This window comes from Pseudomonas sp. Choline-02u-1 (assembly GCF_002836515.1).
Lineage (GTDB): Bacteria > Pseudomonadota > Gammaproteobacteria > Pseudomonadales > Pseudomonadaceae > Aquipseudomonas.
Genome location: NZ_PJBC01000006.1, coordinates 57672 through 103014, shown reverse-complemented (window position 1 = coordinate 103014; position 45343 = coordinate 57672). Strand labels below are relative to the sequence as shown.

Genomic DNA, 45343 nt, shown 5'->3' with positions numbered 1-45343 from the left:
TGCGCTGTGTCAGTCACCTATTCTGTATCGGTGACACCCTATTCGCGAGCAAGCCCGCTTCCACATTGGGTTCTGTATATGACTATCGAGCGTTGCGTTGTCCCGGTTTTTTCGCCACACCTTCACTTGTCCCACCTCCCTCGCCCATGTAGAAAGCCCCTTCCAGAAATCTCGCACAAGGACTTTGGATGAAGGCGCTGCCCTGGCTTTATCTCGCGCTGCTCAGCCTCGGCTACGGACTGGCCCTGAGCTACGGCCAACTTGGTTGGCTGGCATTGATCTCCGTGGGGCTGTTGCTGTTCGCCGCGTTCGCCGTGCGCCAGCAACAGGTGCCGGTCGCGCGCTGGCTCGGCCATGGCCTGTTCATTGTTTTGGCCGTGGCGCTGGCGCTGCATTGGCTGCCGGGTTTTGCCAATGGCCGCGTGATCAACCCGCAACGTCTTACTGACGACGCCGTGCCGTTCGCGATGCACCTCAACCTCGACAAGCCGCTGGTGGGCTTCTGGCTGCTGCTGGTCTGCCCGTGGATTGTTGCGCGGCGTTCGTTGCGCCTGACTGTTTATGCCACCGCCCTCGCGCTGACGTTATGCGCGGCACTCGCCCTCGGCGGCGCGCTGTTGCTCGGTGTGATCACCTGGGCGCCGAAGTGGCCGGATCAGGCCTGGCTGTGGGTGCTGAACAATCTGCTGCTGGTGACGCTGGTCGAGGAAGCGCTCTTTCGCGGCTATATACAGGGCGGACTCAGCCATCGCTTCAAGCACCTGCCATATGGCGACAACCTCGCGCTGCTGTTGGCTTCGCTGCTGTTTGGCATGGCGCATGCCGGCGCCGGCTGGACCTGGGTGTTACTGGCGGGACTGGCCGGGGTCGGCTATGGTCTGGCCTACCGTTTCGGCGGCCTGGGCGCAGCGATCGCCACGCATTTGGGCTTGAACCTGCTGCACTTCGGCCTGTTCACCTATCCGATGCTGGCCAATTGACGCAAGCGCCGTTTTGCGACGGCGTACTTAAATCTGAAAAAAAACTTCAATAAAAACCTGTCAGCGCCGACAACCTTTCAAAGCCTTGCGGATTGAAAAACCATGCGTAACAACCAGCCCATTACACAACGCGAGCGGACCTTTCCAGCTCAGCAACGGTTGATTTCCACCACCGATGCCAAGGGCGTGATCACCTACTGCAACGACGATTTCGTCGAAATCAGCGGGTTTTCGCGGGATGAACTGATCCGTGCGCCGCACAATCTGGTTCGCCATCCAGACGTGCCGTCGGCGGTGTTCGCGCACATGTGGGGCACGCTGAAACAAGGCTTGCCATGGATGGGCATTGTCAAGAATCGCTGCAAGTCCGGTGACCATTATTGGGTGAACGCCTATGTCACACCGGTGTTTGATGGCAGCCAGGTGATCGGTTACGAGTCGGTGCGCGTCAAGCCCACCGCCGAACAGATCCGCCGCGCCGAAGCGCTCTACCAACGCATCAATCAGGGCAAGTCGGCGATTCCATCCACCGATAAATGGCTGCCGATCCTGCAGGACTGGCTGCCGTTCATTCTGGTCAGCCAATTGAGCTTCATGATTGGCGCGACGCTGACCTCGCAATGGGGCTTTGCCCTCGCCGCCGCGCTGTCGGTGCCGCTGGGCCTGATGGGCCTGCAATGGCAGCAACGCGGGCTCAAGCGCCTGCTGCGCCTGGCCGAACAAACCACCTCCGACCCGCTGATCGCGCAGATGTACACCGACAGCCGTGGCGCGCAGGCGCGTCTGGAAATGTCGATCCTCAGCCAGGAAGCTCGCTTGAAAACCTGCCTGACCCGCCTGCAGGATACCGCCGAACACTTGACCGATCAGGCCAAGCAGTCCGATGCCCTCGCGCACAACAGCTCGACCGGTCTGGAACGCCAGCGCGTGGAAACCGAACAGGTCGCCACCGCCGTCAACCAGATGGCCGCCACCACCCAGGAAGTCGCCAGCCACGTTCAACGCACCGCTGACGCCACCCAGGAGGCCAACCGCCTCACCGGTCGCGGCCGCGACATCGCCGGTGAAACCCGCGAAGCCATTCAGCGCCTGTCGGTCGTCGTCGGCGAAACCGGCCTGACCGTGACGCAACTGGCCAAGGACAGCGACGAAATCGGCGGCGTGGTCGACGTGATCAAAGGCATCGCCGACCAGACCAACCTGCTCGCCCTCAACGCCGCCATCGAAGCGGCCCGTGCCGGCGAAATGGGCCGTGGTTTTGCCGTAGTGGCCGACGAAGTCCGTCAATTGGCACAACGCACCAGCGAATCGACCGGGCAGATTCACGCCCTGATCGCCAAGCTGCAACAGACCGCCTCCAGCGCCGTGCAAACCATGGAAGCCGGGCATCGCCAGGCTGAAGAAGGCGTGGCTCGGGTACTAGAGGCGGATCAGGCTCTGGTCGGCATCAGCGAAGCAGTGGCCAACATCACCGACATGACCACCCAGATCGCCGCCGCGACCGAAGAGCAAAGTGCGGTGGCTGAAGAGATCAGCCGCAACATCAGCAACATTTCGGAGTTGGCTGATCAGACGTCCGAGCAGGCGCAAAACTCGGCGTTGTTGAGTGAAGAGCTGACGAAGACGGCCAATACCCAGTATTCGTTGGTGGCGCGGTTTAACCGCTAACAGCAAAAGATCGCAGCCTGCGGCAGCTCCTACAGATAATCGTAGGAGCTGCCCCAGGCTGCGATCTTTTGACCTTGGAAGCCCGGACCGCGAAAGCTGTCCGGGCTTTTGTTCTTGATAGGGAATTTTTAGTGTCTGGCAAGCCGCCATCGCGAGCCTGCTCGCGAAGGGGCCATAACAACCAACGCGATTATTGAGGCAACTTCAGCTTATCCAGCAGTCGATTGACCAACAGTTCGTTGAGCATGATCACCTGTTGCAGCGCCAGCAGTGGTTTGCGTTCCGGGCCGCCTATTGAGTTGGCGATATTACCGGCCATGGCATGCGCGTATGAAAGCGACTCGCAAGCCTCAACCAACAGGGTTTCGTCATCCAGCGTGGGGTCGACAACATAGACCGGGCGATATTTTGGCGAACTTGGCGGGGCTGCCAGGTCTTCAGGTTTGAGGTAGTAATCGAGGGCGCGGTCGGTGGCTTCCTGGACTTTTTGCGGATCGAACGCGGGGTCGTGGGGGATTGGCGGGTTGGGGGTTACTTTGAACATGGGCGTGCTCCAGTTTCGAATATTGGGAGCCAGCACCCTCGCTACCAAACGAAAGGTGGTGGTCATACGCAGGTTGGTAGACCGGTCGAAACGGGAAACCCGGCGCTCACAAAGGAGCCCCACGCATGCCCACCATAAAAGTCGAGTCCCGAAACGGGACTGCATACGGTGACGCTATACAACGGTTTCGACGCGGGCTACCAAACCCGATCACTGCTTTCTGTCAGTGACCGAGCAACGATATAGCCAACCTCATGGCCGCGTAAGCCGGCGGATTCTGGCGTACGCGTAGGCAACGGCGCAAGGAGTTGTAGCCGGGATGGCGTAACGGATCGTGTAGTTTAAACGGGGTTATTTGATGCTGTTTAAGTGCAGGGATTGCCTCTGACGGGCTGGTGGTTTGATGTCATCTGGAAGAGAGCCTTCGCGAGCAGGCTCGCTTCCACAGAAAAGCAAAATCAAAAGATCGCAGCCTTCGGCAGCTCCTACAACGATGAGCGTTAGCTCGAGTGCTTTTGATCTTGCTTTTGATCCACCGGCGACGTCGAAGGCTGAGTGGAGGGATTGATCCGGGCGTGGGAGCGCAGCGACCGTCTGGCGCAGCCAGACTCAGCGCAAGGAGGTGCAGCGAAGCAAACCGTAGCCGCTGCGCCCGGATCAGTCCCGGAGCGAAGGGACCCGAGCCTGCGAGGGCCGAACGCAGGCGCTAGCGTTTTTTGTTTACTTTTTTTCTGGGCCGGCATTCCGGGCGCTTGTAAAAAACTAAGTCGCCGTCAGGCGAAACCGCCAGCCGCAGCGCCCGCAGCAACGGATATGCCCCCACCCCTCACCGCAAAAACAAAGCCACCTCCCGCGCAGCACTATCCAAATGATCCGCATGCGTAAAACCGGAAACCTTCAACGGCTTCAAATCATGATCGCCAGCCGCCAGCCACATCACCTCAATACTCGGTGACAAGCTGTAAGCCGCAACCGCCTCGCGATTCCCCAGAGCATCCCGCTCCCCCTGCACAATCAACGCCCGCGTGCGCAGCGAAGCCAAATGTTCAACCCGCGGTTTCTCCGGCTTGCCCACCGCATAAAACGGGTACCCCAGACACACCAACGCATCCACCCCCAGCTCATCCGCCACCAGACTCGCCATCCGCCCGCCCATCGACTTGCCGCCAACCGCCAAAACCCCAGCGACATGACGCCGCACAAGCGCAAACACTTCCCGCCAGCAATCCTGCAGTTTCGCCGCAGGATTCGGCGGACGTTTAACACCGTCCACCCGCCGCTGCGCCATATACGGAAACTCAAAGCGCAACACGTTGACCCCAAGCCCGGCAAGGCGCCCAGCCATGTCATTCATCCAGTCACTGTCCATTGGTGCCCCAGCACCGTGGGCGAGGATCAACGTCGCCGAAGCCTCGCCCGACGCGTCGTTCCAAAGCCATCCATGATCGAGCACACACTGCGCCCATTGATCCCCGTCAATACTGGCCTTGTGCTGTTTGTCCATGCTTGCCTCGCTTTTAGTCTGCCTATAACTCCAGGCGAAGGATTCGCGCGGTTTGCGCGCGCTCACTTCGGCTGAACCGTGGATGGGGAACCATGAACACTTCTATCAGTACCGCCTACAACTACAAGGTGGTCCGCCAATTCGCCATTATGACGGTGGTGTGGGGCATCGTCGGCATGGGCCTCGGGGTTTTTCTCGCGGCGCAATTGGTCTGGCCGCAACTCAACTTCGATTTGCCCTGGACCAGTTTCGGCCGCCTGCGCCCATTGCACACCAACGCGGTGATCTTCGCCTTCGGTGGCTGCGCGCTGTTCGCCAGTTCGTTCTACTCGGTGCAACGCACCTGCCAGACGCAGTTGTTTGCACCAAAAATCGCCGCGTTCTGCTTCTGGGGCTGGCAACTGGTGATCCTGCTGGCGGCGATCAGCCTGCCGCTGGGTTACACCAGTTCCAAGGAATACGCCGAGCTGGAATGGCCGATCGACATTCTGATCACCATCGTCTGGGTCGCCTACGCGATCGTGTTCTTCGGCACGATCATGCAGCGCAAGACCAAGCACATCTATGTCGGCAACTGGTTCTTCGGCGCGTTCATCATCACCGTGGCGATTCTGCACATCGTCAACAACCTTGAGTTGCCGGTGAGTTTCACCAAGTCCTACTCGCTGTACGCCGGCGCAACCGACGCGATGGTGCAGTGGTGGTACGGCCACAACGCGGTGGGCTTTTTTCTCACCGCCGGCTTCCTCGGCATGATGTATTACTTCGTGCCGAAACAGGCCGAGCGTCCGGTGTATTCGTATCGCCTGTCGATCGTGCACTTCTGGGCCTTGATCACCCTGTACATCTGGGCCGGCCCGCACCACTTGCACTACACCGCCCTGCCGGACTGGGCGCAGTCGCTGGGCATGGTGATGTCGCTGATCCTGCTGGCACCGAGCTGGGGCGGCATGATCAACGGCATGATGACCCTCTCGGGCGCTTGGCATAAGTTGCGCAGCGACCCGATCCTGCGCTTCCTCGTGGTGTCGCTGGCGTTCTACGGCATGTCGACCTTCGAAGGGCCGATGATGGCGATCAAGACTGTCAACGCCCTCTCCCACTACACCGACTGGACCATCGGCCACGTTCACGCCGGCGCGCTCGGCTGGGTGGCGATGATTTCCATCGGCGCGCTGTACCACATGATCCCGAAAATCTTCGGCAAAGCGCAGATGCACAGCATCGGGTTGATCAACGCGCATTTCTGGCTCGCGACCATCGGCACCGTGCTGTACATCGCTTCGATGTGGGTCAACGGCATCGCCCAGGGCCTGATGTGGCGCGCGGTCAACGAGGACGGCACGCTGACTTACTCCTTCGTCGAAACCCTGGTGGCCAGCCACCCGGGCTTTGTCGTGCGACTGATCGGCGGGGCGATTTTCCTGAGCGGCATGTTGCTGATGGCTTACAACACCTGGCGCACCGTGCGGGCCTCGCAGCCTGCCGACGTCGTCGCTGCCGCGCAGATGGCCTGAGGAGTTCGCCATGAAACACGAAACGATTGAAAAGAACGTCGGCCTGTTGATGCTGTTGATGGTGTTCGCCGTGAGCATCGGCGGCCTGACCCAGATCGTCCCGCTGTTCTTCCAGGACGTCACCAACAAACCGGTGGAAGGCATGAAGCCCTACACCGCGCTGCAACTGGAAGGACGCGACATCTATATCCGCGAAGGCTGCGTCGGTTGCCACTCGCAGATGATCCGCCCCTTCCGCGCCGAAACCGAACGCTATGGGCACTACTCGGTAGCCGGCGAAAGCGTCTGGGATCATCCATTCCTGTGGGGCTCGAAACGTACTGGGCCAGACCTCGCCCGGGTCGGCGCGCGCTACTCGGATGACTGGCATCGCGCGCACTTGTACAACCCGCGCAACGTCGTGCCGGAATCGAAAATGCCGGCCTATCCGTGGCTGGTCACGCAAGCGGTCGACAGCAGCCATACCGAAACCAAGCTGAAAACCATGCGCACCCTCGGCGTGCCGTACACCGACGACGACATCAGCGGCGCGGTCGCCAGCCTCAAGGGCAAGACCGAAATGGACGCCCTCGTCGCCTACCTGCAAGTGCTTGGCACTGCGATCAAGAGCAAGAGGTGAGCCATGGTCATTGAAATGAGTGCAGGCCTGATCCGCGGCCTCGGCACGGTCGTGGTGTTCGTCGCGTTCGTCGGCCTGACCTTGTGGGTGTTCAACCGCAAGCGCACCCCGGAGTTCGCCGAAGCACGTCTGCTGCCGTTCGCCGACGAACCACTACCCGACACAAACCCCGCCTCTGAAACAAGGAGTACCCGGCCATGACCACCTTCTGGAGTACGTGGATCTGCGTACTGACCATTGGCAGCCTGATCGGCCTGACCTGGCTGCTGATCGGCACCCGCCGGGGCGAGACCAAGGGCAGCGTCGACCAGACCATGGGCCACAGCTTCGATGGCATCGAGGAATACGACAACCCGCTGCCGCAGTGGTGGTTCATGCTGTTCGCCGGCACGCTGGTGTTCTCGGTGGGCTATCTGATTCTGTATCCGGGCCTGGGCAACTGGAAAGGGATCCTGCCCGGCTACGAGGATGGCTGGACCGGCGTGCACGAGTGGGAAAAGGAAATGAACAAGGCTGACGCCCGTTTCGGCCCGATCTTCGCCAAGTTTGCCGCCATGCCGCTGGAAGAAGTGGCCAAGGATCCACAGGCTTTGAAAATGGGCGGCCGTCTGTTCGCGTCCAATTGCTCGGTGTGCCACGGCTCGGATGCCAAGGGCGCATTCGGCTTCCCTAATCTCGCCGACAGCGACTGGCGCTGGGGCGGTGAGGCCGAGACGATCAAGACCACCATCATGGGCGGGCGGATGGCGGCGATGCCGGCGTGGGGCGAAGTACTCGGTGAGGCCGGGGTGAAAAACGTTGCAGCCTACGTGCGTCACGAGCTGGCCGGCCTGCCCCTGCCTGCCGACAGCAAAGCGGATCTGCAAGCCGGGCAGCAAGCGTTCAGCACCACGTGTGTGGCTTGCCACGGTGCCACGGGCCAAGGCACCCCGGCCATGGGCGCGCCAAACCTGACCCACCCCGCCGGCTTCATTTATGGCACCAGTCTGACCCAACTGGAGCAGACAATACGCCATGGACGCCAAGGACATATGCCAGCGCAGAACGAGCTGCTGGGCGATGACAAAGTGCAGCTGCTTGCCGCTTATGTCTACAGCCTCAGCCATGGATTGAATACAGAAAAGCTCGTAACTGAAGACATAGCGAAGTAGATAATGAACACACAACTGCCGTGACTTTTTTGTCGCGGCAGTTTCCCGCCCCCTTGCGACGCATTGTCGCACCCCTTGCAACCTCTCCTTTCGGAACCCCGGATTCGGGTCTACGCTTCATCGAAGCGGACCGACTGAAGTCGGTTTTCAGATCAATCCCGAACGATGCGCGCCATGAACCGGTTAATGGATTCGCCGCAAAGGCAGGCAGTTAACGGCTGTTGCGCCGATTGCCCTTAACCCCCCGATCACGACCTGTGTACAGGCATCGGTGACGGCGATCCGGACCCCGCGCTTTTTTCGTTCACTGCGACATTTTTTCACAGGCCATTTTTGACCCTACGCGGCACATGGAAAGGCCGCAGAATCAGCGTTGGAAAGCATTGACCCAGGTCATGGCGCGTTGCAATGACCCCCTGCTTTATACATACTTGCGGCCGATTTTATCCCTATAAAAATACCCAAACCGTGGAACCTTAGAATGAGCACAGCAATCAGTCCGACTGCTTATAACTATAAGGTAGTCCGCCAGTTCGCCATCATGACGGTGGTCTGGGGGATCCTTGGCATGGGGCTCGGTGTCTTCATCGCCTCGCAACTGGTCTGGCCGGAACTGAACTTCGGTCTGCCGTGGACGAGCTTTGGACGCTTGCGCCCGTTGCACACAAACCTGGTGATTTTCGCCTTCGGCGGTTGTGCACTGTTCGCCACTTCCTACTATGTCGTGCAGCGAACCTGCCAGACGCGACTGATTTCCGACAGCCTCGCGGCCTTCACCTTCTGGGGCTGGCAAGCGGTGATCGTCGGCGCCATCATCACCTTGCCGCTGGGTTACACCACCACCAAGGAATACGCGGAGCTGGAGTGGCCGATCGCGATTCTGCTGGCGATTGTCTGGGTCACCTACGGTCTGGTGTTCTTCGGCACCATCACCAAACGCAAAACCAAGCACATCTATGTCGGTAACTGGTTCTACGGCGCGTTCATTGTCGTGACCGCGATGCTGCACATCGTCAACCACATGTCGCTGCCGGTCAGCCTGTTCAAGTCGTACTCGGCCTACTCCGGCGCCACTGACGCGATGATCCAGTGGTGGTACGGCCACAATGCCGTGGGCTTCTTCCTGACCACCGGTTTCCTCGGGATGATGTACTACTTCGTGCCGAAGCAGGCCGAACGCCCGATCTATTCCTATCGTCTGTCGATCGTGCACTTCTGGGCGCTGATCACCCTGTACATCTGGGCCGGCCCGCACCACCTGCACTACACCGCCCTGCCGGACTGGGCGCAATCGCTGGGCATGGCGATGTCGATCATCCTCCTGGCGCCAAGCTGGGGCGGCATGATCAACGGCATGATGACCCTCTCGGGCGCCTGGCATAAGTTGCGCACCGACCCGATCCTGCGTTTCCTCGTGGTATCGCTGGCGTTCTACGGCATGTCGACCTTCGAAGGGCCGATGATGGCGATCAAGACCGTCAACTCGCTCTCGCACTACACCGACTGGACCATCGGCCACGTACACGCCGGCGCTCTCGGCTGGGTAGCCATGATCTCGATCGGCGCGATCTATCACATGATTCCGAAACTGTTCGGCCGGGCGCAGATGCACAGCACCGGACTGATCAACGCGCACTTCTGGCTCGCGACCATTGGCACCGTGCTCTACATCGCCTCGATGTGGGTCAACGGCATCACCCAGGGCCTGATGTGGCGTGCAATCAACGATGACGGCACCCTCACCTATTCGTTCGTCGAAGCGCTGCAGGCCAGCCACCCGGGCTTCATTGTCCGTGCGCTGGGCGGGGCGTTCTTTGCCAGCGGCATGCTGCTGATGGCTTACAACGTGTACCGCACCGTACGCGCGTCGGATCCGGTTGAAGCCGAAGCCGCCGCCAAGATTGCCGTCGTTGGAGCTCACTGATGAAGCATGAAGCTGTCGAGAAGAATATTGGCCTGCTGGCCTTCTTCATGGTCATCGCCGTCAGCGTCGGTGGCCTGACCCAGATCGTTCCGCTGTTCTTCCAGGACGTCACCAACAAGCCGGTCGAGGGCATGAAGCCGCGCTCGGCGCTGGAACTGGAAGGCCGCGACGTCTACATCGCCAACGGTTGTGTCGGCTGCCACTCGCAGATGATCCGTCCGTTCCGCGCTGAAACCGAACGCTATGGCCACTACTCGGTTGCCGGTGAAAGCGTCTGGGACCACCCGTTCCTGTGGGGTTCCAAACGTACCGGGCCGGACCTGGCCCGAGTGGGCGGTCGTTACTCCGATGACTGGCAACGTGCGCACTTGTACAACCCGCGCAACGTGGTGCCCGAGTCAAAAATGCCGGCTTATCCGTTCCTCGTGGAAAACAAGCTCGACGGCAAGGAAACCGCGAAAAAAATGGAAGTGTTGCGCACTCTCGGCGTCCCCTACACCGACGAAGACATCGCCGGTGCACAGGATGCCGTGAAGGGCAAAACCGAAATGGACGCGCTGGTGGCCTATCTGCAAGGCCTGGGCACCATCATCAAAAGCAAACGGTGAATCTGATGGATATCGGGATGATTCGAGGCCTGGGCACCGTGGTCGTGATGGTGGCCTTCATCGGTCTGGCCTTGTGGGTATTCAGCCCCAAGCGCAAGTCGGAGTTTGAAGACGCGACCCTGTTGCCTTTTGCGGATGATCCCGAAGCCATCAAGCACGTCGAGCAAGCTTCTAGGAGTAACAAAGAATGACTACATTCTGGAGTCTGTACGTCACAGTCCTCAGTCTCGGTACGATCTTCGCGCTGACCTGGCTGTTGCTGTCGACCCGCAAGGGCCAGCGCAGCGAACAGACGGACGAGACGGTCGGCCACTCTTTCGACGGGATCGAGGAGTACGACAACCCGCTGCCGAAATGGTGGTTCATGCTGTTCGTTGGCACGATCATTTTCGCCTTGGGTTATCTGGTGCTGTATCCGGGCCTGGGCAACTGGAAAGGTCTGTTGCCGGGTTACAACTATCTGGATAACGAAAAGCAGACCGCATTCGCCAACGGCCAGACTGGCTGGACCGGCGTGCACGAATGGGAAAAGGAAATGGCCCGTTCGGACGCCCGCTTCGGACCGATTTTCGCCAAGTTCGCCGCCATGCCGATTGAAGAAGTCGCCAAGGATCCGCAAGCACTGAAAATGGGCGGTCGCCTGTTCGCATCCAACTGCTCGGTGTGCCACGGTTCCGACGCCAAGGGCGCCTATGGCTTCCCTAACCTGACCGACGCTGACTGGCGCTGGGGCGGCGAGCCGGAAACCATCAAGACCACCATCATGGGCGGCCGCCACGCGGTGATGCCGGCCTGGGCAGAAGTGATCGGCGAGCAAGGCGTGGCCGACGTGGCGGCCTTCGTGGTGACCAACCTCGACGGACGCAAACTGCCGGAAGGCACCAAAGCCGATCCGGCCAACGGGCAGAAACTATTCGCGGCCAACTGCGTGGCCTGCCACGGCCCTGCCGGCAAAGGCACCCCGGCCATGGGCGCGCCTGACCTGACCCATCCGGGCGCATTCATCTACGGCTCAAGCTTCGCGCAACTGCAGCAGACCATCCGTTACGGCCGCCAGGGCCAGATGCCGGCGCAGGAACAACTGCAGGGCAACGACAAGGTGCATCTGCTGGCGGCGTATGTTTACAGCTTGTCCCATGGCGAAAAAGCACCCGAAGCGAACGCTGAATAAGGCCAACGCTCGATACCAGAGAGGCCTCGCCAATTTCGATTGGCGGGGCCTTTTTCGTTACTCCTTTCTAACATCGACAGTCGCGATCAATTTACGGCTTGGCCAATTGTTGGCGTTGACCTGATGCACGTTCATCGTCTTGCGATCTGCGGCGAATTCGGTGATCAAGTAGGTCTGATTCGACGCGCCGCCGCTGAGATACACCGGGACACTGCCGAAACTGTCCGAATTGCGGTAGTAGCCGCCGGGGCTGTTGTGCAAGTGCCCTGCGAACACTGCGGTCACCGCGTATTTCTCGATCATCGCCCGGAACCGATCGACTTGTTCGCTGGTGCCGGCCCAACGATCAGGCTTGTGCATGTTCAGAATGATGATCTGACCTTTTTCACGAGCCACTTTCAGATCTTTCTCCAGCCAGTCCAGCGCATCGGAAATTTCGTAATCGACTTTGAACAATGGGAATCCGGAAGAGAACCGTACTGAATAAGTTGGCTCGTTATTCAATTGCACCAGATGCACATCACCATAATTTTTCGAATAGGCAAGGCTGCCATAAAAGGTTTTTCTGCCTTTTTCATCTCTCAGTGCCAGATCAAAGGTGTCGACCTTGCCCCAATAGCGTTCTTTCAAGTCCGTGATGCTGCCGGCCGCGCAGTTGTTTTCGGGGAAACTGCAATCATTGATGTTGTTCTGGTAGTCATGATTACCGAGACCGTAGTCGTAGACTCCGCCAAGTTGCCGATCGAGAATTTCCTTTACCGTGGAACGTTCCGAGCCATGCCCAAAAGCAGTCATGTCGCCATTGATCATCACCGGGATCCGCTCGACATACTGATGGAAGCTTCGTCGAAAATTCGCCACGTCAGAATACTGGCTTTCAATCAGCCAGCGCGAGCGTTTGTCACGCTCCCCTGATGTCTCGTTCCAGCCACGATCAGAACTTTCGGTCCACGGGAATTGTGGATCGGAAGTAAAAATCAAATGCTTTGGGGAGTATTCACTGTCTTGCCCGTAAGCGTTGACCGCCAGTAACGAAAGCAATAGCGAACACGCACCCACCAACTTCTTATAGAACATAAGAGATCCCTCTCATCAAATATATACGCCCGACACGGACGAGCATTCAAACTACAACAACCAACCCGACAAACAAACCGAACATTAATAACTTATATTTCGACAAACAATCGAACAATCAACTTAATCAACAAAACTACCGTTCCGCCTGTTTTGATACACGCACATATATTCAAAAGATATTCGCACAGAGCATCAGGCTGTTCCGACCGAAAGTGACTTCGTGCAGTAAGAACGCATGCGATGCGAGCAGCACCCATCGTCTATAGTCAATTGACCTGCGTCATGCTTTGCTGCATTCGCTACACCATTCAGGTTTTTTCCCCAACGCGACCAAAGGTCGCACCCTTGAGCCAGAGCGAGAGGCGTATCATCGCGCCACTGCAACAGCCTTTTTTGACCTTGGTTGGCACGTATCGACCGAGGCATTTTTCCACTGCCGTGGGATGCAATGATGAGCAATCAGATTCCGGTACATGACGTCACGCCGCCAAGCAAGAACGCGAACAACAGCGTCGATCTATATGCCTCACGAGAAAAAATCTACACCCGTGCCTTCACCGGCCTGTTCCGCAATCTGCGGATGCTCGGCGGCGCGGCGTTGTTTCTGTTGTATTTCGGTACGGTGTGGCTCAATTGGGGCGGGCACCAGGCCGTGTGGTGGAACCTGCCGGAGCGCAAGTTCTTCATCTTCGGCGCGACCTTCTGGCCACAGGATTTCATCCTGCTCTCGGGACTGTTGATCATTGCCGCGTTCGGCCTTTTCTTCATCACTGTCTACGCCGGGCGTGTCTGGTGCGGCTATACCTGCCCGCAAAGCGTGTGGACGTGGATTTTCATGTGGTGCGAGAAGGTCACCGAAGGCGACCGCAATCAGCGCATCAAGCTCGACAAGGCGCCGATGAGCGCCAACAAATTCCTGCGCAAAGCGGCCAAGCACGCGCTGTGGTTGTTGATCGGTTTTGTCACCGGCCTGACCTTCGTCGGTTACTTCTCGCCGATCCGCGAACTGGTCATTGAATTCTTTACCGGCCAGGCCGATGGCTGGTCGTATTTCTGGGTCGGTTTTTTCACACTCGCCACGTACGGCAATGCCGGCTGGTTGCGTGAGCAGGTGTGCATCTACATGTGTCCGTATGCGCGCTTTCAGAGCGTGATGTTCGACAAGGACACGCTGATCGTTTCCTACGACCCGCGCCGTGGCGAAAGCCGTGGGCCGCGCAAGAAAGGCATCGACTACAAGGCGCTCGGCCTTGGCGACTGCATCGACTGCACGATGTGCGTTCAGGTCTGCCCGACCGGCATCGACATCCGCGATGGCCTGCAGATCGAGTGCATTGGCTGCGCCGCGTGCATCGACGCCTGCGACAGCATCATGGACAAGATGGATTATCCGCGCGGGCTGATCAGCTACACCACCGAGCACAACCTGTCGGGGCAGAAAACCCATAAACTGCGGCCGCGCCTGATTGGTTACGCCGTGGTGTTATTGGCGATGATCAGCCTGTTGGTCGCCGCGTTCTTCATGCGTTCGCTGGTCGGTTTCGACGTCAGCAAGGATCGCGTGCTGTACCGCGAAAACGCCGAAGGCCGGATCGAAAACGTCTACAGCCTGAAGATCATGAACAAGGATCAGCGCGACCACACCTACGTGCTGCAAGCCGAGGGCCTGCCCGACCTGCGCCTGCAAGGCAAACGCGAGATCAGGGTTGCCGCCGGCGACATCGTCAGCATGCCGGTCGAGTTGTCGAGCGCGCCGGAACAACTGCCATCGAGCACCAACGAGGTGAAATTCATCCTCAAGGACGCCGATGACGACAGCGTCCACGTTGAAGCCAAGAGCCGATTCATCGGCCCACAAATCCGTTGAGAGAATTTTGAACATGCCCGCTGCAAACGCCGCAAGTCCCTGGTACAAGCACCTCTGGCCGTGGATCATCATCGCGATTCTGGCCTGCTCGGTGGCCTTGACCCTGTCCATGGTGACCATCGCGGTGAACAACCCGGACAACCTGGTCAACGACAACTATTACGAAGCGGGCAAAGGCATCAACCGTTCACTGGACCGTGAATTGCTCGCACAGAACCTGAAACTGCGCGCGGCGGTGCATCTGGACGATATGACTGGCGAAGTCGACCTGCGTTTGAGCGGTGACAGCCTGCCGCAAACCCTGGAACTGAACCTGATCTCGCCGACCCAGCCGGAGAAGGATCGCAAGATTGTTCTGACCCGCAGTGAAAGCGAGACCGGGCGCTACATTGGCCAATTGAGCGACAAGGTCGAAGGCCGGCGGTTTGTCGAGTTGCTTGGCAGCCAGGACGAGCACGTGTGGCGCATGTTTGAAGAAGAACTGGTCAGCCATGACAAGGATCTGCTGCTGGGTGATGAGCCATTGCAGGGTGCGGAAGACCTGAAAAAATAAGCCTTACTCTGATCGTTCCCACGCTCTGCGTGGGAACGCAGCCAGGGACGCTTTGCGTCCCAGCCGAAGCGGACGCGGAGCGTCCGGGAAGGCATTCCCACGCGGAGCGTGGGAACGATCATCGGAACGCGCACCATGACCACTCCGCTCCCCTGCTACCACTGCGCCCTGCCCGTCCCGTCGGGCAGCCGCTTCACCGCTGTCGTCCTCGGGCAGGCACGCGAGTTCTGCTGCCCGGGCTGTCAGGCGGTGGCCGAAGCCATCGTCGCCGGTGGCCTGGAAAGCTATTACCAGCATCGCAGCGAAGCTTCGGCCAACCCCGAAGCGCTGCCGGTGCAACTGAGCGATGAACTGGCGCTGTACGATCGCGCCGACGTGCAGCAACCTTTCGTCCGCCACGAGGGCGACCTGGCCGAAACCACCTTATTGATGGAAGGCATCAGTTGCGCCGCTTGCGGCTGGCTGATCGAAAAGCATCTGCGCACTCTGCCCGCCGTCGCCGAAGCGCGACTGAACCTGTCCAACCATCGCTTGTATGTGCGATGGGCCGATGCGCAATTACCGCTGAGCCAGGTCCTCGCCGAACTGCGCCACATCGGTTACGCCGCCCACCCCTATCAAGCCGACCGCGCCAGCGAACAACTGGCCAGCGAGAATCGCCTGGCCCTGCGCCAACTCGGCGTCGCGGGTTTGCTGTGGTTTCAGGCGATGATGGCGACGATGGCGACGTGGCCGGAATTCAACATCGACCTCAGCCCTGAGCTGCACACGATCCTGCGCTGGGTCGCGCTGTTTCTGACCACACCCATCGTGTTCTACAGCTGCGCGCCGTTCTTCAAAGGGGCGATGCGCGATTTGCGTACCCGCCACCTGACCATGGACGTTTCTGTTTCACTGGCGATCGGCAGCGCTTACATCGCCGGAATATGGACATCGATCACCGGGGTCGGCGAGCTGTACTTCGATGCGGTCGGCATGTTCGCCCTGTTTCTTTTGGCCGGGCGCTATCTGGAACGCCGCGCCCGCGAACGCACCGCTGCCGCGACTGCGCAACTGGTCAACCTGTTGCCGGCCTCATGCCTGCGCCTGGATAGCGATGGCCAGAGCGAACGCATCCTGCTCAGCGAGTTGCGTGTGGGCGAGCGGATTCTGGTGCAGCCGGGCTCGATTCTGCCGGCCGACGGCAAAATCATCGACGGTCAGTCGAGCATCGATGAATCCCTGCTGACCGGTGAATACCTGCCGCAACCGCGCACACTGGGCGATGCAGTCACCGCCGGCACCCTCAATGTCGAAGGCGCACTGACCGTGCAAGTGCAGGCGCTGGGGCAGGACACGCGTCTCTCCGCGATCGTGCGCCTGCTTGATCGCGCTCAGGCGGAGAAACCGCGTCTGGCGGAAATCGCTGACCGCGCCGCGCAATGGTTTTTGCTGTTGTCGCTGATCGCGGCCGCAGTGATCGGCCTGCTGTGGTGGCAGCTGGATTCCTCACGGGCGTTCTGGATCGTCCTCGCCATGCTGGTGGCGACCTGCCCGTGCGCGCTGTCATTGGCGACGCCGACCGCCCTCACCGCCGCCACCGGCACGCTGCACAAACTCGGGCTGCTGCTGACACGTGGGCACGTGCTGGAAGGCTTGAACCAGATCGACACGGTGATCTTCGACAAGACTGGCACGCTCACAGAAGGTCGCTTGGTGCTGCGCTCGATCCGCCCGCTCGGCGCGCTCGACAGCGAGCAATGCCTGAGCCTTGCCGCCGCGCTGGAAAACCGTTCGGAGCACCCGATCGCCCGCGCGTTCGGTCGTGCGCCGCTGGCCGCCGAGGACGTGCACAGCACCCCGGGCCTGGGCCTTGAAGGGGTCGTCGGCGAGCGCCGTTTGCGCATCGGTCAGGCGTCGTTTGCCTGCGCGTTGAGCGGCGCCGCGTTGCCGTCAATGCCTGAAGAAGCCGGACAATGGCTGTTGCTCGCCGACACCCACGGGCCGCTGGCATGGCTGGTGCTTGACGATCGCCTGCGTGACGACGCTCCGGCCCTGCTCGCGGCCTGCAAAGCACGGGGCTGGCGTACCTTGCTGTTGTCCGGCGACAGTTCACCGATGGTCGCCAGTGTCGCCGCCCAACTGGGCATCGACGAGGCCCGGGGCGGTCTGCGCCCCGATGACAAACTGCAAGTGTTGCAACAACTGCACAAGCAAGGGCGCAAGGTGCTGATGCTCGGTGACGGCGTCAACGACGTGCCAGTGCTGGCTGCGGCGGACATCAGCGTGGCCATGGGCTCGGCCACCGATCTGGCGAAAACCAGCGCCGATGCGGTGTTGTTGTCCAACCGTCTCGACGCCCTCGTACAAGCCTTCACGCTGGCGCGACGCACGCGCCGGGTAATCATTGAAAACCTGCTGTGGGCGGCGCTGTACAATGGCCTCATGTTGCCGTTCGCTGCCCTCGGCTGGATCACTCCGGTGTGGGCGGCGGTCGGCATGTCGATCAGTTCGCTGACGGTGGTGCTCAATGCCCTGCGCCTGACTCGCCTGCCGAGCGCGCCGGCTACCGGCAGCCCGACCCAAACCCGCCCGCTGCCGGCCTGAGCCGCGCGGGCCTGGAGTGACAGATGCCAGCTCTCTACGTGATGATTCCCGCTGCCTTGCTGATCGTCGCCATCGCCGTGTACATCTTTTTCTGGGCGGTGGACAGCGGTCAGTACGATGACCTCGACAGCCCGGCGCACAGCATCCTCTTTGACGATCAGGACCCCAATCACACCGCCGCAGTAGACGAAGCCAACGCCTTCAAACCGGACGACAAGGCGCCACCTCATGCTTGAACTGGCGCCCCTGCTGGTATCGGCGCTGATCCTTGGCCTGCTCGGTGGCGGCCATTGTCTGGGCATGTGCGGCGGCCTGATGGGCGCGCTGACCCTGGCGATCCCCAAGGAACAGCGCAGCCGGCGCTTTCACCTGTTGCTGGCGTACAACCTGGGGCGGATTCTCAGTTACGCCACGGCGGGATTACTCATCGGCCTGGCCGGCTGGGCGGTTGCCAACAGCCCGGCAGCGCTGTTCATGCGCGTGCTGGCCGGGTTGCTGTTGATCGCGATGGGTTTGTATCTGGCCGGCTGGTGGAGTGGGCTGACCCGGATCGAAGCGCTCGGTCGTGGTTTGTGGCGCTTCATTCAACCCGTCGCGAATCGCCTGCTGCCGGTTTCCAGTCTGCCGCGTGCCCTGCTGCTCGGTGCGTTGTGGGGATGGCTGCCGTGCGGGCTGGTTTACAGCACGTTGCTGTGGAGCGCGAGTCAGGGCAATGCGCTGGACAGCGCATTGCTGATGCTTGCGTTTGGCCTCGGCACCTGGCCTGTGCTGCTCGCCACGGGGCTGGCGGCTGAACGAGTGACCGCGATCCTGCGCAAACGCAGCGTGCGCATGGCCGGTGGCTTGCTGGTGATTGTGTTTGGCCTGTGGACCCTTCCCGGCCCGCATCAGCATTGGCTTATGGGTCATTAGAAGGCTGCGATCTTTTGATCTTGTGCCGTTGATGCAAATCAACAGCCCCATCGCCGCACCCCGATAGACTCGCCACACTGCCAGCCTATCCGGGGGAATGCCCGCATGCTCGACGCCATTCGTTGGGACACCGATTTGATCCGCCGTTACGATCTGGCGGGGCCGCGCTACACCTCGTACCCGACTGCCGTGCAATTTCACGGTCAGGTCGGCACCTTTGACCTGTTCCATGCCCTGCGCGACAGCCGCAAGGCGCAGCGGTCGTTGTCGTTGTACGTGCATGTGCCGTTCTGCGCGAACATTTGCTATTACTGCGCCTGCAACAAAGTCATCACCAAGGATCGCGGTCGCGCACAGCCGTATCTGCAGCGGCTCGAGCAGGAAATCCAGATGATTGCCTGCCACCTCGACCCGGCGCAAAAAGTCGAGCAACTGCATTTCGGTGGCGGTACACCGACCTTTCTCAGCCACGACGAACTGCGCCAGCTGATGGCGCACCTGCGCGAGCATTTCAACTTACTCAATGATGACTCGGGCGATTACGGCATCGAAATCGACCCGCGCGAAGCCGACTGGTCGACCATGGGCCTCTTGCGAGAACTGGGTTTCAATCGGGTCAGCATCGGTCTGCAAGACCTTGACCCGGCGGTGCAGCGCGCAGTCAATCGCCTGCAAAGCCTGGAAGAAACCCGCGCGGTGATCGATGCGGCGCGAACTCTGCAATTTCGCTCGATCAACATCGATCTGATTTATGGCCTGCCGAAGCAGACACCGGACAATTTCGCCCGCACCGTCGAGGAAGTGATCAGCCTGCAACCGGATCGTCTTTCGGTATTCAACTACGCGCACTTGCCGGAACGCTTCATGCCGCAACGACGGATCAACAGCAGCGATTTGCCGAGCCCGGCGCACAAGCTGGAAATGCTTCAGCGCACCATCGAGCAACTGATCGCGGCCGGTTACCGCTACATCGGCATGGACCACTTCGCTCTGCCCGATGACGAGCTGGCGATCGCTCAGGAAGACCACACCCTGCAACGCAACTTTCAGGGTTACACCACCCACGGCCACTGCGACCTCATTGGGTTAGGCGTGTCGGCGATCAGTCAGATTGGCGATTTGTACTGCCAGAACAGCAGCGACCTCAATGCCTATCAGAACAGCCTTGTCAGCGCGCAACTGGCGACCAGTCGGGGCCTCGTATGCAACGCCGACGATCGCTTGCGCCGCGCGGTGATTCAGCAGCTGATCTGCAATTTCACTCTGGTATTTGCCGAGATCGAACAGCAGTTCAACGTCGATTTCCAAGGCTATTTCGGCGCGCTATGGCCGCAATTGCAGGGTATGGCCGATGATGGCCTGATCAAACTTGATCGCGAGCGGATCGAGGTATTGCCGGCGGGCCGATTGCTGGTGCGCTCGGTGTGCATGGTCTTCGATGCGTACCTTGAGCAGCAGAACCGCCAGCGTTTCTCGCGAGTGATTTAAGGTTTGGTCAGCAACGAGCCGACCTTGAGGTTCTGATCCGGGGTCAGCGCCGACTGGTTCATGACTTTCGACAAGGCCAGGTTGGCGGTGATCAGGCCGCTGTTGAGGGCGGCAATAGCGCCACGCAGGGCGGCGAGCTTGTTGATCTTTTCTTCAATGGAAAGGGTTTTGTCTGACATGACTGCCGCCATGCGGGCTTTCTTCTCGACGATTTCTTTTTGGATTTTTCGAATCATTTTCAGCAAATGCCGGATGTTCTCTGGCAAGCCGCTGTTGTCGATGTCACTGTTTTTGCCGCCGACAGCAGCGGATTTGGCGATGGCCGCACCGGACAGCGACACTTTGACGCCCTCGACCAAGGTCGGGGTTGCGGTGTTGGACATCTCGTCATCGCGGCCCGTTGCAGTGTCGCTTTTGGTGCCCCCTGGCGAAGCAGTAACGCCACTACTACCGGGGCTTAGCGTGCCAATGGCGGTCATCGGGGCCTTCCTTGGATGAATGCTGATAACAGGTTATCGGCCGTAAGTGCTGCGGCTTTATCTCGGTAAGACAACGCCGCCGCGTGCTGGCCTGAATGTCCTTGTGTGGGTTACCCTTACGGCTTATGTGTGTTTTCCCACAAGGATTGAAGAAATGTCCGAGCCAGTCAAACTGCGCGCTCACAACCAGGCCCATTGCAAGGATTGCAGCCTGGCCCCGCTCTGCCTGCCACTTTCTCTGAATCTGGAAGACATGGATGCGCTGGACGAAATCGTTAAACGCGGCCGCCCGTTGAAAAAAGGCGAATTCCTGTTCCGCCAGGGTGACACCTTCGATTCCGTTTATGCAGTGCGCTCCGGCGCCCTCAAGACGTTCAGCCTGAGCGATGCCGGTGAAGAACAACTGACCGGCTTCCACTTGCCGAGCGAACTGGTCGGCCTGTCGGGCATGGACACGGAGAAACACCCGGTGTCGGCCCAGGCGCTGGAAACTACTTCAGTCTGTGAAATCCCTTTCGAGCGCCTCGACGAACTGGCCCTGCAACTGCCGCAACTGCGCCGCCAGTTGATGCGCGTGATGAGCCGCGAAATCCGTGACGATCAGCAAATGATGCTGCTGTTGTCGAAAAAAACCGCCGACGAGCGCATCGCGACCTTTCTGGTCAACCTGTCGGCACGTTTCCGCGCTCGCGGGTTCTCGGCCAACCAGTTCCGCCTGAGCATGTCGCGCAATGAAATCGGCAATTACCTGGGCCTGGCGGTGGAAACCGTGTCGCGGGTGTTCACGCGCTTTCAGCAGAACGAGTTGATTGCCGCCGAGGGCAAAGAGATCCACATTCTCGACCCGATTCAGCTATGCGCGTTGGCCGGCGGTTCGATCGAAGGCTGATCACGACCCGCGGTTGAGCGAATCGTTTCAGCCGCGGGTATACTGCGCCGTTTGCAGCCCTGCCAGGACACCCCGATGGTCTTCGACTCCTTCGACATCAAATCCCTGATCCGCCCCGTGATCGACTTCCCCAAGCCGGGCGTGATCTTTCGCGACATCACCCCGTTGTTCCAGTCGCCGACAGCCCTGCGCCTGGTCATGGACAGCTTCGCCCACCGCTACGTCGAAGCCGACTTCACCCACATCGGCGCGATGGATGCCCGTGGTTTTCTGATCGGTTCGGTATTGGCCTATCAGTTGAACAAGCCGCTGGTGCTGTTCCGCAAGCAGGGCAAACTGCCGGCGGACGTGCTCGCTGAAGGCTACGCGACCGAGTACGGCGAGGCCTTTCTGGAAGTGCACGCCGACAGCCTGTGCGAAGGCGATTCGGTGGTGATGTTCGATGACCTGATCGCCACTGGCGGCACGCTGATCGCGGCGGCCAACCTGATTCGCCGCATGGGCGCGCGGGTGCATGAAGCGGCGGCGATCATCGACTTGCCAGAGCTGCAAGGTTCGCAGCGTCTTGAGGACATGGGTATTCCAACGTTCTGCCTGACGCAGTTTGCGTTGACCGACAAATAATCAAGATCAAAAGATCGCAGCCTTCGGCAGCTCCTACACAGGGATCCGCATTTCCCTGTAGGAGCTGCCGAAGGCTGCGATCTTTTGCTTTCAGAGCCCCATCTGCTTGCTGATGATTTCGTTCATCACCTCCCGCGTCCCGCCGCCAATCGACAGAATGCGGTTATCCCGATACAGCCGCTCCACCAGACTTTCACGCATGTAACCAAGCCCCCCCAGAATTTGCACGGCCTCTGTGGTGATCCGGTCGGACGTGTCAGTGGCAAAGTTCTTCGCCATGGAAATTTCCTTGATCACGCTCTGTCCTGCCGCGATCTTCGCCGCTTGCCGGTAAGTGAATTCCCGCGACACTTCCAGCGCCGTGGCCATTTCGGCGAGGCGATGCTTGATCACCTGAAACTTGCCGATCGATTTGCCAAAGGCCTCACGCTCGCGCGCCCATTTAAGGCTCTGTTCCAATGCGAGTTGCGAAGTCATGTTGGCCATCAGCGCCAACGCCAGCCTTTCGTTCTGGAAGTTACCCATGATGCAGGCAAAGCCCATGTTCTCGGCGCCAATCAGATTGCCCACCGGCACGCGGCAGTCGTCAAAAAACAACTCGGCGGTGTCCGAGGCCCACCAGCCCATTTTCTTCAACTGGCGGCCGACACTGAAACCTGGCGTGCCCTTCTCGATCAGCAACAGGCTGATACCGCCAAACCCCGGCGCACCGGTACGCACCGCAACGGTGTAGAAATCCGCGCGCACGCCGCTGGTGATAAAGGTTTTGCTGCCGCTGACCCGATAGAAATCGCCGTCACGCACAGCGCCGGTCTGCAGGTTGGCGACGTCGGAGCCGCCGCCAGGCTCGGTCACCGCCAGGGCGCTGATTTTCTCGCCGCTGAGCACCTGTGGCACGATCCGCTCACGCACATCGGGTAACGCCCACTTAACGATCGGCGGCAGGCCGATATCGAGCGAACCCAGCCCCGCTACCAGCCCGCCAGAGCCGCAGCGCATCAGCTCCTCACTGGCAGCGACCTTGGCGAACAGATCACCTTCATGGCTGCCACCGAGCGCCTCGGGATAGCCGATGCCGAGAATCCCCGCCGCACCGGCCTTCAAGTACAGCTCACGGGGGAAGCTTTCGGCTTCTTCCCACTGATCGATGTCCGGCAGTATCTCGCGTTCGACGAAACGTCTGACGCTGTCGCGGACCAATTGGTGGCTGGGGTCGAAGTATTCCTGAAAGGCAGGCATGGGCGAGCTCCACGGAAGGGTTCGCCGAAGTTAACCGAGCGCTTGCTTGGTTAACAAGATAGAGAAGATCAAAAGATCGCAGCCTTCGCCAGCTCCTGCACTGGAAAGCGTTCCCTGCAGGAGCTGGCGAAGGCTGCGATCTTTTGATTTTTAAAGGGAAATCGGTTTACGCCCGGCGAACGAATGCGCCAGCGTGCCGCCGTCGACCAGCTCCAGCTCACCGCCCAGCGGTACACCGTGGGCAATCCGCGAAGCGATCAGGCCTTTGTTCTGCAACAACTGGGCGATGTAGTGCGCGGTCGCCTCGCCCTCCACCGTCGGGTTGGTCGCGAGGATGACTTCAGTAAAAGTCCCCGCCTCTTCAATCCGCGCCATCAGTTGTGGAATGCCGATCGCTTCCGGCCCCAAGCCATCCAGCGGCGACAAATGCCCCTTGAGCACGAAATAGCGGCCACGGAAACCGGTCTGTTCGACTGCATAGACGTCCATCGGTCCTTCGACCACGCAGAGCAGCGTGTCGTCGCGGCGCGGGTCGGCACATTGCGGGCACAAATCGTCCTCGGTCAGCGTACGGCACTGGCGGCAATGACCGACGCCTTCCATGGCCTGGCTCAAGGCCTGGGCCAGACGTGTACCACCGCTGCGATCACGTTCGAGCAACTGCAACGCCATGCGCTGAGCGGTTTTCTGACCCACGCCTGGCAAGGTGCGCAGCGCGTCGATCAGTTGGCGAATCAAAGGGCTGAAGCTCATGTGTAAACAGTCCGACTAAACAACGAGACGCGGTTTATACCCGCGCCTCTGGCCAGCGTCAAATCCTCAATCCTGGGCAACCCGGACCACCAGTTTGCCGAAGTTGCGCCCTTCCAGCAGACCGATAAAAGCCTCGGGAGCCTGCTCCAGGCCCTCGACCACGTCCTCGCGGAACTTGACCTTGCCGTCGCGCACCCACGGGACCATGTGGCTGATGAATTCCGGCTGGCGATCACCGTAGTCGTCAAACACGATGAAGCCCTGAATACGCACGCGCTTGGTCAGCAGCGTGCGTTGCAGCATCGGCAGGCGATCCGGGCCAGTCGGCGCCTCGGCAGCGTTGTAGCCGGCGATCAGGCCGCACAACGGGATGCGCGCCTTGGGGTTGAGCAACGGCACGACCGCGTCGAAAACATGGCCGCCGACATTTTCGTAATAGATGTCGATGCCGTTGGGGCAGGCCTTGGCCAGTTGCTCGGCGAAGTCGTCGGCCTTGTGGTCGATGCAGGCATCAAAACCCAACTCCTCGACCACGTATTTGCATTTCTCGGCACCACCGGCCACGCCGACGGCGCGCAACCCTTTGATCTTCGCCACTTGGCCGACCACCGAGCCGACGGCACCAGACGCCGCAGCCACTACCAGGGTTTCGCCTTCTTTCGGCTGACCGATGTCCATCAGGCCCATGTAGGCGGTCATGCCCGGCATGCCCAGAACGCCGAGGGCCATCGATGGGCTCGGCAGCCCGGCGGGAATCGGCATGATGTTACGGCCGTCGCTGAGGCTGTGGCTTTGCCAGCCAGTCGCACCCACCACGAGATCGCCGGCGTGGAATTTCGGATGACGGGACTGCTCGACCCGGCTGACCGCGCCGCCCGTCATGACTTCGCCGATTTGCACTGGCGCGGCGTAGGACGGTGCGTCGCTCATGCGCCCGCGCATGTACGGGTCCAGCGACAGGTAGAGGGTTTTCAGCAGCACCTGCCCTTCCTGCAGATCCGGCAACGCCTCGCGCTCGAGACGGAAGTTCTCCGGGGTCGGCGCGCCGGTCGGGCGCGAGGCAAGAACGAAGCGTTGATTGAGGGTGAGAGGGTCGGACATGTCAGCGTCTCCTGTGAATGGGAAATTCGGTGATATAGGGAGCAGACCTTGGCAGTGGTGGTGTGTTCGATGTTTCTTCATGTGGATCGAGTCGGCCCCTTCGCGAGCAAGCCCGCTCCCACATCCGAGCGCATTTCTTGAGATGGAACGCAATGACCTGTGGGAGCGGGCTTGCTCGCGAAGGCGTCAGTCCTGCACGCCCATGACCATCAGGTAGAAACAAAAATGCCAGGCGCAATGCCTGGCATTTTGTGTAGCTCATCTGCCGCCCAATGGCGAATCAGAAAGGCAATTTCATACCCGCTCCCACATTCGAGCGCTTTTCTCCAGACGGAACGCAATGATCTGTGGGAGCGGGCTTGCTCGCGAAGGCGTCAGTCCTGCAGGCCCATGACCATCAGGTAGAAACAAAAATGCCAGGCGCAATGCCTGGCATTTTGTGTAGCTCATCTGCCGCCCAATGGCGAATCAGAAAGGCAATTTCATACCCGCTGGCAGGTTCATGCCGGCGGTCATGCTGCCCATTTTTTCCTGGCTGTTGGCCTCGATCTTGCGCACGGCGTCGTTGACGGCGGCGGCGACCACGGCTTCGAGCATCTCTTTGTCGTCTTCGCTCAGGCCTTCGACCAGGCTTGGGTCGATGCTCACGCTTTTAACGTCGTGACGACCGGTCATCACCACGGTGACCATGTCGCCGCCGGCCTTGCCGGTGACTTCGGCGTTGGCCAGTTCTTCCTGCATCTTGGCCATTTTTTCCTGCATCTGCTGCGCCTGCTTCATCAGGCCGGCCATGCCACCTTTCATCATGGGAATCACCTCAAACGTACTTGGATAAAACAGCGCCCGGCCATCGAGGCCGAGCACCTTCAGTTATTAGCCTTGGGTGACCAAGGCGTCGACAGGTTCAATAGTATCGCTTCGCACCACCGCGCCGAACTGCTGAACCATCTGCTGGATGAACGGATCACCGTGGATCGACTCCTCCGCCTCGCGCTGACGGTTGGCGCGGCGCCGCGAGGCAGCCTGGGCCGGGGTTTCCTGCTCGGGCTTGATCAGCTCGATGGTCAGGGTCAGGGTGCGCCCGTGAAACTGGTTCAACACGTCGTTGAGACGACGCTGTTGCGTGGCGTTGAACAGGGCGCTGTGAGCCGGATCGAGGTGCATCAGCCAGTGATCGCCGTCTACCGCGATCAACGTGCAGTTCGCGGCGATGCTGCCGGTCATGCCGGAAATCGGCAGTTTCGGGAACAGCTCCAGCCATTGCAGGGCCAGGCCAGTGGCCGGCGCGGCGGCAGGTTCCGGCTCGGGCTCAGGCTCGGGATCGGCGGCGTGTTCGCTGGCCAGTTCGTCGAGGTAGCTGTAGGCCGAATCCATGTCCGGCTCGATGTAATCCTCATCCAGCGGCGGCTCGTCATCCATGTCCATACCCGGCGTAGCGGCATCGACCTCGGCGACGGACGGCTCGGGAATCGGCGCCGCGGCCCACTCCGGCGCATCCGGGACGACGCTGTCCGGGGTTGGCAGCGGCATTGGCGGCAGCTCGGGCTGCTCGCCAGCGGTTTCCAGCACCGGTTCTACGGCAGGTTGCTGTACAGGCGCCGGCTCGGGCTCGGCTTCTACCGGATCGTTCCATGGCAGATCGACCACAGCTTCGACGGCGACCGGCTCAGGCTCCGGTTGCGCTTCGACAACCGGCGCAACAGGTTCTGGCTCGGGCATTGACGCCGCTACGGCTGCCGGCTCAGCCACCGCTGCTGGCGCAACCGCCGCAGCGACCACCGGCGCAGGCTTGGGCGCGGCAGCCACTGAGTTTGCGGAATCAACTGTGGCCTGGCTGATCCCCACTGGCTTTAGCGGTTGCCTCGGCGCGTCCGCCGTGTCCGCCGGTCGGAACGCCAGCATCCGCAGCAAGACCATTTCGAAGCCGCCGCGCGGATCCGGCGCCAGCGGCAAGTCGCGGCGACCGATCAGGCCCATCTGGTAATAGAACTGCACGTCTTCGGCCGGCAACGCCTGGGCCAGGGCCAATACGCGATCACGGTCGCCATGACCATTGTCGACGCCTTCCGGCAGCGCCTGGGCGATGGCCACGCGGTGCAGCACGTTGAGAATTTCCGAGAGCACGCCGTTCCAGTCCGGGCCTTGCTCGGCCAAGTGACGCACGGCTTCGAGCAGCGCCTTGGCGTCGCCTTCGATCAGCGCATGCAGCACGCCATAGACCTGACCGTGATCCAGCGTGCCGAGCATCGCCCGCACGTCGGTAGCGAGCACCTTGCCTTCACCGAAAGCGATGGCCTGATCGGTCAGGCTCATGGCGTCACGCATCGAGCCGTCAGCAGCACGGCCGAGCAGCCACAGTGCATCGTCTTCGAACGGTACGTTTTCCGCCGTAAGCACGTGGGTCAAATGTTCGACCACACGCTCCGGCGTCATGTTTTTCAGGGAGAACTGCAGGCAGCGCGAAAGAATGGTTGCCGGAAGTTTCTGCGGATCAGTGGTCGCCAGGATGAACTTGACGTAGGGCGGCGGCTCTTCGAGGGTTTTCAGCAGCGCATTGAAGGAATGACTGGAGAGCATGTGCACTTCGTCGATCAGGTAGACCTTGAAGCGCCCACGGCTTGGCGCGTACTGCACGTTATCGAGCAACTCGCGAGTGTCTTCGACCTTGGTGCGGCTGGCGGCGTCGATCTCGATCAGGTCGACGAAACGGCCCTCATCGATCTCGCGGCACACCGAACATTCGCCACAGGGGCTGGAGGTGATGCCTGTCTCGCAGTTCAGGCACTTGGCAATGATCCGCGCGATGGTGGTCTTGCCGACCCCGCGCGTCCCGGTGAACAGGTAGGCGTGGTGCAGCCGCTGGCTGTCCAAGGCATTGATCAGAGCCTTGAGCACATGGGTCTGGCCGACCATTTCGCGGAACGAGCGCGGACGCCATTTACGTGCAAGAACCTGATAACTCATCGAAAACCGTCGCAGCGAAGGAAGCAGAAGCGGCTAATGCTAGCGGAGCAAGGGCAAAATTGCATCCGGTGTCCTCGTCTAATATGGCTAAGCTGCATCAGCAGAGGCTTTTATCGGCTCGGGACGGCGAATGACCGGAGCGTTTATGCGGTGGGCCCTGTGGGCATTGCTGGGAATCAGCCTCAACGCGATGGCCGCTCAAGCGCCGTTGCGCTTCGCCGTGCCGGACAGCTGGGCGATGCCGATGGTGCAACTGCAAGACGGCAGACCGACCCAAGGCATCCTGCACGACATTCTGCTCAGCCTGGCGACCCAGGTCGGCGCGCCGGCGCAATTCATCGTGCTGCCGCGCGCGCGGATACAGAGCGCCATGGAGCAAGGCGACATCGATGTACGCTGCTATGCCGCCCAGTCTTGGCTGCCGAATCAGTCCGGCGATTACATCTGGAGCGTGCCGCTGTGGTTTCAGCGCGACCTGCTGGTCAGCCGCCAAGACCAATCCGCACGGATCGATCCCGCCCACCTGCCGCGCCAGGCCATCGGCACCGTCAACGGTTACAGCTACCCCACCCTGCAACCGCTGTTCAACGCCGATCAGTTACAACGCGAAGACGCGCGCAATCAGGAACAGGTGCTGGAGAAGCTCCTTGCCGGGCGATACCGCTACGCCGTGAGCAACCAGTGGACGCTCGACTGGATCAATCAGCGCCTGCTGCCGGAGCAGCAGTTGCGCGGGGTCGCGGTGCTGCAGGAACAGGATATCGGCTGCTATGTGAGAAACGACCCGAAGGTACCGGTACAGCGAATTCTGCGGACGTTGCTGCGAATGAAAATGTCCGGCGAGATCGACGACATTATCCGGCTCTACACGGGCAGCTACGGGAACACTCGATAACCCTGCCGGGGTGAGCCTGCTCGCTCTTGCAAAGGCGTCGATCAATAACCGTGCGATTCGCGGAATTTCGGCTCGCGGCTGTGGTGATAATCGATCCACTCCACCACATCGTAAGGCAGATAAAGCTGCTGCCGGGCGCGGGACACGGCGATGTACACGGCGCAGATGCGCTGGTCGAATTCGTAGGCATCCCTGAATTTCTCGTTACTGAGCAATGCCCGCGTCAACAGCACCCGCCTGAACTCCATGCCGCCGGCCTGCTCGGCCATCATCAACAGACAGGCCTTGCCCGGTTCGATGATCTTTTGGCTCAGTCGAGTCAGGTCGGCAATCCTGAAGCCTTCTTGCAGTTGTGCTTCGATCCACAGAAACGCCTCGTCGAAACGGTTGGCCTCGCGCACTTGCCGCCAATCGGCCATGTCACTGAAATAGGGGTGTGGCCCTTTCTCACTGGTCCCGGCGTTATAGAAATCGCGGCGGAACAATTCGATGGCGGTGGTCATGAAATGCTTGATGTCGTCCTGCGCTTCCCTGTCAGGGAAACTGAAGGCGCAATTGGAATCGTGCAGGTGAATGGCCCACATCATCGTGTCCCATGGCGACGCGGTCAGCACCACACAACCCTCCGGCGGCACGAAGGCTTCGGGGTAGTACTCAATATCGACGTCAGCGTGACGAGCGCCTTCAAACGGCACTTTGCTCTTGTGCGTGTGGCGCGAGATCAGCGGATTGACCAAGCGCTCGACGTTGCGCCCCGAGCGCACCGAATAGCAGATATCGCTCTGGCGGACATCACGCTTGCGCTTGAGAGCCTCACCCGTGGCCTGTTGATATTCATCGCCGAGGGTGATCAGCACCTGCTTCCCGCGCTCGATGATTTGCAGCAGCGACGCCGGCACATCCTGGCTCTCATCGATGATCACATGGGTGTAGCGCGGCGGGACGCGGCAACCGGAGAGACTGGCGCGCTTGATCATGAGCAACGTCTGAAAACCCGTCTGGCTGGACCAGGCCGGGTTGGCCTCGAGATAAACCCACAGGCGACTGGAATATTCCAGCAGCGCCTGCGAGTCAGCGCCGGTCAAGGGCTGCTGAAAATGCGGCAGGTGCCTGGCGCACAGCGTGTGATCTCGTGAGGCGCAGTACAACTCCAGCACGCGCAGGCAGACCTCAAGGGTGCCCTGCCCATCGTGGTGGCGAAAGCCGAACATGTTCAGTTCCTGCGCCAGCGCCTGCTTGCTCGGGATCCGCGCTGGCGTCCTGGCCAAATGCACCCGGGGACCCAGTAGCTGGGCCTGGGCGAAATCGAAAAACGTCTGGCCAATTTCGGTGTCGTGGACCTGCACGATGTGCTTGCGCAATGTCGCCAGTTTGGCCGGGGTGCGCGCCAGCACTAGGGTGCGTTTCGAGCGCAGGCATTCGATCAGCGCACTGAGCATGTAGCTCTTGCCGATGCCTGCATAACCTTGCACGTGCAGGTCTTCGTCGAGATTGGCGCGAAAGGTTCGCAGCAGCTTGTCCTGCGCCGCGCTTAACCAGTGCTCACGCTCGCGTGGCGTGATCATTTGCTGGCGGAACGGGTTGTTCTGTTTCTGATGGCGAATCTTGTAGTCGACATCCCATTGCCCATCGGGCAACAGGTATTGCTGCGCAGTGACTTCATCGGCCATGAGAAACCGCAGGTTCAGACTCTTGAGCGCATTGAGGCCGAAGTACAATTTGCGCGAATCGAACAGCCGCCGCGCCTCTGAAATCAGTCCCGCCGATCCCGACCGCCGAGAGGTGACAGACCAGTCAATGAGTTTGGCGAGAATTTTTTCTGCGGCGCTGGCGCTCAAATCCTTTTCCGTGGCCTGGGCGAGATTCTGGATGACCAGCAATGCCGCCAGCTCCGGGTCGCTCAGGCTGGCCAGTGTCGCGTCACCGTCGGGCTGCAACAGCGCCATACACGCATCGTGAGCGATGGGCAGAAATACCGGGGTGGCCAAATCAAAATGTTCCGGGTGCATACAACCTCGCCGTCTGGGCTTTGACACATCACCAGATCAGTCCTGGTCATTCTCGTCGTGCAATGAATGGGTGTGCGCTAGTTGCCCCTCGCTGCCGGCCTCGGGATTGACCCGCAGCTCGAAGGCGTAGTCGCCCAGCGTCCCGGACATGCCGCGTCGATCTCCACCGGCCGACACCGCCCCAGCATCAATCTGCGCCTGCACTTCGTAGAGCGCCATTTCCAGCAGTTTGCGCAGGTGTTCAGGGCTTTGCGCGGTGGCGTGCAGTTGCAGGTCGTATTGGCCGACCACCGACTCAGCGATGGCCGGCTGAGCCTGCACCGCGACCGGCTGAGTCGTTTCTTCAGCCGCATTGAATACAGTCGAAGCCGCCAGGATGGCGGCGTGCTCTTCGTCCATCAGGTCGAGTACTCGCGACAGCTCCAGCGTGCGCTCGGGCTGCTCCTGCATTTGCGCTTTGACTTCCAGACGACGCAACTGCCATTCGCGCAGTTTTTCCCGGGTCAGATCGTCAATTTCACCCACTTGCCTTACCTCTCGATACCAGGCGAGGGAGTATGCCACTGTTCAGCTTCGACAGCCTCAAGGGCGCCGGGAGGCTGCGTTGCGGTTCCGCGCGTTTCTGATGGCGGATCAACGCCAAAGCCAAATCGCAGGCATAAAAAAACCGCAGTGGGCGAAACCCATGCAGTTCTGTTTGCAGCCTTTGGTTCGTTAAGGTGGTGCCCCCACCAGCCACACCCCGGCACACAATGTTCCCGCTGTGGCTGCTTCCTTCCGGATCTGACCAGGTTCACGGGTAATCGTTGCGGGGGGACCGATGGGGTCACCATAACGACGCTTGCCTGTCGGCGAGCCGCGCCATTGTACCTGTCTGAGATGAAGTTACAACCGTTGGTTGCAGATAAAAAATACCAACAGGTTCAAGGACATGCGAAGACGGCAAAAGATCGCAGCCTCCGGCAGCTCCTACAGGGCCAGGACTTCGTCTGCACGACCGCCCGCTTGCTGGATCACCAGATGAATGAAGTGCAGCTTGGCGATTGCCGCTGCCGGCAGCACGAAGGGATAGAAATCCGGCTGGCCCATGCTGCGCGACAGTTCGTTGAGCATGCCGGCCAGTTCGATCCACGCATTGACGAACGAGAGGAACGCCGTGCCGCCCGGATGCTCGGGGTCATACAGGGTGCTGGCCGGAAACGGCTGATAGTCGAAATCCATTTCCCGCGCGCTCATGCCAAAGCCCAGCGCCGTGTCCACCGCGTCCATCATGTGCAGGTAATGCGCCCAGGTTTCCGCCCAGTCTTCCCACGGATGCATGGTCGCGTAGGCACTGACGTAGTGCTGCGGCCAGTCCAGCGGTGCGCCTTGCTGATAATGCCGGTCCAGCGCCTCGGCGTAGCTGGCGCGCTCGTCGCCGAAGAGATTGCGGAACGCGTCCAGCCAAGGGCCGTTGGCGATGAGGCGATCCCAGTAGTAGTGGCCGACCTCATGGCGAAAATGCCCGAGCAGCGTGCGATAAGGCTCGTGCATCGCTGCTCTGACTTGCTCACGGTGAGCGTCGTCGGCCTCTTTGATGTCGAGGGTGATCAGGCCATTGGCGTGGCCGGTCATCGGCGCGTTGCCTTCCAGGTCGACACCGATGAAGTCGAACGCCAGCCCGGCTTCCTCATCCTTGGTTTTCGGGATGACCGGCAGGCCGAGAGTGATCAGTTGCGCGACGAGGCGGCGTTTGGCGATCTCGACCTTGCGCCAGCGCTCGGGGTTTTGCGCGACGGACAAATCGGGAATGGTGCGATTGAGGCTACAGGCGATGCACAAGGTGTCGTGATCGTTGGCCGGCAGCAGCCAGTTGCAGGCTGCGGGCATGTCGAGGTTGGCGCAGCGGCGAAACAGGCCGGCCCCAGGATCGACGTCAAGCGTCCAGGTGCCCTCTTCCGGCCCCGGTTGCAGCGAGGTCAGGCGACTTTGTTCGGGTTGGTAACCGAGCAAGGCGTTACAGGCCAGGCACTGACTGTTGCGAAAGAACAGCGACTGGCCGCAACGGCACGGCCAGACTTTGCTGTTGCGCGAGGTTCCGGCCACGAACGGCGCGATGATGCGGGAACTGAGCTGCTCGAAAAAGCGGTGCATGGCGATCTCTCCCTGGGACTGGCCAAGACTAGATCATTCCCGCGCGAAGATCGTTCCCGCACCTTCTCGACTGATCGTTCTCACACTTCGCGTGGGAATGATCAGGTGTGGGGGCGTAGAAAACGGTCATACGGAAATGCCGTGGGTTTTCAGGAAGGCGATAAACGCCTCTTCGTCCATGACCTTCACACCCAGCTCATTGGCTTTGGTCAGTTTCGAGCCGGCACCCGGCCCCGCGACCACGCAATGGGTTTTCGCCGACACGGAACCGGCAACCTTGGCACCGAGGCTTTCCAGGTGATCCTTGGCCACGTCCCGGCTCATCAACTCGACCTTGCCGGTCAGCACCCAGGTTTCGCCTGACAGTGGCAGACCTTCGACTACTTTCTTCTCGCTCTGCCAATGCATGCCGAAGTCGCGCAGCTGCTGCTCGGTCTGCTCGGCCAGTTGTCGATGTTCAGGCAAGGCGAAGAACTCGCGCACCGAATTGGCCTGTTTCTCCGGCAACGCCTGACGCATGTCCAGCCAGTCAGCGTTCATCACCGCATCCAGCGAGCCAAAGCGGTCAGCGAGTTTCTGCGCACCGCCGGGGCCAACGAAAGGAATGTGCAGTTTGTCGATCAAGCCGCCCAAGGTCGTACTGGCGGCGAACTCGGCGCCCAATTCGCCCTGATCCTGAATCTGCAAACCATGGCCAAGCAATTCGCTGATCACCTGCTGATTGTGCGCATCCTCAAAGAAACTGTGAATCTCGTGCGCGACTTCCAGGCCGACGTCCGGCAAGTAGGTCAGCACGTGAGGCAAGGCCTGTTGCACGCGCTCCAGCGAACCCAGCGAACGCGCCAACACCTTGGCCGTCTCTTCGCCAACATCGGGAATGCCGAGGGCGTAAATGAAACGTGCCAGGCTCGGCTGCTTGCTGTCTTCGATGGCTTTGAGCAGCTTGTTGCTCGATACCTCGGCGAAACCTTCCAGATCGACGATGTCGTCGAACTTCAGTGCGTAAAGATCGGCTGGTGAACTGACCAGACCTTCATCAACCAACTGCTCGACACTCTTGTCGCCCAGACCTTCGATGTCCATCGCCCGGCGCGAAACGAAGTGAATGATCGCCTGCTTCAGCTGCGCACCACAGGCCAGTCGCCCGACGCAGCGATACACGGCGCCTTCGCTGAAGGTTTCCCTGCCCTTGCTGCGCTTGACCAGTTGCGTACGCTCGACATGCGAGCCGCACACCGGGCAGTTTTCAGGAATGGCGACCGGGCGCGCGTCATCGGGGCGACGCTCGGTGACTACCTGCACCACTTGCGGAATCACATCGCCTGCGCGGCGGATGATCACCGTGTCGCCGATCATCAAGCCCAGCCGCGCCACTTCGTCCATGTTGTGCAGCGTGGCGTTGGCCACGGTGACGCCGGCGACTTTCACCGGTTTCAGACGCGCCACCGGCGTCACCGCACCGGTGCGGCCGACCTGGAACTCAACATCGAGCAATTCGGTGAGTTCTTCCATCGCCGGGAATTTGTGCGCGATTGCCCAGCGCGGCTCGCGGGCGCGGAAACCCAACTCGCGCTGGTCGGCGATGCTGTTGACCTTGAACACCACACCATCGATTTCATAGGCCAGCGAATCACGGCGCGCACCGATGTCGCGGTAGTATTCCAGGCATTCGTCAATACCTTTGGCCAATTTCAGTTCGTGGCTGATCGGCATGCCCCACTTCTGCAACTGCTTGAGGTTGCCGATGTGAGTGTCGGAAATATCGTGGGACACTTGGCCGATGCCGTAGCAGCAGAATTCCAGCGGCCGATTGGCGGTGATCTTCGAATCGAGCTGGCGCAGGCTGCCCGCCGCCGCGTTGCGCGGGTTGGCGAAGGTTTTGCCGCCGATTTCCAGTTGCGAAGCATTGAGGCGCTCGAAACCGGCCTTGGACATGAACACTTCACCGCGCACTTCCAGCGTCGCCGGCCAGCCTTCGCCGTGCAGTTTCAGAGGAATGTTGCGCACGGTGCGCACGTTGACGCTGATGTCTTCGCCGGTGGTGCCATCGCCACGGGTAGCGCCGCGCACCAGCAGACCGTCCTGATACAGCAGGCTGACCGCCAGGCCATCAAGCTTCGGCTCGCAGCTGTATTCCACCGCCGCGCCGCCACCAAACAGATCACCCGCTGGCACATCGAGACCTTCGTTGACGCGGCGATCGAACTCGCGCATGTCGGCTTCTTCGAAGGCGTTGCCGAGGCTGAGCATGGGGATTTCGTGACGCACCTGAGTGAACGCGGTCAGCGCCATACTGCCGACGCGCTGGGTCGGCGAGTCGCTGGTGATCAGTTCCGGGTTGGCCGCTTCCAGTGCCTTGAGCTCGTGGAACAAGCGGTCGTATTCGGCATCCGGAATGCTCGGTTCGTCGAGAACGTGGTAGCGATAGTTGTGCTGATCCAGCTCAGCGCGCAGCTCTAGAATGCGGTTTTTGGCGGCGGTCATGGGTGTTCTCTCATAAAGCAAAAGAGCAGCCGAGGCTGCTCCAGTGTTATTCCATCATCGGCGGCGGGCCAGAAGATCGCAGCCTCGTTGCACTCGTCAGCTCCTACAAGCCGAAGGTTGCGATCTGTTGATTCAAGCCTTAGCGCTTCTGGGTCAGGGCGCGGCGTTCGAATTCGACGATGCGCTGACGGTAGTGCTCGATCGTCTGCGCGGTCAGCACGCTGCGCTGATCGTCTTTCAATTCGCCGTTCAATTCCTGGGACAGCTTGCGTGCTGCCGCCACCATCACGTCGAAAGCCTGCTTCGGATGACGCGGGCCTGGCAGGCCGAGGAAGAAGCTCACTGCCGGAGTGCTGAAATGGTCGATGTCGTCCAGATCGAAAATACCCGGCTTGACCGCATTGGCCATGGAGAACAGCACTTCACCGTTGCCGGCCATGCTTTCGTGACGGTGGAAAATATCCATCTCACCGAAACGCAGGCCGCTTTCGAGAATGTTCTGCAGCAGCGCCGGGCCCTTGAAGCCGGCCGGGTCACGGCAGATCACGCTGATCACCAGGACTTCTTCGGCTTGCGGCTGATCTTTTTCTGCCACGGCAGATGCAGGCTTGCTGTCTTCGGCAAAATCGTCGTCACGGCTGCTGAAGCTCGGACCGCCGTCCAGATCCAGATCGAGGTTCAAGTCGCCCTGCGCCGGGCCGTTGCTGCCGCGCTTGCCGCGTTTCGAGCCGGATTCACGCGGCTCGCGGGCTTCGCGATTGGGCATGCTCACCGACGGCAGATCGTGCTCGTCCAGTTGCGGCTCTTTGTGCGTATCCAGGACGCGGGCCGGGCCCAACAGCTCGGCGCTGGTGTCCTCGTCCGGCAGATTGGACAGGCTCCGGTCGAGACGGAATTTCAGCTTTCCCTTGCCGCCGCGCATACGGCGCCAGCCATCGAAAAGAATACCGGCAATCACAATGATGCCGATGACGATCAGCCACTCGCGCAGACCGATTTCCATGTAATCCCGTGCCTCTATAAAAAATGCTGAAAAATAAGGGGTTTACACTGCGTAAACCGCTTTAAAACGTGGCGCCAACTCTATGTTCTGACAGGCGTTTTGCCCACGTATACGAAAAATTGACATTAAACTAGCACGACCAAAGACAACTTTACACCGTCTGTCTCATTTGGCTTGCGCGAATATGTCGATTGGCCATCCAGCCGATGTCGGTAAAAAGTCCTACAGACCTCCAAAACTATTCCCACACCAAACCGACTCAGGCATCCACCATCGCCATTGCCTCTTCGACATCCACTGCCACCAGTCGCGAACAACCCGGTTCATGCATGGTCACGCCCATCAACTGCTCGGCCATTTCCATGGCGATCTTGTTGTGGGTGATATAGATGAACTGCACGGTTTGCGACATCTCTTTGACCAAGCGTGCGTAGCGTCCAACGTTAGCGTCATCCAGTGGCGCGTCAACCTCATCGAGCATGCAGAACGGCGCCGGGTTCAACTTGAAGATGGCAAACACCAGTGCCAGTGCCGTCAGGGCTTTTTCGCCGCCGGAGAGCAAATGGATGGTGCTGTTCTTCTTTCCGGGCGGCTGCGCCATGATCGTCACCCCTGTATCGAGTAGATCTTCGCCCGTCAGTTCCAAATACGCGCGCCCGCCACCGAAAACTTTCGGGAAAAGTGCCTGTAATCCGCCGTTGATCTGATCAAAGGTATCTTTGAAACGGTTGCGGGTTTCCTTGTCGATCTTGCGAATGACGTTTTCCAGAGTCTCCAGCGCCTCGACCAGATCGGCGTCCTGTGCATCCAGATAACGTTTACGCTCCGATTGTTGCGTGTACTCGTCGATGGCGGCGAGGTTGATCGCACCCAGGCGCTGAATGCGCGCGTTGATGCGTTCGAGTTCATCTCCGGCTTCGCGTTCACTGGCCTGCGCCGTCAATGTGGCGAGCACGCCATTGAGGTCGTAGCCATCTTCGAGCAATTGATCCTGCAAAGCCTTGCGGCGCACGGTCAGGGCTTGCCACTCCATACGTTGCTGTTCGAGCTGGCCGCGAATCAACTGCGATTGCTGCTCGGCCTGGGTCCGACGCTTTTCCGCGTCACGCAGTTCGCGGTCGGCGTCCTCCAGAGCGATTTGCGCCGTTTTGAGCTCTTCGTCGACGGTCATGCGCTTGTCGAGCAGTTCTTCGAGTTTCAGACGCAGCTCTTCCAGCGGCGCCTCGCCCTCCTCCAGGTTCAGGCTCAGCTGTTCGCGTTTTTCGGTCAGACGCTCGGCCTGCATTTCCAGGCGCTCCAGCGCCTGTCGCGTGGAATCGTGCTGAGCGCGCAGCGAGCCGAGACGCACGGCCAGTTGATGGGCATGATCCTTGTGCTGCCGGGCTTCCTGGCGCACGCGATCAAGGCGTTCGCGCAGGCTGTCGCGCCGGGCCAACAGCAATTCGCGCTGTTCGGTGTCCAGCGCCATGGCATCCAGCGCTTCCTGCAATTGCATGCGCGCTTCGCCGACCTGCTCGTGCTCGAGCTCACGCTGTTCGGCGAGTTCAACCAATTCTTCATCGAGGCGGGTGCGGCGCAACGTCAATTGTTCGGCCTTGGCTTTACCGGCGGACAGCTGCGCCTTCAGTTCGCCTTGCTGGCGCGCTTCGTCCTGCAGCAAGCGGCGCAGATGTTCGCGGCCGTTTTCCTGCTGGCGCTGTTGCGCGCGCAGGGTTTGCAGGCGGGTCTCCATGGCCTCGACCGTGGCTTCGCGCTCTTCACGCTCCAGTTGCAGGCCTTCGATTTCCTGGCCACGGGCGAGCATGCCGCTTTCCGCTTCGCTGGCGCGACGTACACGCAAGAAGTGCCGACCGACCCAATAGCCATCGCGGCTGATCAGGCTTTCGCCAGCGCCGAGCTGCCCGCGCAAGGCCAGCGCCTGCTCAAGGCTGTCGACCGGTTTGACCTGACCCAGCCACGGCGACAGATCGATCTGCGCCTCGACTTTGTCCAGCAGGCTGCCCGCCACCCGCACGCCATCGCTGGCCGGACTGAGCAAGCGCAGATCGCCCTGAGTGAAACCGGACAAATCAAAACCGCTGAAGTCGTCGACCAGCACCGCTTGCAGATCAGCACCGAGCACGGTTTCCACCGCCAGCTCCCAACCCGCCTCGACCTTCAAGCCTTCGGCCAGACGCGGACGCTCGGCGAGGTTGTGTTCCTTCAACCATTCGGCGGTGCCGGTGCCCGGATCCAGCGCTGCCTGCTGCAAGGCTTCAAGGGATGCGAGGCGCCCGTTGAGCCGCTGCAGATCGCCCTGCGCCTGTTGCTGCGCGGTCAACGCATGCTGTAATTCCTGACGCAGTTGTTCGAGCTTTTCGACTTGCGCTTCTTCGCTGGTCTGCAAATCTTCCAGGGTCGCTTCGGATTCGGCGAGCTGCTCGTTGAGCGCCATGATCGCCGCGTCTTCCGGGTCGGCGGAGAGCAACGCGCGCTCTTCAGCGAGGCGTTTCTGCCGGTCGGCGAGGCGCTCCATGCTGCTTTCCAGCTGCTGGATCCGCGACTGCTGCACTTCAGCCTGACGGCGCGGTTCGGCAGCGGTGAGGTTGAAAGCGTCCCACTGCTCCTGCCAGCCGTGCATGGTGGTTTCGGCTTCTTCGAGGGCCGCGGCGGCTTCCTCGGCAGCAGCGCTGGTGACTTCCTGCTCGGGGGTGAGCATGTCGAGCTCTTCGCCGAGGGTCAGCAGCAACGTGCGGTCGTGGCCCAGGTGCGATTCGGTTTCCAGACGCGCACGTTCGGCTTCTTTCAGGTCATCCTGCAATTGGCGCAGGCGTTGCTGGCCATGCTGGATGCTCTGCTCGACCCGGGCGATGTCGCCGCCGACCGAATAGAAACGCCCCTGCACCAGATTGAAGCGCTCGGACAAATCATGGTGGCCGTCGCGCAGGCGTTCGATGGCCGCATCAGCGTTACGCTGTTCAGCGACCAACGCTTCGAAGCTGACTTCCTGGTTGCCGATGATCGACTCGCGCTGACCGACCTGCTCGTTAAGATCCTGCCAGCGCAATGCCGAAAGTTGCGCCTTGAGCTGACGCTCTTCGGCCTTGAATTCCTGATACTTCTTCGCCGCTTCGGCCTGGCGGTGCAGACGTTCGAGCTGGCGCTCCAGCTCTTCGCGCAGGTCGGTCAGGCGGGCGAGGTTCTCGTGGGTACGGCGGATGCGGTTTTCAGTCTCGCGGCGGCGCTCCTTGTATTTGGAGATGCCCGCTGCTTCTTCGATGAAATTGCGTAGGTCTTCAGGCTTGGATTCGATCAGCTTGGAGATCATCCCCTGTTCGATGATCGAATAGCTGCGCGGGCCGAGGCCGGTGCCGAGGAAGATATCGGTAATGTCGCGGCGCCGGCATTTGGTGCCGTTGAGGTAATAAGTGGTCTGGCTGTCGCGGGTGACTTTGCGACGAATGGAGATTTCCGCGTACGCCGCGTATTCGCCGAGCAGCGTGCCGTCGGAGTTGTCGAACACCAGCTCGATACTGGCCTGGCTCACCGGTTTGCGGCTGGTCGAACCGTTGAAGATGACGTCGGTCATCGACTCGCCACGCAGGTTCTTCGCCGAACTTTCGCCCATCACCCAGCGCACAGCGTCGATGATGTTCGATTTGCCGCAACCGTTCGGCCCGACGACCGCCGCCATGTTACTGGGGAAGTTCACAGTGGTCGGATCGACGAAGGATTTGAACCCCGCCAGTTTGATGCACTTTAGCCGCACGCTCAGGCAACCGTCAGCGCAGACACCACCAGATCGCAGCTGCGCTGGGCATATGCCGTGAGCACGATACGGATCTGCGGCAAATCACGGGCGAGAACGGCGGCGAGCAAGCGTTCGAACAGTTCGAGGAATTCGCTCATTTCCGCCTTGCGCTGTTCGAGGGCGAGGAAATATGCGCGGCTCATCGCCGGCTGGAGGTTCTCGACGGTTTCCTGCAGGTATGGGTTGTTGGCAAATGGATAGGCGGCGCGCATCACCGCGAAGCTGTCATCGACAAAACTGCGGATATCGCCGCGCTCGTAACTGGCGGTCAGGCGCTGCTGGATCTGCACGAACGGCGCCATGTCCGACTGCACTTGCCAGCCATTGGCCACCGAATTGCCGAGCAGGATGTACAGCTCGCTCATCAGCGTGCACAGGCTCTGCACCTTGTGCGGCGTCAGCTCGGTAACGTGGGCGCCACGACGCGGCAGGATCGCGATCAGGTGACGGCGTTCGAGGATCAGCAAGGCTTCGCGGACCGAACCGCGGCTGACGTTGAGCGCCAGCGTGACCTTCTGTTCCTGGATGCGCTCTCCTGGCTTCATTTCGCCACGAATGATGCGTTCGGCGAGGTGGTGAGCGATTTGCTCGGCGAGGCTGTCCGGCGCCTTGAACGTCATGGTTGTCCTTCAAACTCTATCGATCTGCACAAGCGGCGCAGTGTAGCGCAAATGCACGGTCATGGCGGAGTGCCCACTCAGCGGTTTTTGGCACGAATCCCGCAAAAAAGCGCAGTGACCGATGAAGGTCAATACTGAATAGACACGCTGTTGATCGACGAAACGGATTTTCCTGACCTTTAAGTCAGAAAACCATTGACCGAAAAGTCAGACCTGCTAAATTCGGTTCACGTCGGTTAACAACAATAATGAGTCTGCGAGGCCTTCCGTGATCCAGTTTTTACTTAACCAGGAGCTCCGTAGCGAGCACGCCCTGGACCCGAACCTGACTGTGCTCAATTACCTGCGTGAACACGTAGGCAAACCCGGCACCAAAGAAGGTTGCGCCAGTGGCGACTGCGGCGCCTGCACCGTGGTGGTTGGCGAGTTGCAGACCGACGACACGGGGCGTGAACATATTCGCTATCGCAGCCTCAACTCGTGCCTGACTTTCGTCTCGTCCTTGCACGGCAAACAACTGATCAGCGTTGAAGACCTCAAGCACAAGGGCGAACTGCACAGCGTGCAGAAAGCCATGGTCGAGTGCCACGGTTCGCAGTGCGGCTTCTGCACCCCCGGTTTCGTCATGTCGTTGTTCGCCCTGCAAAAGAACAGCGACGCGCCGGATCAGGCCAAGGCTCACGAAGCGCTGGCCGGCAACCTCTGCCGCTGCACTGGCTACCGGCCGATTCTCGCCGCTGCCGAACAATCCTGCTGCGGCAAACAGGCGGATCAGTTCGATGCCCGAGAAGCGGAAACCATCGCCCGTCTCAAAGCCATAGCCCCGACCGATATCGGTGAACTCAACAGCGGCGACAAGCGCTGCCTGGTGCCACTGACGGTGGCCGATCTGGCCGACCTCTACGACGCTTATCCACAAGCCCGACTGCTCGCTGGCGGTACCGATCTGGCTCTGGAAGTCACCCAGTTCCACCGTACACTGCCGGTAATGATCTACGTCGGCAACGTCGCCGAAATGAAACGCATCGAAACCTTTGACGATCGCATCGAAATCGGCGCCGCCACCGCCCTCTCCGACTGCTACGAAGCGTTGAACGCCGAGTACCCGGACTTCGGCGAACTGCTGCACCGCTTCGCCTCGTTGCAAATCCGCAATCAGGGCACCCTCGGCGGCAACATCGGCAACGCCTCGCCGATCGGTGACTCGCCGCCGCTGCTGATCGCCCTCGGCGCGCAGATCGTGCTGTGCAAAGGTGAGACCCGCCGTACATTGAATCTGGAAGATTACTTCATCGACTACCGCGTCACCGCGCGGCAGGAAAGCGAGTTCATCGAAAAAATCATCGTCCCGCGTGCCAGCGCCGAGCAGCTGTTCCGTGCCTATAAAGTGTCCAAGCGTCTGGACGACGACATTTCCGCCGTCTGCGCTGCGTTCAATCTGCGCGTGGAAAACGACGTGATCGCCGACGCCCGCGTGGCCTTCGGCGGCATGGCGGCGATCCCCAAACGCGCCGCGCATTGCGAAGCCGTGCTGCAAGGCGCGCCGTTCAATAACGCTGTGATCGAACGCGCCTGCGCCGCGCTGGCCGAGGACTTCACGCCGCTGAGCGACTTCCGCGCCAGCAAGGAATATCGCCTGCTCAGCGCGCAAAACCTGCTGCGCAAATACTTCATCGAACTGCAAACACCGCACATCGAGACTCGGGTGACCGCTTATGTCTAACCATCACGCCGTAGAGAAGACTCAAGCTGAACTGGCCGAACTGTTCGCCCAGGACCTGACCACTGGAGTCGGCCGCAGCGTCAAACACGACAGCGCCGCCAAGCATGTGTCCGGTGAGGCGCAGTACATCGATGATCGCCTGGAATTTCCCAACCAACTGCACCTCTATGCACGCCTGTCGGACCGCGCACACGCGAAAATCCTCAGCATCGACACGCAGCCGTGCTACGCCTTCGAAGGCGTGCGCATCGTCATCACCCACGAAGACGTGCCAGGCCTGAAAGACATCGGCCCGCTGATGCCGGGCGACCCGCTGCTGGCCATCGATGACGTGCAGTTCGTCGGCCAGCCGGTACTCGCAGTGGCTGCGAAAGATCTGGAAACCGCACGCAAAGCGGCGATGGCCGCGATCATCGAATACGAAGACCTCGAACCGGTGCTCGACGTCGTCGAAGCCCTGCGCAAACGCCACTTCGTGCTCGACAGCCACACCCATCAGCGCGGCGATTCGGTGTCCGCGCTGGCCAGCGCCGAACATCGCATTCAAGGCACGCTGCACATCGGCGGCCAGGAACACTTTTACCTGGAGACGCAGATCTCTTCAGTGATGCCTACTGAAGACGGCGGCATGATCGTCTACTGCTCGACGCAGAACCCGACCGAAGTGCAGAAACTGGTCGCCGAAGTGCTCGACGTGTCGATGAACAAGATCGTCGTCGACATGCGCCGCATGGGCGGTGGTTTCGGTGGCAAGGAAACCCAGGCTGCGAGCCCGGCGTGCCTGTGCGCGGTGGTTGCGCACCTCACCGGCCAGCCGACCAAGATGCGCCTGCCGCGCGTCGAAGACATGCTCATGACCGGCAAGCGCCACCCGTTCTATGTCGAGTACGACGTCGGTTTCGACAGCAGCGGCCGCCTGCACGGGATCAACATGGAGCTGGCCGGTAACTGCGGCTGCTCGCCGGATCTGTCGGCGTCGATCGTCGACCGCGCGATGTTCCACTCGGATAATTCATACTATCTCGGCGATGCCACCATCAACGGTCACCGCTGCAAGACCAACACCGCGTCGAACACCGCCTATCGCGGCTTCGGTGGCCCGCAGGGCATGGTCGCCATCGAAGAAGTGATGGATGCGATTGCCCGCCACCTCAACCTCGATCCGCTGGCCGTGCGCAAGGCCAACTACTACGGCAAGACCGAGCGCAACGTCACCCATTACTACCAGACCGTCGAGCACAACATGCTCGAAGAGATGACCGCCGAACTGGAAGCCAGCAGCCAGTACGCCGAGCGCCGCGAAGCGATCCGTCGCTACAACGCCAACAGCCCGATCCTGAAAAAGGGTCTGGCACTGACCCCTGTGAAATTCGGTATTTCCTTCACCGCCAGCTTCCTCAATCAGGCCGGCGCGCTGATCCACATCTACACCGACGGCAGCATCCATCTGAACCACGGCGGTACGGAAATGGGTCAGGGTCTGAACACCAAAGTCGCCCAGGTTGTGGCTGAAGTTTTCCAGGTCGACATCGACCGCGTGCAGATCACCGCGACCAACACCGACAAGGTGCCGAACACCTCGCCGACCGCCGCCTCCAGTGGTGCAGACCTGAACGGCAAAGCCGCGCAAAATGCTGCGCAGACCATCAAGCAACGCTTGGTCGAATTCGCCGCGCGGCACTACAAGGTCAGCGAAGAAGACGTCGAATTCCGCAATGGTCACGTGCGTGTCCGTGAGCAGATTCTGACCTTCGAAGCGCTGATCCAGCAGGCATATTTCAATCAGGTGTCGCTGTCGAGCACCGGTTTCTACAAGACCCCGAAAATCTACTACGACCGCAGTCAGGCCCGTGGTCGTCCGTTCTACTACTTCGCCTTTGGCGCGGCGTGCTGCGAAGTGATCGTCGACACCCTGACCGGCGAGTACAAGATGCTGCGCACCGACATCCTGCATGACGTCGGCGCCTCGCTGAACCCGTCGATCGACATCGGTCAGGTCGAGGGCGGTTTCGTCCAGGGCATGGGCTGGCTGACCATGGAAGAGCTGGTCTGGAACAACAAGGGCAAGTTGATGACCAACGGCCCGGCCAGCTACAAGATCCCGGCCGTGGCGGACATGCCGCTGGATCTGCGGGTGAAACTGGTGGAAAACCGCAAGAATCCGGAAGACACGGTGTTCCATTCCAAAGCCGTCGGTGAACCGCCGTTCATGCTCGGGATCGCCGCCTGGTGCGCGATCAAGGATGCGGTGGCGAGCCTCGGTGACTACAAGCATCAGCCGAAAATCGACGCGCCGGCGACCCCGGAGCGGGTGTTGTGGGGGTGTGAGCAGATGCGCCAGCTCAAAGCGGTGAAAACAACCGCGACCGAAGTCGAGGTTGTTTGATGATCGTTCCCACGCTCCGCGTGGGAATGCAGCCCGCGACGCTCTGCGTCGCTCCCTGAACAGCGGACGCGGAGCGTCC

Annotated in this window: 37 protein-coding genes and 1 other RNA gene; 21 read left to right on the top strand and 17 right to left on the bottom strand. The window is 60.5% G+C overall.

Annotated features, from left to right (window positions below; translation table 11 throughout):
* The first annotated feature begins 188 nt into the window (after positions 1-188).
* Both CXF97_RS06845 and CXF97_RS06840 read left to right on the top strand, forming a co-directional pair.
* Positions 189-980 carry a CPBP family intramembrane glutamic endopeptidase gene (locus CXF97_RS06845; protein ID WP_101157395.1) on the top strand — a complete coding sequence of 264 codons (792 nt, stop codon included), beginning with the start codon at positions 189-191 and terminating at the stop codon, positions 978-980.
* Positions 981-1082: 102 nt separating this feature from the next.
* Complete coding sequence (locus CXF97_RS06840) at positions 1083-2648, top strand: PAS domain-containing methyl-accepting chemotaxis protein (protein WP_101157393.1); 1566 nt, start codon at positions 1083-1085, stop codon at positions 2646-2648.
* A 190-nt stretch (positions 2649-2838) separates the two neighbouring features.
* Here the strand turns inward: CXF97_RS06840 and CXF97_RS06835 are convergent, their stop codons facing one another.
* Both CXF97_RS06835 and CXF97_RS06830 read right to left on the bottom strand, forming a co-directional pair.
* The gene (locus tag CXF97_RS06835) at positions 2839-3192 is read right to left on the bottom strand and encodes a DUF6124 family protein (RefSeq protein WP_101157391.1); all 354 of its coding nucleotides are present in this window, start codon (positions 3190-3192) and stop codon (positions 2839-2841) included.
* A gap of 826 nt (positions 3193-4018) precedes the next feature.
* The gene (locus CXF97_RS06830) at positions 4019-4696 is read right to left on the bottom strand and encodes an alpha/beta family hydrolase (RefSeq protein ID WP_101157389.1); all 678 of its coding nucleotides are present in this window, start codon (positions 4694-4696) and stop codon (positions 4019-4021) included.
* A 92-nt stretch (positions 4697-4788) separates the two neighbouring features.
* On the opposite strand from CXF97_RS06830, the gene ccoN (CXF97_RS06825) reads away from it, so the two are divergent.
* The 8 genes from ccoN (CXF97_RS06825) (at position 4789) to ccoP (CXF97_RS06790) (ending at position 11686) form a co-directional block, all read left to right on the top strand.
* Positions 4789-6213: a cytochrome-c oxidase, cbb3-type subunit I gene (gene ccoN / locus CXF97_RS06825; protein ID WP_101157387.1), complete on the top strand. Its 1425-nt coding sequence runs from the start codon at positions 4789-4791 to the stop codon at positions 6211-6213.
* A gap of 10 nt (positions 6214-6223) precedes the next feature.
* On the top strand, positions 6224-6832 hold the full coding sequence (ccoO, locus tag CXF97_RS06820) for a cytochrome-c oxidase, cbb3-type subunit II (protein ID WP_090282591.1): 609 nt from the start codon (positions 6224-6226) through the stop codon (positions 6830-6832).
* Between the two features lie 3 nt (positions 6833-6835).
* Complete coding sequence (locus tag CXF97_RS06815) at positions 6836-7033, top strand: cbb3-type cytochrome c oxidase subunit 3 (protein ID WP_101157385.1); 198 nt, start codon at positions 6836-6838, stop codon at positions 7031-7033.
* Positions 7030-7983 carry a cytochrome-c oxidase, cbb3-type subunit III gene (gene ccoP, locus CXF97_RS06810; RefSeq protein ID WP_101157383.1) on the top strand — a complete coding sequence of 318 codons (954 nt, stop codon included), beginning with the start codon at positions 7030-7032 and terminating at the stop codon, positions 7981-7983. Before CXF97_RS06815 ends, ccoP (CXF97_RS06810) begins: the two co-directional genes overlap by 4 nt.
* A gap of 481 nt (positions 7984-8464) precedes the next feature.
* On the top strand, positions 8465-9907 hold the full coding sequence (gene ccoN / locus CXF97_RS06805; protein WP_024012334.1) for a cytochrome-c oxidase, cbb3-type subunit I: 1443 nt from the start codon (positions 8465-8467) through the stop codon (positions 9905-9907).
* On the top strand, positions 9907-10515 hold the full coding sequence (gene ccoO, locus CXF97_RS06800; RefSeq protein WP_007917161.1) for a cytochrome-c oxidase, cbb3-type subunit II: 609 nt from the start codon (positions 9907-9909) through the stop codon (positions 10513-10515). Before ccoN (CXF97_RS06805) ends, ccoO (CXF97_RS06800) begins: the two co-directional genes overlap by 1 nt.
* A 5-nt stretch (positions 10516-10520) precedes the next feature.
* Entirely contained in the window at positions 10521-10706 is a 186-nt protein-coding gene (locus CXF97_RS06795) for a CcoQ/FixQ family Cbb3-type cytochrome c oxidase assembly chaperone (protein WP_003175465.1), read from the top strand.
* Positions 10703-11686: a cytochrome-c oxidase, cbb3-type subunit III gene (gene ccoP / locus CXF97_RS06790; protein ID WP_101157381.1), complete on the top strand. Its 984-nt coding sequence runs from the start codon at positions 10703-10705 to the stop codon at positions 11684-11686. The genes CXF97_RS06795 and ccoP (CXF97_RS06790) overlap by 4 nt, the downstream gene beginning before the upstream one ends.
* A 57-nt stretch (positions 11687-11743) precedes the next feature.
* On the opposite strand, the gene CXF97_RS06785 is transcribed toward ccoP (CXF97_RS06790), so the two are convergent.
* Entirely contained in the window at positions 11744-12763 is a 1020-nt protein-coding gene (locus CXF97_RS06785; RefSeq protein WP_101157379.1) for a metallophosphoesterase, read from the bottom strand.
* A gap of 454 nt (positions 12764-13217) precedes the next feature.
* Here CXF97_RS06785 and ccoG point away from each other — a divergent pair, with 454 nt between their 5' ends.
* From ccoG to hemN, 6 genes are all read left to right on the top strand, one after another.
* Positions 13218-14633: a cytochrome c oxidase accessory protein CcoG gene (ccoG, locus tag CXF97_RS06780; RefSeq protein ID WP_101157377.1), complete on the top strand. Its 1416-nt coding sequence runs from the start codon at positions 13218-13220 to the stop codon at positions 14631-14633.
* Positions 14634-14646: 13 nt separating this feature from the next.
* Positions 14647-15186, top strand: a complete 540-nt coding sequence (locus CXF97_RS06775; RefSeq protein ID WP_101157375.1) for a FixH family protein — start codon at positions 14647-14649, stop codon at positions 15184-15186.
* A 135-nt stretch (positions 15187-15321) separates the two neighbouring features.
* A complete protein-coding gene (locus CXF97_RS06770) occupies positions 15322-17772 on the top strand; it encodes a heavy metal translocating P-type ATPase (RefSeq protein ID WP_101157373.1) in 2451 nt (816 codons plus the stop codon).
* A 23-nt stretch (positions 17773-17795) separates the two neighbouring features.
* A complete protein-coding gene (gene ccoS / locus CXF97_RS06765) occupies positions 17796-18008 on the top strand; it encodes a cbb3-type cytochrome oxidase assembly protein CcoS (protein WP_101157371.1) in 213 nt (70 codons plus the stop codon).
* Entirely contained in the window at positions 18001-18684 is a 684-nt protein-coding gene (locus tag CXF97_RS06760; RefSeq protein WP_101157369.1) for a sulfite exporter TauE/SafE family protein, read from the top strand. The genes ccoS and CXF97_RS06760 overlap by 8 nt, the downstream gene beginning before the upstream one ends.
* A 105-nt stretch (positions 18685-18789) precedes the next feature.
* On the top strand, positions 18790-20172 hold the full coding sequence (gene hemN / locus CXF97_RS06755; RefSeq protein ID WP_101157367.1) for an oxygen-independent coproporphyrinogen III oxidase: 1383 nt from the start codon (positions 18790-18792) through the stop codon (positions 20170-20172).
* On the opposite strand, the gene CXF97_RS06750 is transcribed toward hemN, so the two are convergent.
* The gene (locus tag CXF97_RS06750; protein ID WP_101157365.1) at positions 20169-20651 is read right to left on the bottom strand and encodes a hypothetical protein; all 483 of its coding nucleotides are present in this window, start codon (positions 20649-20651) and stop codon (positions 20169-20171) included. The two genes, hemN and CXF97_RS06750, sit on opposite strands and share 4 nt — an antisense overlap.
* Positions 20652-20805: 154 nt before the next feature.
* On the opposite strand from CXF97_RS06750, the gene fnr reads away from it, so the two are divergent.
* Together fnr and CXF97_RS06740 are read left to right on the top strand one after the other, a co-directional pair.
* Positions 20806-21540 (top strand): fumarate/nitrate reduction transcriptional regulator Fnr, encoded by a 735-nt coding sequence (fnr, locus tag CXF97_RS06745; RefSeq protein WP_016773865.1) that lies wholly within the window; start codon positions 20806-20808, stop codon positions 21538-21540.
* Positions 21541-21615: 75 nt separating this feature from the next.
* A complete protein-coding gene (locus CXF97_RS06740) occupies positions 21616-22164 on the top strand; it encodes an adenine phosphoribosyltransferase (RefSeq protein WP_007918333.1) in 549 nt (182 codons plus the stop codon).
* Between the two features lie 90 nt (positions 22165-22254).
* Here the strand turns inward: CXF97_RS06740 and CXF97_RS06735 are convergent, their stop codons facing one another.
* The 5 genes from CXF97_RS06735 to dnaX form a co-directional block, all read right to left on the bottom strand.
* Positions 22255-23403, bottom strand: coding sequence for an acyl-CoA dehydrogenase family protein (locus CXF97_RS06735; RefSeq protein ID WP_101157363.1), 1149 nt, complete (start codon positions 23401-23403; stop codon positions 22255-22257).
* A gap of 150 nt (positions 23404-23553) precedes the next feature.
* On the bottom strand, positions 23554-24156 hold the full coding sequence (gene recR, locus CXF97_RS06730; RefSeq protein WP_064363871.1) for a recombination mediator RecR: 603 nt from the start codon (positions 24154-24156) through the stop codon (positions 23554-23556).
* A gap of 66 nt (positions 24157-24222) precedes the next feature.
* The gene (locus CXF97_RS06725; protein ID WP_101157361.1) at positions 24223-25257 is read right to left on the bottom strand and encodes an NADP-dependent oxidoreductase; all 1035 of its coding nucleotides are present in this window, start codon (positions 25255-25257) and stop codon (positions 24223-24225) included.
* A gap of 468 nt (positions 25258-25725) precedes the next feature.
* Positions 25726-26064 carry a YbaB/EbfC family nucleoid-associated protein gene (locus CXF97_RS06720; protein WP_003223337.1) on the bottom strand — a complete coding sequence of 113 codons (339 nt, stop codon included), beginning with the start codon at positions 26062-26064 and terminating at the stop codon, positions 25726-25728.
* A 66-nt stretch (positions 26065-26130) separates the two neighbouring features.
* Positions 26131-28221: a DNA polymerase III subunit gamma/tau gene (gene dnaX / locus CXF97_RS06715; protein WP_101157359.1), complete on the bottom strand. Its 2091-nt coding sequence runs from the start codon at positions 28219-28221 to the stop codon at positions 26131-26133.
* Between the two features lie 145 nt (positions 28222-28366).
* Here dnaX and CXF97_RS06710 point away from each other — a divergent pair, with 145 nt between their 5' ends.
* Positions 28367-29116, top strand: coding sequence for an ABC transporter substrate-binding protein (locus CXF97_RS06710; RefSeq protein WP_101157358.1), 750 nt, complete (start codon positions 28367-28369; stop codon positions 29114-29116).
* A gap of 41 nt (positions 29117-29157) precedes the next feature.
* Here the strand turns inward: CXF97_RS06710 and CXF97_RS06705 are convergent, their stop codons facing one another.
* The 8 genes from CXF97_RS06705 to CXF97_RS06670 form a co-directional block, all read right to left on the bottom strand.
* Positions 29158-31125 carry a hypothetical protein gene (locus tag CXF97_RS06705; RefSeq protein WP_101157356.1) on the bottom strand — a complete coding sequence of 656 codons (1968 nt, stop codon included), beginning with the start codon at positions 31123-31125 and terminating at the stop codon, positions 29158-29160.
* A 36-nt stretch (positions 31126-31161) separates the two neighbouring features.
* Positions 31162-31650 carry a hypothetical protein gene (locus tag CXF97_RS28185; RefSeq protein ID WP_178081153.1) on the bottom strand — a complete coding sequence of 163 codons (489 nt, stop codon included), beginning with the start codon at positions 31648-31650 and terminating at the stop codon, positions 31162-31164.
* 201 nt (positions 31651-31851) lie between these two features.
* Positions 31852-31948, bottom strand: an RNA gene (gene ffs, locus CXF97_RS06695) — signal recognition particle sRNA small type.
* 146 nt (positions 31949-32094) lie between these two features.
* The gene (locus CXF97_RS06690) at positions 32095-33258 is read right to left on the bottom strand and encodes a putative zinc-binding metallopeptidase (RefSeq protein WP_101157354.1); all 1164 of its coding nucleotides are present in this window, start codon (positions 33256-33258) and stop codon (positions 32095-32097) included.
* A gap of 126 nt (positions 33259-33384) precedes the next feature.
* Entirely contained in the window at positions 33385-35742 is a 2358-nt protein-coding gene (gene ligA, locus CXF97_RS06685; RefSeq protein ID WP_101157352.1) for an NAD-dependent DNA ligase LigA, read from the bottom strand.
* A 139-nt stretch (positions 35743-35881) separates the two neighbouring features.
* On the bottom strand, positions 35882-36745 hold the full coding sequence (gene zipA / locus CXF97_RS06680) for a cell division protein ZipA (protein WP_101157350.1): 864 nt from the start codon (positions 36743-36745) through the stop codon (positions 35882-35884).
* A 259-nt stretch (positions 36746-37004) separates the two neighbouring features.
* The gene (smc, locus tag CXF97_RS06675) at positions 37005-40493 is read right to left on the bottom strand and encodes a chromosome segregation protein SMC (protein WP_101157349.1); all 3489 of its coding nucleotides are present in this window, start codon (positions 40491-40493) and stop codon (positions 37005-37007) included.
* Positions 40494-40495: 2 nt separating this feature from the next.
* Positions 40496-41155 carry a GntR family transcriptional regulator gene (locus CXF97_RS06670; RefSeq protein WP_016773849.1) on the bottom strand — a complete coding sequence of 220 codons (660 nt, stop codon included), beginning with the start codon at positions 41153-41155 and terminating at the stop codon, positions 40496-40498.
* 268 nt (positions 41156-41423) lie between these two features.
* On the opposite strand from CXF97_RS06670, the gene xdhA reads away from it, so the two are divergent.
* Entirely contained in the window at positions 41424-42878 is a 1455-nt protein-coding gene (gene xdhA, locus CXF97_RS06665) for a xanthine dehydrogenase small subunit (protein ID WP_101157347.1), read from the top strand.
* Positions 42871-45264: a xanthine dehydrogenase molybdopterin binding subunit gene (gene xdhB / locus CXF97_RS06660; RefSeq protein WP_101157345.1), complete on the top strand. Its 2394-nt coding sequence runs from the start codon at positions 42871-42873 to the stop codon at positions 45262-45264. The genes xdhA and xdhB overlap by 8 nt, the downstream gene beginning before the upstream one ends.
* Positions 45265-45343: the final 79 nt, after the last annotated feature.

What these genes read in the sequence shown, in the direction of transcription:
- CXF97_RS06815 (WP_101157385.1), top strand. Translation starts at nt 6,836, where the DNA reads ATGGTCATTGAAATGAGTGCAGGCCTGATCCGCGGCCTCGGCACGGTC.
- hemN (WP_101157367.1), top strand. Translation starts at nt 18,790, where the DNA reads ATGCTCGACGCCATTCGTTGGGACACCGATTTGATCCGCCGTTACGAT.
- CXF97_RS06720 (WP_003223337.1), bottom strand. Translation starts at nt 26,064, where the DNA reads ATGATGAAAGGTGGCATGGCCGGCCTGATGAAGCAGGCGCAGCAGATG.
- CXF97_RS06770 (WP_101157373.1), top strand. Translation starts at nt 15,322, where the DNA reads ATGACCACTCCGCTCCCCTGCTACCACTGCGCCCTGCCCGTCCCGTCG.
- CXF97_RS06760 (WP_101157369.1), top strand. Translation starts at nt 18,001, where the DNA reads ATGCTTGAACTGGCGCCCCTGCTGGTATCGGCGCTGATCCTTGGCCTG.
- CXF97_RS06670 (WP_016773849.1), bottom strand. Translation starts at nt 41,155, where the DNA reads ATGACGTTCAAGGCGCCGGACAGCCTCGCCGAGCAAATCGCTCACCAC.
- CXF97_RS06795 (WP_003175465.1), top strand. Translation starts at nt 10,521, where the DNA reads ATGGATATCGGGATGATTCGAGGCCTGGGCACCGTGGTCGTGATGGTG.
- ccoP (WP_101157383.1), top strand. Translation starts at nt 7,030, where the DNA reads ATGACCACCTTCTGGAGTACGTGGATCTGCGTACTGACCATTGGCAGC.
- CXF97_RS06830 (WP_101157389.1), bottom strand. Translation starts at nt 4,696, where the DNA reads ATGGACAAACAGCACAAGGCCAGTATTGACGGGGATCAATGGGCGCAG.
- recR (WP_064363871.1), bottom strand. Translation starts at nt 24,156, where the DNA reads ATGAGCTTCAGCCCTTTGATTCGCCAACTGATCGACGCGCTGCGCACC.
- ligA (WP_101157352.1), bottom strand. Translation starts at nt 35,742, where the DNA reads ATGACCGCCGCCAAAAACCGCATTCTAGAGCTGCGCGCTGAGCTGGAT.
- fnr (WP_016773865.1), top strand. Translation starts at nt 20,806, where the DNA reads ATGTCCGAGCCAGTCAAACTGCGCGCTCACAACCAGGCCCATTGCAAG.
- ccoS (WP_101157371.1), top strand. Translation starts at nt 17,796, where the DNA reads ATGCCAGCTCTCTACGTGATGATTCCCGCTGCCTTGCTGATCGTCGCC.
- CXF97_RS06705 (WP_101157356.1), bottom strand. Translation starts at nt 31,125, where the DNA reads ATGCACCCGGAACATTTTGATTTGGCCACCCCGGTATTTCTGCCCATC.
- CXF97_RS06710 (WP_101157358.1), top strand. Translation starts at nt 28,367, where the DNA reads ATGCGGTGGGCCCTGTGGGCATTGCTGGGAATCAGCCTCAACGCGATG.
- CXF97_RS06775 (WP_101157375.1), top strand. Translation starts at nt 14,647, where the DNA reads ATGCCCGCTGCAAACGCCGCAAGTCCCTGGTACAAGCACCTCTGGCCG.
- xdhB (WP_101157345.1), top strand. Translation starts at nt 42,871, where the DNA reads ATGTCTAACCATCACGCCGTAGAGAAGACTCAAGCTGAACTGGCCGAA.
- ccoN (WP_101157387.1), top strand. Translation starts at nt 4,789, where the DNA reads ATGAACACTTCTATCAGTACCGCCTACAACTACAAGGTGGTCCGCCAA.
- ccoP (WP_101157381.1), top strand. Translation starts at nt 10,703, where the DNA reads ATGACTACATTCTGGAGTCTGTACGTCACAGTCCTCAGTCTCGGTACG.
- CXF97_RS06785 (WP_101157379.1), bottom strand. Translation starts at nt 12,763, where the DNA reads ATGTTCTATAAGAAGTTGGTGGGTGCGTGTTCGCTATTGCTTTCGTTA.
- ccoO (WP_007917161.1), top strand. Translation starts at nt 9,907, where the DNA reads ATGAAGCATGAAGCTGTCGAGAAGAATATTGGCCTGCTGGCCTTCTTC.
- CXF97_RS06845 (WP_101157395.1), top strand. Translation starts at nt 189, where the DNA reads ATGAAGGCGCTGCCCTGGCTTTATCTCGCGCTGCTCAGCCTCGGCTAC.
- CXF97_RS06725 (WP_101157361.1), bottom strand. Translation starts at nt 25,257, where the DNA reads ATGTCCGACCCTCTCACCCTCAATCAACGCTTCGTTCTTGCCTCGCGC.
- dnaX (WP_101157359.1), bottom strand. Translation starts at nt 28,221, where the DNA reads ATGAGTTATCAGGTTCTTGCACGTAAATGGCGTCCGCGCTCGTTCCGC.
- CXF97_RS06690 (WP_101157354.1), bottom strand. Translation starts at nt 33,258, where the DNA reads ATGCACCGCTTTTTCGAGCAGCTCAGTTCCCGCATCATCGCGCCGTTC.
- ccoO (WP_090282591.1), top strand. Translation starts at nt 6,224, where the DNA reads ATGAAACACGAAACGATTGAAAAGAACGTCGGCCTGTTGATGCTGTTG.
- CXF97_RS06740 (WP_007918333.1), top strand. Translation starts at nt 21,616, where the DNA reads ATGGTCTTCGACTCCTTCGACATCAAATCCCTGATCCGCCCCGTGATC.
- CXF97_RS06840 (WP_101157393.1), top strand. Translation starts at nt 1,083, where the DNA reads ATGCGTAACAACCAGCCCATTACACAACGCGAGCGGACCTTTCCAGCT.
- CXF97_RS06750 (WP_101157365.1), bottom strand. Translation starts at nt 20,651, where the DNA reads ATGACCGCCATTGGCACGCTAAGCCCCGGTAGTAGTGGCGTTACTGCT.
- CXF97_RS06835 (WP_101157391.1), bottom strand. Translation starts at nt 3,192, where the DNA reads ATGTTCAAAGTAACCCCCAACCCGCCAATCCCCCACGACCCCGCGTTC.
- zipA (WP_101157350.1), bottom strand. Translation starts at nt 36,745, where the DNA reads ATGGAAATCGGTCTGCGCGAGTGGCTGATCGTCATCGGCATCATTGTG.
- ccoN (WP_024012334.1), top strand. Translation starts at nt 8,465, where the DNA reads ATGAGCACAGCAATCAGTCCGACTGCTTATAACTATAAGGTAGTCCGC.
- CXF97_RS06735 (WP_101157363.1), bottom strand. Translation starts at nt 23,403, where the DNA reads ATGCCTGCCTTTCAGGAATACTTCGACCCCAGCCACCAATTGGTCCGC.
- ccoG (WP_101157377.1), top strand. Translation starts at nt 13,218, where the DNA reads ATGAGCAATCAGATTCCGGTACATGACGTCACGCCGCCAAGCAAGAAC.